General features: G+C 67.5%; 56 protein-coding genes and 1 tRNA gene (1 of these 57 cut by a window edge). 42 read left to right on the top strand and 15 right to left on the bottom strand.

Annotation, left to right across the window (positions count from 1 at the left end; all coding sequences use genetic code 11):
* The first annotated feature begins 12 nt into the window (after window positions 1-12).
* Window positions 13-297 carry a muconolactone Delta-isomerase gene (gene catC, locus LDO15_RS14990; RefSeq protein ID WP_223979825.1) on the top strand — a complete coding sequence of 95 codons (285 nt, stop codon included), beginning with the start codon at window positions 13-15 and terminating at the stop codon, window positions 295-297.
* A gap of 143 nt (window positions 298-440) precedes the next feature.
* On the opposite strand, the gene LDO15_RS14985 is transcribed toward catC, so the two are convergent.
* Window positions 441-608 carry a hypothetical protein gene (locus tag LDO15_RS14985; RefSeq protein ID WP_223979823.1) on the bottom strand — a complete coding sequence of 56 codons (168 nt, stop codon included), beginning with the start codon at window positions 606-608 and terminating at the stop codon, window positions 441-443.
* Window positions 609-689: 81 nt separating this feature from the next.
* On the opposite strand from LDO15_RS14985, the gene LDO15_RS14980 reads away from it, so the two are divergent.
* Entirely contained in the window at window positions 690-1,655 is a 966-nt protein-coding gene (locus LDO15_RS14980) for a helix-turn-helix domain-containing protein (RefSeq protein WP_223979821.1), read from the top strand.
* Between the two features lie 81 nt (window positions 1,656-1,736).
* On the opposite strand, the gene LDO15_RS14975 is transcribed toward LDO15_RS14980, so the two are convergent.
* The 6 genes from LDO15_RS14975 to LDO15_RS14950 all read right to left on the bottom strand — a co-directional run bounded on the left by LDO15_RS14975 (window position 1,737) and on the right by LDO15_RS14950 (window position 6,462).
* The gene (locus tag LDO15_RS14975) at window positions 1,737-2,033 is read right to left on the bottom strand and encodes a protealysin inhibitor emfourin (RefSeq protein WP_223979819.1); all 297 of its coding nucleotides are present in this window, start codon (window positions 2,031-2,033) and stop codon (window positions 1,737-1,739) included.
* Between the two features lie 43 nt (window positions 2,034-2,076).
* On the bottom strand, window positions 2,077-3,150 hold the full coding sequence (locus LDO15_RS14970; protein WP_223979817.1) for a M4 family metallopeptidase: 1,074 nt from the start codon (window positions 3,148-3,150) through the stop codon (window positions 2,077-2,079).
* Window positions 3,151-3,322: 172 nt separating this feature from the next.
* Window positions 3,323-3,395: transfer RNA gene (locus LDO15_RS14965), tRNA-Arg, on the bottom strand.
* Window positions 3,396-3,526: 131 nt separating this feature from the next.
* A complete protein-coding gene (locus tag LDO15_RS14960) occupies window positions 3,527-5,134 on the bottom strand; it encodes an FAD-dependent oxidoreductase (RefSeq protein WP_223979815.1) in 1,608 nt (535 codons plus the stop codon).
* Window positions 5,131-6,003, bottom strand: a complete 873-nt coding sequence (locus LDO15_RS14955) for an FAD:protein FMN transferase (RefSeq protein ID WP_223979813.1) — start codon at window positions 6,001-6,003, stop codon at window positions 5,131-5,133. The genes LDO15_RS14960 and LDO15_RS14955 overlap by 4 nt, the downstream gene beginning before the upstream one ends.
* A 21-nt stretch (window positions 6,004-6,024) precedes the next feature.
* Complete coding sequence (locus LDO15_RS14950) at window positions 6,025-6,462, bottom strand: hypothetical protein (protein WP_223979811.1); 438 nt, start codon at window positions 6,460-6,462, stop codon at window positions 6,025-6,027.
* A 237-nt stretch (window positions 6,463-6,699) separates the two neighbouring features.
* Here LDO15_RS14950 and argS point away from each other — a divergent pair, with 237 nt between their 5' ends.
* The 10 genes from argS to LDO15_RS14900 all read left to right on the top strand — a co-directional run bounded on the left by argS (window position 6,700) and on the right by LDO15_RS14900 (window position 19,540).
* The gene (argS, locus tag LDO15_RS14945) at window positions 6,700-8,364 is read left to right on the top strand and encodes an arginine--tRNA ligase (RefSeq protein ID WP_223979810.1); all 1,665 of its coding nucleotides are present in this window, start codon (window positions 6,700-6,702) and stop codon (window positions 8,362-8,364) included.
* A 5-nt stretch (window positions 8,365-8,369) separates the two neighbouring features.
* Window positions 8,370-9,860, top strand: a complete 1,491-nt coding sequence (gene lysA, locus LDO15_RS14940) for a diaminopimelate decarboxylase (RefSeq protein WP_223979809.1) — start codon at window positions 8,370-8,372, stop codon at window positions 9,858-9,860.
* On the top strand, window positions 9,861-11,177 hold the full coding sequence (locus tag LDO15_RS14935; protein ID WP_223979808.1) for a homoserine dehydrogenase: 1,317 nt from the start codon (window positions 9,861-9,863) through the stop codon (window positions 11,175-11,177). It abuts the gene before it with no gap.
* Window positions 11,178-12,284: a threonine synthase gene (gene thrC, locus LDO15_RS14930; RefSeq protein WP_223979807.1), complete on the top strand. Its 1,107-nt coding sequence runs from the start codon at window positions 11,178-11,180 to the stop codon at window positions 12,282-12,284.
* Between the two features lie 2 nt (window positions 12,285-12,286).
* Entirely contained in the window at window positions 12,287-13,273 is a 987-nt protein-coding gene (gene thrB, locus LDO15_RS14925; RefSeq protein ID WP_223979806.1) for a homoserine kinase, read from the top strand.
* Window positions 13,274-13,593: 320 nt separating this feature from the next.
* Window positions 13,594-15,747, top strand: coding sequence for a transcription termination factor Rho (rho, locus tag LDO15_RS14920; protein ID WP_223979805.1), 2,154 nt, complete (start codon window positions 13,594-13,596; stop codon window positions 15,745-15,747).
* A gap of 193 nt (window positions 15,748-15,940) precedes the next feature.
* Window positions 15,941-17,014, top strand: a complete 1,074-nt coding sequence (prfA, locus tag LDO15_RS14915; RefSeq protein ID WP_223979804.1) for a peptide chain release factor 1 — start codon at window positions 15,941-15,943, stop codon at window positions 17,012-17,014.
* 16 nt (window positions 17,015-17,030) lie between these two features.
* The gene (prmC, locus tag LDO15_RS14910; protein WP_223979803.1) at window positions 17,031-17,924 is read left to right on the top strand and encodes a peptide chain release factor N(5)-glutamine methyltransferase; all 894 of its coding nucleotides are present in this window, start codon (window positions 17,031-17,033) and stop codon (window positions 17,922-17,924) included.
* Window positions 17,925-17,939: 15 nt separating this feature from the next.
* Window positions 17,940-18,770: an L-threonylcarbamoyladenylate synthase gene (locus tag LDO15_RS14905; protein WP_223979801.1), complete on the top strand. Its 831-nt coding sequence runs from the start codon at window positions 17,940-17,942 to the stop codon at window positions 18,768-18,770.
* The gene (locus LDO15_RS14900) at window positions 18,767-19,540 is read left to right on the top strand and encodes a WecB/TagA/CpsF family glycosyltransferase (RefSeq protein WP_223979799.1); all 774 of its coding nucleotides are present in this window, start codon (window positions 18,767-18,769) and stop codon (window positions 19,538-19,540) included. Before LDO15_RS14905 ends, LDO15_RS14900 begins: the two co-directional genes overlap by 4 nt.
* Before the next feature lie 39 nt (window positions 19,541-19,579).
* Here LDO15_RS14900 and LDO15_RS14895 read toward each other — a convergent pair whose 3' ends face one another.
* A complete protein-coding gene (locus LDO15_RS14895) occupies window positions 19,580-20,476 on the bottom strand; it encodes a glycosyltransferase (RefSeq protein WP_223979798.1) in 897 nt (298 codons plus the stop codon).
* 296 nt (window positions 20,477-20,772) lie between these two features.
* Here LDO15_RS14895 and LDO15_RS14890 point away from each other — a divergent pair, with 296 nt between their 5' ends.
* The 14 genes from LDO15_RS14890 (at window position 20,773) to LDO15_RS14825 (ending at window position 34,562) form a co-directional block, all read left to right on the top strand.
* On the top strand, window positions 20,773-21,897 hold the full coding sequence (locus LDO15_RS14890; protein ID WP_223979797.1) for an MraY family glycosyltransferase: 1,125 nt from the start codon (window positions 20,773-20,775) through the stop codon (window positions 21,895-21,897).
* A 145-nt stretch (window positions 21,898-22,042) separates the two neighbouring features.
* On the top strand, window positions 22,043-22,528 hold the full coding sequence (locus LDO15_RS14885) for a hypothetical protein (RefSeq protein WP_223979796.1): 486 nt from the start codon (window positions 22,043-22,045) through the stop codon (window positions 22,526-22,528).
* Window positions 22,521-22,883: a hypothetical protein gene (locus LDO15_RS14880; RefSeq protein ID WP_223979795.1), complete on the top strand. Its 363-nt coding sequence runs from the start codon at window positions 22,521-22,523 to the stop codon at window positions 22,881-22,883. The genes LDO15_RS14885 and LDO15_RS14880 overlap by 8 nt, the downstream gene beginning before the upstream one ends.
* A 91-nt stretch (window positions 22,884-22,974) precedes the next feature.
* Complete coding sequence (gene atpB, locus LDO15_RS14875) at window positions 22,975-23,775, top strand: F0F1 ATP synthase subunit A (RefSeq protein WP_223979794.1); 801 nt, start codon at window positions 22,975-22,977, stop codon at window positions 23,773-23,775.
* A gap of 212 nt (window positions 23,776-23,987) precedes the next feature.
* Window positions 23,988-24,206 (top strand): ATP synthase F0 subunit C, encoded by a 219-nt coding sequence (atpE, locus tag LDO15_RS14870; RefSeq protein WP_003804776.1) that lies wholly within the window; start codon window positions 23,988-23,990, stop codon window positions 24,204-24,206.
* A 48-nt stretch (window positions 24,207-24,254) separates the two neighbouring features.
* On the top strand, window positions 24,255-24,806 hold the full coding sequence (locus LDO15_RS14865; protein WP_223979793.1) for a F0F1 ATP synthase subunit B: 552 nt from the start codon (window positions 24,255-24,257) through the stop codon (window positions 24,804-24,806).
* Window positions 24,806-25,630, top strand: coding sequence for a F0F1 ATP synthase subunit delta (locus LDO15_RS14860; protein WP_223979791.1), 825 nt, complete (start codon window positions 24,806-24,808; stop codon window positions 25,628-25,630). The genes LDO15_RS14865 and LDO15_RS14860 overlap by 1 nt, the downstream gene beginning before the upstream one ends.
* A gap of 87 nt (window positions 25,631-25,717) precedes the next feature.
* Window positions 25,718-27,355: a F0F1 ATP synthase subunit alpha gene (gene atpA / locus LDO15_RS14855; protein WP_223987428.1), complete on the top strand. Its 1,638-nt coding sequence runs from the start codon at window positions 25,718-25,720 to the stop codon at window positions 27,353-27,355.
* A gap of 76 nt (window positions 27,356-27,431) precedes the next feature.
* Complete coding sequence (locus LDO15_RS14850; RefSeq protein ID WP_223979789.1) at window positions 27,432-28,325, top strand: F0F1 ATP synthase subunit gamma; 894 nt, start codon at window positions 27,432-27,434, stop codon at window positions 28,323-28,325.
* Between the two features lie 81 nt (window positions 28,326-28,406).
* On the top strand, window positions 28,407-29,861 hold the full coding sequence (gene atpD, locus LDO15_RS14845; protein WP_223979787.1) for a F0F1 ATP synthase subunit beta: 1,455 nt from the start codon (window positions 28,407-28,409) through the stop codon (window positions 29,859-29,861).
* Window position 29,862: 1 nt separating this feature from the next.
* Complete coding sequence (locus LDO15_RS14840) at window positions 29,863-30,147, top strand: F0F1 ATP synthase subunit epsilon (protein ID WP_090581408.1); 285 nt, start codon at window positions 29,863-29,865, stop codon at window positions 30,145-30,147.
* Window positions 30,148-30,157: 10 nt separating this feature from the next.
* Window positions 30,158-30,589 carry a DUF2550 domain-containing protein gene (locus LDO15_RS14835; RefSeq protein WP_223979785.1) on the top strand — a complete coding sequence of 144 codons (432 nt, stop codon included), beginning with the start codon at window positions 30,158-30,160 and terminating at the stop codon, window positions 30,587-30,589.
* Window positions 30,590-30,594: 5 nt separating this feature from the next.
* A complete protein-coding gene (locus LDO15_RS14830) occupies window positions 30,595-31,947 on the top strand; it encodes an alpha/beta hydrolase-fold protein (RefSeq protein WP_223979783.1) in 1,353 nt (450 codons plus the stop codon).
* Between the two features lie 80 nt (window positions 31,948-32,027).
* Window positions 32,028-34,562, top strand: coding sequence for a DUF2156 domain-containing protein (locus tag LDO15_RS14825; protein WP_223987425.1), 2,535 nt, complete (start codon window positions 32,028-32,030; stop codon window positions 34,560-34,562).
* A gap of 196 nt (window positions 34,563-34,758) precedes the next feature.
* Here LDO15_RS14825 and LDO15_RS14820 read toward each other — a convergent pair whose 3' ends face one another.
* Together LDO15_RS14820 and nucS are read right to left on the bottom strand one after the other, a co-directional pair.
* A complete protein-coding gene (locus LDO15_RS14820; RefSeq protein WP_050687909.1) occupies window positions 34,759-34,962 on the bottom strand; it encodes a cold-shock protein in 204 nt (67 codons plus the stop codon).
* 285 nt (window positions 34,963-35,247) lie between these two features.
* Window positions 35,248-35,943: an endonuclease NucS gene (gene nucS / locus LDO15_RS14815; RefSeq protein ID WP_120954584.1), complete on the bottom strand. Its 696-nt coding sequence runs from the start codon at window positions 35,941-35,943 to the stop codon at window positions 35,248-35,250.
* A gap of 54 nt (window positions 35,944-35,997) precedes the next feature.
* Here nucS and LDO15_RS14810 point away from each other — a divergent pair, with 54 nt between their 5' ends.
* Window positions 35,998-36,381, top strand: a complete 384-nt coding sequence (locus LDO15_RS14810) for an ATP/GTP-binding protein (RefSeq protein ID WP_223979781.1) — start codon at window positions 35,998-36,000, stop codon at window positions 36,379-36,381.
* Between the two features lie 23 nt (window positions 36,382-36,404).
* A complete protein-coding gene (locus tag LDO15_RS14805; protein WP_223979779.1) occupies window positions 36,405-37,247 on the top strand; it encodes an alpha/beta hydrolase in 843 nt (280 codons plus the stop codon).
* 227 nt (window positions 37,248-37,474) lie between these two features.
* Here the strand turns inward: LDO15_RS14805 and LDO15_RS14800 are convergent, their stop codons facing one another.
* On the bottom strand, window positions 37,475-38,695 hold the full coding sequence (locus tag LDO15_RS14800) for an AI-2E family transporter (protein ID WP_223987422.1): 1,221 nt from the start codon (window positions 38,693-38,695) through the stop codon (window positions 37,475-37,477).
* A gap of 288 nt (window positions 38,696-38,983) precedes the next feature.
* Between LDO15_RS14800 and LDO15_RS14795 the strand changes: the two genes are divergently transcribed.
* The 8 genes from LDO15_RS14795 to LDO15_RS14760 all read left to right on the top strand — a co-directional run bounded on the left by LDO15_RS14795 (window position 38,984) and on the right by LDO15_RS14760 (window position 49,006).
* Window positions 38,984-40,933: a hypothetical protein gene (locus LDO15_RS14795; protein ID WP_223979777.1), complete on the top strand. Its 1,950-nt coding sequence runs from the start codon at window positions 38,984-38,986 to the stop codon at window positions 40,931-40,933.
* A gap of 56 nt (window positions 40,934-40,989) precedes the next feature.
* On the top strand, window positions 40,990-42,003 hold the full coding sequence (locus tag LDO15_RS14790) for a tetratricopeptide repeat protein (protein WP_223979775.1): 1,014 nt from the start codon (window positions 40,990-40,992) through the stop codon (window positions 42,001-42,003).
* Window positions 42,003-43,103, top strand: coding sequence for an NADH:flavin oxidoreductase/NADH oxidase (locus LDO15_RS14785; protein ID WP_223979773.1), 1,101 nt, complete (start codon window positions 42,003-42,005; stop codon window positions 43,101-43,103). Before LDO15_RS14790 ends, LDO15_RS14785 begins: the two co-directional genes overlap by 1 nt.
* 99 nt (window positions 43,104-43,202) lie before the next feature.
* Window positions 43,203-44,087, top strand: coding sequence for an ABC transporter ATP-binding protein (locus LDO15_RS14780; protein WP_223979772.1), 885 nt, complete (start codon window positions 43,203-43,205; stop codon window positions 44,085-44,087).
* Window positions 44,069-45,640 (top strand): transporter, encoded by a 1,572-nt coding sequence (locus LDO15_RS14775; RefSeq protein WP_223979771.1) that lies wholly within the window; start codon window positions 44,069-44,071, stop codon window positions 45,638-45,640. The genes LDO15_RS14780 and LDO15_RS14775 overlap by 19 nt, the downstream gene beginning before the upstream one ends.
* Window positions 45,641-45,701: 61 nt before the next feature.
* A complete protein-coding gene (gene nagB, locus LDO15_RS14770; protein WP_223979770.1) occupies window positions 45,702-46,484 on the top strand; it encodes a glucosamine-6-phosphate deaminase in 783 nt (260 codons plus the stop codon).
* A gap of 51 nt (window positions 46,485-46,535) precedes the next feature.
* A complete protein-coding gene (locus LDO15_RS14765; protein WP_026266820.1) occupies window positions 46,536-46,862 on the top strand; it encodes a DUF3039 domain-containing protein in 327 nt (108 codons plus the stop codon).
* Window positions 46,863-47,224: 362 nt separating this feature from the next.
* Entirely contained in the window at window positions 47,225-49,006 is a 1,782-nt protein-coding gene (locus LDO15_RS14760; protein WP_223979769.1) for a DEAD/DEAH box helicase, read from the top strand.
* 241 nt (window positions 49,007-49,247) lie between these two features.
* On the opposite strand, the gene LDO15_RS14755 is transcribed toward LDO15_RS14760, so the two are convergent.
* The 3 genes from LDO15_RS14755 to LDO15_RS14745 all read right to left on the bottom strand — a co-directional run bounded on the left by LDO15_RS14755 (window position 49,248) and on the right by LDO15_RS14745 (window position 51,695).
* Window positions 49,248-49,598, bottom strand: coding sequence for a hypothetical protein (locus LDO15_RS14755; protein WP_223979768.1), 351 nt, complete (start codon window positions 49,596-49,598; stop codon window positions 49,248-49,250).
* A gap of 114 nt (window positions 49,599-49,712) precedes the next feature.
* On the bottom strand, window positions 49,713-50,366 hold the full coding sequence (locus LDO15_RS14750) for an isochorismatase family protein (RefSeq protein ID WP_223979767.1): 654 nt from the start codon (window positions 50,364-50,366) through the stop codon (window positions 49,713-49,715).
* The gene (locus LDO15_RS14745; protein WP_223979765.1) at window positions 50,367-51,695 is read right to left on the bottom strand and encodes a nicotinate phosphoribosyltransferase; all 1,329 of its coding nucleotides are present in this window, start codon (window positions 51,693-51,695) and stop codon (window positions 50,367-50,369) included.
* A 37-nt stretch (window positions 51,696-51,732) separates the two neighbouring features.
* Here LDO15_RS14745 and clpS point away from each other — a divergent pair, with 37 nt between their 5' ends.
* The 6 genes from clpS (at window position 51,733) to rdgB (ending at window position 56,086) form a co-directional block, all read left to right on the top strand.
* Window positions 51,733-52,098: an ATP-dependent Clp protease adapter ClpS gene (clpS, locus tag LDO15_RS14740; RefSeq protein WP_120954441.1), complete on the top strand. Its 366-nt coding sequence runs from the start codon at window positions 51,733-51,735 to the stop codon at window positions 52,096-52,098.
* Window positions 52,091-52,657 (top strand): DUF2017 domain-containing protein, encoded by a 567-nt coding sequence (locus LDO15_RS14735; RefSeq protein WP_223979763.1) that lies wholly within the window; start codon window positions 52,091-52,093, stop codon window positions 52,655-52,657. The genes clpS and LDO15_RS14735 overlap by 8 nt, the downstream gene beginning before the upstream one ends.
* 85 nt (window positions 52,658-52,742) lie before the next feature.
* On the top strand, window positions 52,743-53,780 hold the full coding sequence (gene murI / locus LDO15_RS14730; protein ID WP_223979761.1) for a glutamate racemase: 1,038 nt from the start codon (window positions 52,743-52,745) through the stop codon (window positions 53,778-53,780).
* Complete coding sequence (locus tag LDO15_RS14725) at window positions 53,777-54,574, top strand: MBL fold metallo-hydrolase (RefSeq protein WP_223979759.1); 798 nt, start codon at window positions 53,777-53,779, stop codon at window positions 54,572-54,574. Before murI ends, LDO15_RS14725 begins: the two co-directional genes overlap by 4 nt.
* A gap of 64 nt (window positions 54,575-54,638) precedes the next feature.
* Window positions 54,639-55,397, top strand: coding sequence for a ribonuclease PH (gene rph / locus LDO15_RS14720; RefSeq protein ID WP_276572925.1), 759 nt, complete (start codon window positions 54,639-54,641; stop codon window positions 55,395-55,397).
* The gene (gene rdgB, locus LDO15_RS14715; RefSeq protein ID WP_223979757.1) at window positions 55,394-56,086 is read left to right on the top strand and encodes an RdgB/HAM1 family non-canonical purine NTP pyrophosphatase; all 693 of its coding nucleotides are present in this window, start codon (window positions 55,394-55,396) and stop codon (window positions 56,084-56,086) included. The genes rph and rdgB overlap by 4 nt, the downstream gene beginning before the upstream one ends.
* A gap of 178 nt (window positions 56,087-56,264) precedes the next feature.
* Here the strand turns inward: rdgB and LDO15_RS14710 are convergent, their stop codons facing one another.
* On the bottom strand, window positions 56,265-56,459 hold the end of the coding sequence (locus LDO15_RS14710) for a VTT domain-containing protein (RefSeq protein ID WP_223987416.1). The gene runs 573 nt beyond the window's last position; the window shows 195 of its 768 coding nt (coding positions 574-768); its start codon lies off the right edge, out of view; the stop codon is at window positions 56,265-56,267.

Below are 56,459 nucleotides of genomic sequence, written 5' to 3'. Positions count from 1 at the left end.
AAGGAGCAATAGGTGCTATACGCAGTCCGAATGAACGTTGATATCCCGCGCGACATGGATGCGCAGGCCAAGGCTGAACTGCTCGCCACGGAGAAGGCGTATTCCCAGAAGCTGCAACGCCAGGGCGAATGGCAAAGCATCTGGCGTTGCGTAGGCGAATACGCCAACCTGAGCATCTTCGATGTCACCGGCAATGAACGCCTGCATGAGATCCTGTGGGGACTGCCGCTGTTTCCGTACATGACCATCGACATCACGCCCCTGGCGGCACATCCCTCGGACATCGCCCACGGGTGACATTGATGGCCGGATGAGTGGCTGTGATCCAGGGCTGGTCCTCGTTTCCTGAACTGAATCCGCAGATGCAGGGGACCCGGTTCGCGCTGAACCGGGTCCCTTTGCATTGTCCGCGTTTCTGGAGGGAATGCTGCCCCGCGGACTCAGAAGATCCGCAGAGTGTAGTTGACACTGGGCAGATCCCGGGCCATCCAGTACTCGTCCGAGCGGACCGGCGGGGTGTGGCCGAGTCCGTCCTTGCGGAGAGCGGAGATGGTGGCGGTGATAACGGCGAGGATGAGGATAATGACTGCGATTCCGAGGAGTTCCATACCTCTATGGTTCGCCAGCCCGCCTGCGAAAAAAAGTGGCAGAAATGCCCAAAAAGCTATAATTTCTGCCACACTGGAAACATGATCAAATCAGTGGCAATGATCGTCGTCCCCCACTTCTCGATCTTCGAGTTCGCGACCGCCTTCGAGGTCTTCGGCATTGACCGTTCAGCCCGCGGAAACGGCGTGCCTGCCTTCGATTTCCGCGTGTGCGCCCCGGAGCCAGGCGACATTCCGCTTAAGTCCGGGCTGTCCATGCACGTCGGATTGGGGCTGGAAGCGGCCGCGGACGCGGATCTGGTGGTGATGGCGCCGTACGGCCGGGACGAGGACGTCCCCGAATCCGTCCTGGACGCGCTGCGGGCCGCCCATGCCCGGGGGGCCTGGGTGATGTCCATCTGTTCGGGGGCATTTGCCCTGGCCCGGGCCGGCCTGCTCGACGGCCGCCGCTGCACCACCCACTGGCATTACTCCCAGGAACTCGCCAGCAAGTATCCTGCCGTCCTGGTGGACGAAAACGTCCTCTACGTCGAAGACGGCCGGATCATCACCAGCGCCGGAACGGCCGCCGGGATCGATGCCTCCCTGCATCTGGTCCGCGTTGAATTCGGCGCCAAGGTTGCCGCGGCGATCGCCCGGGACATGGTGGTCCCGCCGCACCGGGACGGCGGCCAGGCCCAGTACATCGACCGGCCCATTCCGCAATGCGGCTCGGAGCCCATGGAGCAGCTGCTGCAGTGGATGGTCCGGCACCTGGACGAGGAGCACCCGGTCAACGAACTGGCGGCCCGGGTCCATATGTCCCCCCGGACGTTCGCGCGGCGTTTCCGCTCCGAAACGGGCGCAACCCCGGCGGCGTGGCTCAACTCCCAGCGGGTGCTGCGCGCCCAGGAGCTGTTGGAAACCACGGAGCTCAACATTGACGAGGTCGCACGGGAATCCGGCTTCGGGCATTCCGTCCTGTTGCGGCACCACTTTGCGAAGGCGCTGGATACCAGCCCGCAGTCCTACCGGCGCACCTTCCGGGGACATCTGGCCACGGCATAAAGGGCCACGGCACAGGGGGATACAGCGCAGGGGGATACGGCGCAGGGGATACGGCGCAGGTCACGGGCTGGGGGGCGGAGGCTAGCCGGGATCCGGCGCCGCCGCGTCCTCGGCCGCAGCGCGGGCACGTTCGACGAGGTCCCGCCACGGACCCGTCAGTTCTCGCTCCGGCAGGACCGCCCGGCGCTGATCAGCCCGGATGCTGTACATGAACCGGTCCGGCTGGCCGGTTGGACCGCTGGTCCCGGCGACGTCGTCCCACGGACACGCTTCGATGAGCGGCTGCCACCGGTCGGTGTCCTCAGGCGGCTCGGGCCGGACGGTCCACGTCCGCTTCATTCCGGCCACGCCGCCGCTGCGCTGGACAGTTATCTTCATCGGACTCGGATCTTCATCGGACTCGGATCTGCAGGAGCCGGGCCTAGCGTCGGGCTCCCGGGACCTTGACCTTCACAGTTTCCCACGCCGAGCGCACGGCGTCATGCTCCTTGGAATCCTCTCCGAAAAGCTCCTGGGCCGAGGCGGCAGTGGCCCTGGCGAAGGCGCCGAACGTGGCGGTGGGGGACAGCGTGCCGCCCGTCAGCGTCTCGTACCAGATCTGCGCGGGGGCTTCCCAGGCATTGCCGCCGAGGGCCGTGGCAACCAGGCAGAACGCGCGGTTGGGGATTCCGGAGTTGATGTGCACGCCGCCGTTGTCCGCGCTCGTGCGCACGTAGCCCTCCATCGAGTCCGGCTGCGGGTCCTTGCCGAGCACGTCGTCGTCGTACGCGGTTCCAGGCGCCTTCATGGACCGCAGCGCGGTCCCCTGCACTTGGTCCGTGAAGAGGCCTTCGCCGATCAGCCAGCTGGCCTCCGCGGTGGACTCCTTCCGGACATACTGCTCCACAAGCGCCCCGAAGACATCGGACAGCGACTCATTCAGCGCGCCGGCCTGGTTGCGGTAGACCAGCCCGGCGGAGAACTGGGTGACGCCGTGGGCGAGCTCGTGGCCGATGACGCTCAGGGATTTCGTGAAGCGCTCGAAGACCTGGCCGTCACCGTCGCCGAAGACCATTTGCTGGCCGTCCCAGAACGCGTTGTCGTACAGGCGGCCGTAGTGGACCGTGGCATCGAGGTGGAGGCCGTTGCCGTCGATGGAATTCCGGCCGAAAGCCTCCGCGTAGAGACGGTGGGTGTGCCCCAGCCCGTCATAGGCCTCATCGGCGGCGTGGTCGCCGTTAGGCGGTTCGCCTTCTTTGCGGACCACGTTGCCGGGCAGCCGTTCGGCGAACTTGGCGTCATAGACCGTCCGCTCCGGCGGGGACGGCTTGAGCTCCCGCATGCCGGGGAGCGCCACGGGGGACGGGGCGGCCCGGGAGGCCTGGAAGCTCGGGACGTGCTGCAGGGCTTCCCTCGCCGCGCGGGCAGCCTGGGAGAGTTCGGGCTCGCGCTGCGCGGCCAGGCGGCGGAGCAAATAGGGCGGAACGATGGAACAGTACGGAGTTGGAAAGAACATCTGAGACCCCCTTCATGCTTCGGGGCGGGCAGGGTAGCCCGCCGCCGATGAACACAGCCTACGAGCGGGCACCGACATTGGGCAGAGACAAGGCCGCAGGGTTTCGGCGTTGCCTTGGGCCAGCAAACACAGAAAACCCCGCCACTTCTGTGAAGTGACGGGGTTTCGTTTGTGCCCTCGATAGGATTCGAACCTACGACCTTCTGCTCCGGAGGCAGACGCTCTATCCCCTGAGCTACGAGGGCATCCAGGGATCCTGCCGTTACCGGCGGGACGTCCTAGAGCTTAGCAGGAAGGTGGCCTCGAACGGAAAATCGGCACCCGTTTCGCGAGTTAAGCCCGGGGCAAGTGCGTGTGTAGTGCGTGAAAGTCCCGCTCAGTAGCCGGCGAAGGAATCCACATGGACCCGGCGGGCACCCGCACCGCGCGCCGCGGTCCGGAGCGAACGGACACTCGCCGGCGACCCGGAGACGAAGACTTCCCTGCCGGCGATGTCGGGGACCAGCTCCTTGAGGGCCGCGGCGTCGATTCTTTGGGCGCCGGTGTCCTTCATGAAGGCCGGCGGCACCGAACCATCGGCAAGCCGCGCCAGGATGCGCGCCCCCGAGCGCTGCAGCTCCTCGGCATAGGCGAGTTCGGCGGCATTCTTTGCCAGATAGAGCAGAATGACGTCCCTGTCGGCGGTGCCCGTCCCGGATGGCGTTCCGGTGGCCGCCCCGGCTGCGGTCCCGGACAGGTGGGCCAAATAGGGGGTGATGCCGATTCCGGCCGCGATGAACAGCACGGGGATCGCCGGGTTCCGGGGCAGGACGAAGTCGCCACCCACCATGGTCGCGGCGAGGCCTTCCCCGGGCGTGAGGGCCAGCAGCGATCGCTTGGCCGCCGAGACGGGTTCCGCGGTCCCCACCCCGATCGTCAGCAGCGGGGTGCCGGGTGCGCTGGTCAGGCTGAAGACACGGCGGATTCCCCTGCCGTCGCCCCTGATGTCACTCTTGCCAGCATTCCTGCCGCCGGCCTTGGCCGGCGGCAGGTGCAGTTCCAGGTACTGCCCGGCGGTGAAGCGCACCGGGCGCTCCGGACGGAAGCTGAATTCCGTCGTCGTGGGCGTCAGCGGCCGCCTCCCGACGAATTGCAGCCGCACCCGGCCGCGCTGTCCGGCGGCGAAGGCGAGCACGTTGCCCGCGAGGAGCGCCAGCTCGGGGGAGTTGGCCACAAACCCCAGGTTGTAGGGGACCGCGAAGAGCACCCCGACGACGGCGGCCAGCACCAGTTGCTGCCATCGCCGCGGCGGCAAAGTCAGTGGCTCGATCAGCATGAACCCGACGAAGAAGAGCACCGGACGCTGCGCTATCGGCTGCCACAAGGCCTCGGACAGCTCCATCCCGGACCGGAGTAGTTCCGCGGTCACGATGAACACCGCCACAACGGTGAAGACGGCCGCCATGGGCAGCTTCCGGATCCGGTAGAGCACCAGCAGCGCTCCCGGCAGCACCAGCAAGAGCATCGGCGGCGTCGCGGCCCACCACGTGGCGATGTTGAGCCCGGTCAGCCCGGCGAGGAATGCACCGGCAGCGGCCGGGTTGAAGATGTGGCGGCCGCGCCAGGCCAGCGCATATTTCGAGGCCGAGGCCAGCACGCAGGCCAGTGCGACGCCGGCGAGCTCAGCCAGCTGAAGGCCCTGCGTCAGCTGGCTGGGCCAGAAGAGGAAATACAGCAGCAGGCCGGTGATGAAGGAGGATTCCGTGTGCGGCCGCACGTGAAAAAACGCGGCCAGCGCCAGGTTGGTGGCGTACGTCACGCCAAGGCACAGGCCAAGGTGGGCCAGCATTTCCGGCAGCCCGAAGGTCAGCCAGCCCAGCACATTGAGCAGCAGGCTGTAGCCGGCCAGGACGGCCAGGACCCACAGCACCAGCCGGTACATCGTGAGCCGGCCCAGGGCGGTGTCAAGCTTCGAGCCGAGCGGAGTGGTGGTGATGGCGGTCATGTGAACAGTGCCCCTTCAAAATCGGCTGAATATTCCGCGTGCCCGTCCGAATAGGCCGTGAGCCAGGCAAACTCGAACTCCTGCTCCAGCCGCGGACCGTCGACGAAGAACAGGGCGGTGGCGAGCGCGTCGGCCACCATCGCCGTCCCGGCCAGGGCCCAGCTGGCGACGACGGTACGCACCGGCGCTCCCGTGGTGCCGTCCAGGACATGGTGGAACCCGTCGCCCCAGGCCCGGCGGTTGGCGGCGGATGCGCACAGGGCGCCGGCCCCCAGCTCGACCGTGCCGATTGCCCGGGTGGGATCGTAAGGATGCTCGAGGGCCACAGCCACCGGCTCCGGTCCCGGGTTCAGCAGGTCCCCGCTGGCATCGATGAAGTGCTCCGCGCAGCCGCTGTCCCGGAGCTGGGCCGAGAGCAGGTCCGCGAGCTGCCCCTTGCCGGCCGCGCCGACGTCGATCACCACCGGAGCCGTGGTGGTCAGCACCGTGCCCTGCCAGTCCAGCACGTCCTCCCAGCGCGGCGCGGGAAGCGGAGGGCCGCCCGGGCGCAGGGAATAGGCGGCATCGTAGCCAAGGCGCTCCAGGCTGCCGCCGATGAGCGGGGTCATGGCACCGCCGGTAAGCCGGTACAGCGTGCGGTACAGCTCGCCCAGGGCAGCCGCCTCTGCGGGCAGCCCAAACCGGCCCGGGGAGCGGGCGGCGCCGGCCACAAGCGAGTCGGGCCGGAATCGGGACCACGCGGCGTCGTACCGCTCCACTGTCGCGAGCAGCGCACGGCGGCGGTCGCCGGACAGGCGCGACGGCGTGGAAATCTCCCAGCGGGTCCCGATCCCGTCGAAGCCGAAGTGCGTCCAGCCCGGATGCGGCACGATTCCTCTGTCCCTGTCGGGCTATTGGGCCTGTGACTTGATCTTTGCCACGGCCTGGTTGAAGCCGCCGCTGGTCAGCGAGGAACCGGCAACCTTTGACACCTTGATTTCGTCGAGTTTCTTGCCGACAACCTGGGACTGGATTCCGCCGGCGAACTCGCCCTGGAACTTGCGGGTGTTCGGATTCGACGGGTGCTGGGTGATTTTCACATCGGACACGGCACCGCCGGCCAGGGTCAGCTCCACGCCCACGGTTTCCGTGCCGTTGGGGGAGGTGTAATTGCCGTCGGCGCTGTAGGTGCCATCCTTGTAGGAACCGGTGCCGGCGGCGGACTCGGACGCTGCGGGCGCGCCCTGCGCGGCCGGCGGCTGCGCGGCCGGGGCGCAGCCGGCCGCTGTTCCGGCCACGGACAGGCCGGCAATGCCGACGAGGACGCTCTTGCGGAAGGCGGTATTCATGCGGGGCTCGATTCTTGGTGCGGATCGGACAGCGTGGACTCGGACAGCGGGGGCTCGGACAGCGGGGACTCGGACAGCGAAAGAGGCACCGACAACTTTCAAGACGTTGGTTTCAGGGTAACGGTTCACCCTTGGCGCCAAACCCTGAAGACCTGTGAGTGTTCCCTCCCGCCGGCGCCGGCCGTCACGCCGTGCCCGGATTCCGCCACACCACGGGCCCACCGGTAGGCTAGAAGTGTGACCCCAGAAGAACTCTCCCTTGCCATATCCGCCTGCCTGAAGGACGCCGTCGCGGCCGGTGACATTGCCCTTTCCGCGGCCGACATCCCGGATGAGGTGCGCGTCGAGCGCCCGAAGAACAGGGACCACGGGGACTGGGCCACCAATGTCGCCCTCCAGTTGGCCAAGACGGCAGGGATGAACCCGCGGGAGTTCGCCTCCGTCCTGAGCGCCCGGCTGAAACTGATCGACGGCGTTGCCGCCGTCGACATCGCCGGCCCCGGCTTCCTGAACATCACGGTGGACGCCGCGGCCGCCGGTGCCCTCGCCAAAGCCATCGTCGAGGCGGGTTCCGGCTACGGCACCAACACCGCGCTCGCCGGCCACGTGGTGAATATGGAGTTCGTCTCGGCCAACCCCACCGGCCCGCTGCACATCGGCCACACCCGCTGGGCCGCCCTCGGCGACGCAATCGCCCGCGTCCTCCGGGCCTCCGGCGCCGACGTCACGGCCGAGTACTACATCAACGACGCCGGCTCCCAGATGAACGTCTTCGCGAACTCCGTGTTCGCCAGGCTGCACGGCCGGGACGTGCCCGAGGGCGGATACCCGGGCCAGTACATCGCCGACCTCGGCCATGAGGTGCTCACCGAGCACCCCGGCATCCGCGAACTCACCGAAGTGGCCGCCCTGCCGGTCATCCGGGGCGCCGCGTACAAGGCGCAGATGCACGACATCAAGCAGACACTGGCCGAGTTCGGCGTCGACTTTGATGTCTTCTTCTCCGAGCAGGAACTCCACGACGCCGGCGCGATCGAAGACGCCGTCGCCCGCCTGCGCGAACAGGGCCACGTGTTCGACGACGGCGGCGCGGTCTGGCTGCGCACCACCGACTTCGGCGACGACAAGGACCGCGTGATGATCCGCGCGAACGGCGAGCCGACGTACTTCGCCGCCGACGCGGCCTACTACCTGTCCAAGAAGGACCGCGGCTACACCGAGAAGATCTACCTCCTCGGCGCCGACCACCACGGCTACATCAACCGGCTCAAGGCCATCGCGGCCGCCGCCGGCGACGATCCCGAGGTCAACATCGAGGTCCTGATCGGCCAGCTGGTCTCCGTCAACGGTGCCAAGCTGTCCAAACGGGCCGGCAACATCATCGAGCTCAAGGACCTCATCTCCTGGCTCGGCAAGGACGCCGTGCGCTACTCGCTCGCCCGGTTCCCCGCCGATTCGCCGCTGACCCTGGATCCGGACCTGCTGAAGAAGCACAGCAACGAGAACCCGGTGTTCTACGTCCAGTACGCCCACGCGCGCTCCCGCGGCGCCGCCCGCAACGCCGTCGCCGCGGGCGTGGAGCGCCGGGTAAACGGCCAGGACAGCTTCGACGCCGCCCTGCTGGACCACGCCACCGAAAACGAGCTGCTCTCGCACCTGGGCAGCTACCCCTCGGTGGTGGCCAAGGCCGCCGAACTGCGCGAGCCGCACCGCGTGGCCCGGCACCTGGAAGTCATAGCCGGCGCCTACCACCGCTGGTACGACGCCTGCCGGGTGGCGCCCCAGGGCGATGAACCCATCACCGACACCAACCGCACCCGGCTGTGGCTCAACGACGCCACCAGCCAGGTACTGGCCAACGGACTGGAACTGCTGGGCGTCTCGGCGCCGGAACGGATGTAACCGCCATGACTGCAAAATCAGGACAGCCGGCCGAAGCTCACAACCCCGGTGCCGCAGGCTCGCCCCTCGCGCCGGGCTGGCTCGAGGTCCCCGCCGACCTCAACGCCCTCCACGAACCGCTGTGGGCCGGCGGCGTCGCACGGAACGACGACGGCGAGCTCACCATCGAGGGGCTGACGGTCAGCGAGCTGCAGCGCCAGTACGGCACGCCGCTGTTCGTGCTGAGTGAGACCGACTTCCGTTCCCGCGCCCGGGCCTTCAGCGACGCGTTCAACGACGCCTTCGCGGACATCTGCGGGGGAGTGGACGTCTACTACGCCGGCAAGTCCTTCCTGTGCACCTCCGTGGTCCGCTGGGTCGAGGAAGAGGGGCTGCGCCTGGACACCGCGTCCGGCGGCGAACTCGCCGTTGCCGCCCGCGCCGGCATCCCCGGCGCCGACGTCGCGCTGCACGGCAACAACAAGTCCGACGGCGAAATCCACCGGGCCCTGGACATGCAGCTGGGCCGGATCGTGGTCGACAGCCTCGACGAGCTCGACCGCGTCGCGGCGATCGCCGCCAACCGGGGCGAAACCGCGAGGGTCATGCTGCGGCTGACCCCCGGAGTGCACGCCCACACTCATGAATTCATCGCCACCGCCCACGAGGACCAGAAATTCGGCCTGTCCATGGCGGGCGACTCCACCGACCAGGCCGGGCTGTCCGCCGCCGAGGAGGCCGTGGCCGCGGCCACCCGGCACGAGAGCATCGACCTGCTGGGCCTGCACTGCCACATCGGGTCCCAGATCTTCGAGCCGGACGGCTTCGCCCTCGCCGCGGAAAAGCTGCTGGACTTCCTCGCCGCAATGCAGTCGAAATACTCCATCGTGCTGCCCGAACTGGATCTCGGGGGCGGCTACGGCATTGCCTACACACCCGTTGACACCCCGCGCCCGGCCGCCGAGATCGCGCAGGCGATGGCCGCCGTCGTCCGTTCCAAATGCGCGGCGCTGGGCATTTCCGCCCCGCGGATCTCGATCGAACCGGGCCGCGCGATCGTCGGAAGCACGACGTTTACGCTGTACGAGGTCGGCACGCTCAAGACCGTCCGGGTGGATTCCCCGGGTTCCGAAGCCGGCGAAGACGTTACGTACCCCCGCCGGTATGTGTCGGTGGACGGCGGGATGAGCGACAACCCCCGGCCGGTGCTGTATGACGCGGATTATTCGGCCATTCTCGCCTCGCGGAGCTCCGACGCGGGTCCGCAGCTGTCCCGAGTAGTGGGCAAACATTGCGAGAGCGGCGACATAGTTGTTAGAGATGTATATCTGCCCGAGGACGTGGCAGCCGGTGATCTGCTTGCTGTACCGGGTACCGGCGCCTACTGCTGGGCCCTGTCAAGCAACTACAACTATCTGGCCCGGCCGGGCGTTGTCGCTGTCCGCGACGGATCTGCCCGGCTCATTGTCCGCGGGGAAACCGAAGAAGATCTGCTCAACCGCGACATGGGAGTCTGAATGACCGAATTGCGAACCCTGAAAGTGGCCCTGCTGGGCTGTGGCAACGTTGGGGCCCAGGTTGCGCGGATTCTTATTGACGACGCCGACGCCCTCGCCGCCCGCACGGGCGCCCGCCTCGAACTGAGCGGGATCGCGGTGCGCAACCTCGACGCCGAACGCGACGTCGAACTGCCGCAGGAGCTGTTCACTGCGGACGCCGAAACCCTCGTCAAGGACGCCGACGTCGTGATCGAGCTCATGGGCGGGATTGAACCGGCCCGCACCCTGATCCTCACCGCCATGCGGCACGGCTCCTGCGTTGTCACCGGCAACAAGGCGCTCCTGGCGCAGGACGGTCCCACGCTGTACGAGGAAGCGGACAAGGCGGGCGTGCAGCTCTCCTACGAGGCCGCCGTCGCCGGTGCCATCCCCATCCTGCGGCCCATCCGCGACAGCCTCTCCGGCGACCGGATCACCCGGGTGCTCGGGATCGTCAACGGCACCACCAATTTCATCCTCGACCAGATGGATTCCACCGGGGCGCAGTTCGCCGACGCCCTGGCCGAGGCGCAGCGCCTGGGCTACGCGGAAGCCGATCCCACGGCCGATGTGGAGGGTTACGACGCCGCCGCCAAGGCCGCGATCCTTGCCTCACTGTCCTTCCACACCCGGTTCGCCCTCGAAGACGTCTCCTGCGAGGGCATCACGGCGGTCAGCGCGGCGGATATCGCCGCCGCGAAGGAAGCCGGCTTCGTCATCAAGCTGCTCGCGATCGCAGAGAAACTCACCGACGAGGACGGCAAGACGGGCGTCTCCGTCCGGGTCCACCCGACGCTGCTTCCGCGCGAACACCCCCTCGCCGCCGTCCGCGGCGCGTTCAACGCCGTCTTCATCGAAGCCGAGAATGCCGGCGAGCTGATGTTCTACGGCCAGGGTGCAGGCGGCACCCCGACGGCGTCCGCCGTGCTGGGAGACCTCGTCTCCGCGGCCCGCCGCATTGTTTTGGGCGGCCCCGGCCGGACCGAAACCACCACCGGGCACGTGCCCGCGCTGCCCATCGACGCATCCATCACGAGCTACTACATCGGCCTCGACGTCGCGGACCAGCCCGGCGTCCTGGCGCGGATCGCCCAGCTCTTCGCTGAGCACGGCGTATCTATCGAAATCATGCGGCAGACCATCCACCGCGACGCCGACTCCAACGTGGAGTCGGCGGAGCTGCGGATCGTGACACACCGTGCACGCGAATCCGCACTTGCAGCAACCGTCAAGGCCGTCAAGGGCCTGGACGTCATCAATTCCGTCACATCCGTACTGCGGGTAGAAGGGGTCTAAGTGGCTCACCAATGGCGCGGTGTCATCCGCGAATACGCTGATCGTCTTCCTGTCACGGAAGCCACTAAGGTCATCACCCTGGGCGAGGGCGGCACCCCGCTCGTGCACGCCCGCCACCTCTCCGAGCTGACCGGCAGCACCGTCTACCTCAAGGTCGAAGGCATGAACCCGACCGGCTCCTTCAAGGACCGCGGCATGACCATGGCCATGACGGCCGCTGTGGCGGCCGGCGCCAAGGCCGTGGTCTGCGCGTCCACCGGCAACACCTCGGCATCCGCCGCGGCCTACGCCACGGCGGCAGGGCTGCAGTGCGCGGTCCTGGTCCCCGAGGGCAAGATCTCCATGGGCAAGCTCAGCCAGGCGATCGCGCACGGCGCCACGCTGCTGCAGGTGGACGGCAACTTCGACGACTGCCTCGACATCGCCCGCAAGCTCGGCGAGTCCTACCCGGTGTTCCTGGTCAACTCCGTCAACCCGGCCAGGATCGAGGGCCAGAAGACCGGCGCCTTTGAAGTGGTGGACTCGCTCGGCGACGCCCCCGACTTCCACGTCCTGCCCGTGGGCAACGCCGGCAACATCAGCGCGTACTGGAAGGGCTACAAGGAGTACGCCGCGGCGTTTGAGTCGCCCACCGCCGGGTCGCTGCCCGCCGTCGCCACCAGGACCCCGGTCATGTGGGGCTTCCAGGCCGCCGGGGCCGCCCCGTTCGTCGCGGGGCACCCCATCACCGAGCCCGACACCATCGCCACCGCCATCCGGATCGGCAACCCGGCCTCCTGGGACACCGCCGTGGCCGCCCGGGACGAATCCGGCGGCGTGATCGAGGCCGTGACGGACGAGGAAATCCTGTCCGCGCACCGCTGGCTCTCCGCCCGGGAAGGCGTCTTCGTGGAGCCCGGCTCCGCCGCCGGCGTCGCCGGACTGATCAAGAAGCACGCGGCCGGCGAAGTGCCGGCCGGCAAGACGATCGTGATCACGGTGACGGGTCACGGCCTCAAGGACCCGCAGTGGGCCCTGCGCACGGAGGACGGCAGCGATGTGCAGCCGGTCAAGGTCTCCAACGACGTCGTCACCGTCGCCGCAGCACTGGGACTGGAAGAAAAATAACGTTGGAAACCACCCTCACCGTCCCGGCCGAATCAGCTGCCGGCTCCCCGGCCGTTCCGGCCGGCCAGCTGGTCACCGTGCGGGTGCCGGCCACGAGCGCCAACCTGGGCCCGGGGTATGACAGCCTCGGCCTGGCGCTCACGCTGCACGATACGCTCACCGTGGAAACCCTGGCCAGCGGCGAACTTGAGTTCGAGCTCAGCGGTGAGGGCGCCGAGTCGTTGCCCCGGGACGCGACGCACCTCGTGGTCAAGGCCCTCACCGAGGCGCTGCACCGCCTCGGATTCCGGCACGAGGGCCTGCGGATCACGGCGGACAACGTCAACCCGCACGGGCGCGGCCTGGGGTCCTCGGCCTCGGCGGTGGTGGCTGCCGTCAGCGCCGCGAACGCCCTGGTTCCGGAGGCATCGCGGCGCGGACGGGACTGGATCCTGCAGCTCACGAGCGAAATGGAAGGCCACCCGGACAACGTCGCACCCGCCATTTTCGGCGGACTGGCGCTGTCATGGCAGGACAGTGACCAGTACAGCAGCACGTGCGCGAGCGTGGCCGCCTCGGTGATTCCAGTGGTGGCCGTGCCGGACTATGAGCTCTCCACCGAAGCGGCACGGGCGCTCCTGCCGGCCTCGGTGGGCCACCATGCCGCAGCCATGAACTCCGGCCGTGCCGCATTGCTCATCCACGCCCTGACCACCAACCCGGAATTCCTGCTGCCGGGCACCGAGGACTACCTCCACCAGTCCTACCGCGCCGAGGCCATGCGGCCCAGCGCCGAACTGATCGCCGCGCTGCGCCGGGCAGGCCACGCCGCAGTCGTCTCCGGCGCCGGACCCACCGTGCTGGTCCTGGCCAACGGGGAAACGGAAGCCCGCGAGGTTGTGGACTTCATCGGCGCCCACACCACGGACAACACGCCGGAAGTGGGCTGGCGCGTGATGAAGCTGGCCGTGGACGTCGAAGGTGCTAAAGTGGAAGTGCACCGGCGGTAAATACGCAGGCGGTAAATTAGTAACCGTTCTAAGACCGCGATGTTGGCCACGTAGCCTCTCTCATCTTTCACTGCGCTATATTTTCCGGTGCCACCTGCTTTTGGTCTGACGCAGGAATCAGCAGAATTGCTCTGCCCCCTAAAACGTCAGCCCGCCGTTCCTCTTTTCTCGGATCGTGCATGGTGAAGCAGTATCCGGCCCTGCTGGCCGAAATCCATCCGGCAAGGCCGAAATCACGGCTGCAGATCTGAACTGCAGCCCAGATCAAATCACCGCGTCCAGCTCTTAGCCTGGACGCCGTCGAGGGGGAAGGATCCTTCGTGACCGAAACCACTGAGCTGTCTCCGGCTGTGGATACAACTTCTGCTGCCGCAACAACGGCAGCACCCGCCAAGAGCAGCGGCCTTGCAGGCCTCAAGCTCGCCCAACTCCAGGCCCTAGCCAGCCAGTTGGGGATTTCCGGCGGTTCCCGCATGCGCAAGGGAGATCTGGTCACGGCCATTTCCGCCCACCGCGCGGGCACCCCGGTAAGCAAGGCTCCGGCCCGTACTGCCGAGAAGGCGAGCGACAACGGCACCGTTGCCCGCGCCGCGGCCCCGGCAGCTGCTCCTGCAGCCGCGCCGTCCGCCGCCGGCGAGGAAGCCCCGGAAAGCCCCCGCGCCCGCCGCGGCCGCAGCCGCCGTGCAGGCAGCGACGGCGTCGTCACGACCGCCGCCGCGGAAGCACCCGCCGCGGCTCCGGCTGAGGCCCCCGCGGTTTCCGCTGAAAGCGGCCCTGCCGCTTCCGGTACCGCCGAATCCGGGACCGAAGTCAGCGACCGCACACGGCAGCCGCGCACCCGCAACCGCCGCCGTGGCGAAGCCGCAGCCCAGGCCCCCGAAGCCGCCGGCCAGAATGTTGCCCAGAGCGTTGGCGAGGTCCAGGCCGAACAGCCCGCGGCCGAGCAGCGCACTGAAACCCGCACGGAGCAGCGTGAACAGCGCACCGAACAGCGTGAACAGCGCACGGAGCAGCGCCAGGGCGAACAGGGTAGCGAAGACGGCCAGCGCCGCGACAACACCCGCACCCGCGGCACCCGCGACGAAACCGCCGGCAGCCGCGATAACACCCGCGACACTGATGATTCTGACGGCGGAAGCCGCCGGAACCGCCGCAACCGCCGTGACCGCAACGACCGCGGTGACCGCCAGGGCGGCCAGCAGGACAGCCGGGACAACTCCTCACGCAACGACCGCTTCCGCGACCGCAACGACCGCCGCCGCGGGCGTGCGCAGGGACCGGACGTCGACGACGTCGAGGTCACCGAGGACGATGTCCTCCTGCCCGTCGCAGGTATCCTCGACGTGCTGGAGAACTACGCGTTCATCCGCACCTCGGGCTACCTGCCGGGCCCGAACGACGTCTACGTCTCGCTCGCCCAGGTCAAGAAGTACAACCTGCGCAAGGGCGACGCCGTCGTCGGCGCCATCCGGGCACCGCGCGAAGGCGAGGACCGCAGCCAGCAGTCCGCGCGCCAGAAGTTCAACGCGCTGGTCCGCGTCACCTCGGTCAACGGCAAGACCCCCGAGGAACTCAAGGACCGCGTCGAATTCGCGAAGCTCGTCCCGCTGTACCCCTCCGAGCGCCTGCGCCTCGAGACGGACCCGAAGAAGATCGGCCCGCGTGTCATCGACCTCGTGGCCCCGATCGGCAAGGGCCAGCGCGGCCTGATCGTTTCGCCGCCGAAGGCCGGCAAGACGCTCATCCTGCAGTCCATCGCCAACGCGATCACCACCAACAATCCTGAGGTACACCTCATGATGGTGCTCGTTGACGAACGCCCCGAAGAAGTCACGGACATGCAGCGCACCGTCAAGGGCGAGGTCATTGCCTCCACCTTCGACCGTCCCGCCGATGACCACACCACCGTGGCCGAGCTCTCGATCGAGCGCGCCAAGCGCCTCGTGGAAATGGGCATGGATGTCGTAGTGCTCCTGGACTCGATGACCCGCCTGGGCCGCGCCTACAACCTGGCAGCGCCGGCCTCCGGCCGCATCCTGTCCGGTGGCGTGGACTCCGCGGCGCTGTACCCGCCGAAGCGTTTCTTCGGTGCTGCCCGCAACATCGAAAACGGCGGCTCGCTGACCATCCTGGCCACCGCGCTCGTCGAGACCGGCTCCAAGATGGACGAGGTCATTTTCGAAGAGTTCAAGGGCACCGGCAACATGGAACTGCGACTGTCCCGCCAGCTGGCCGACAAGCGCATCTTCCCGGCCGTGGACGTCAACGCGTCCGGCACGCGCCGCGAAGAGAACCTGCTTTCCCCCGAGGAAGTCAAGATCATGTGGAAGCTGCGCCGCGTCCTCTCCGGACTCGAAACGCAGCAGAGCCTTGAGCTGCTGACCAACAAGATCCGGGAGACCCAGAGCAACGTCGAGTTCCTCATGCAGGTGCAGAAGACGACGCTTGGTGCGAAGTCCGACAACGACAAGTAGCTGCGCATAACCGCTCGAGAATTGGCGGCCCTTCCCGGGCCGCCAATTTCCCGGGCGGTTGTTGCGTTAACCGGCCCCTCCGCTTTTAAAGCAACGCGGGGTCACCTAGCGCCCGTCAGGGCCGTTGGAATGGGCGGTAAGTGACCCCGCGTTGCAAGTAACTAGACTTGTAAGAGTCGAAAGAGGTTTGAAAATGTTTGAGTCCGTACAGGGCCTGTTGGATGAGCATGACGCCATCCAGGCGCAGCTTGGCGATCCGGCCGTTTATGCTGACCAGCGGCTCGCCCGGAAACTGGGGCGGCGTTCCGCCCAGCTGAACGGCATTGTGGAGGCCTACCACCGCTGGGAAAGCATCCGCGATGACCTGGCGGCCGCCAAGGAGATGGCGGACGAGGACCCCGAGTTCGCCGCGGAGGTTCCCGAGCTGGAGGCTGCGCTGGAGACGGCGGCGGCCAAGCTGCGCCGGCTGCTGATCCCGCGTGACCCGGACGATGCCCGCAACGTGATCCTTGAGGTCAAGGGCGGCGAAGGCGGCGACGAGGCTGCGCTGTTCGCTGCGGACCTGCTGCGGATGTACAGCCGTTACGCGGAATCCCGCGGCTGGAAGACCGAGATCATCTCCGCCACCGAATCGGACCTGGGCGGGTACAAGGATGTCCAGATGGCCGTCAAGGGCAACTCGAACGACCCTGCCGAGGGCGTCTTCGCGCGGCTGAAGTTCGAAGGCGGCGTGCACCGGGTGCAGCGCGTCCCCGTGACCGAATCCCAGGGCCGCATCCACACCTCGGCCGCCGGCGTGCTGGTGCTGCCCGAAGTGGACGAGCCCGAGGAACTCGAGATCAACCAGAACGATCTCAAGATCGACGTCTACCGGTCATCCGGTCCCGGCGGGCAGTCGGTCAACACGACCGACTCGGCCGTTCGCATCACCCACCTTCCCACCGGCATCGTCGTGGCAATGCAGAACGAAAAGTCGCAGCTGCAGAACCGTGAGGCCGGCATGCGCGTGCTGCGCGCCCGCATCCTGGCGCACCAGCAGGAGCTGATCGACGCCGAGAACTCGGCCCAGCGCAAGTCGCAGATCCGCACCATGGACCGCTCGGAGCGCATCCGTACCTATAACTACCCGGAAAACCGGATCGCGGACCACCGCACCGGCTACAAGGCCTACAACCTGGACCAGGTCATGAACGGCGACCTGGAACCGGTGATCCAGTCGGCCATCGAACTGGACGAGCAGTCCCGGCTCGACGCCATCGGCGAGTAGGCTCGAGCTACCCGTGATGACAGCAGGCAATGGCCCGAGCCTCGCGGACGCCGTCGGCGAGGCGACGGCAGTCCTGGCCGCCGCCGGCGTGCCCAGCCCGCGCGTCGACGCCGAGCTTCTGGCCGAGCATCTGCTCGGCGTCGGGCTCGGCCGGCTGCGCGCGCTGATGCTCGGCGACTCGCCGGCGCCGGAAGGCTACGCCGACCTGGTCGCCGAACGGGCGCAGCGGATTCCGCTGCAGCACATCACCGGCGTGGCGCACTTCCGCTACCTCGAACTCGCCGTCGGCCCGGGGGTCTTCATCCCGCGGCCGGAAACCGAGTCCGTGGTGCAGCTGGTCATTGACTGGCTTGGCGACAGGAAGCGGCTGCAGGGCCTGGCGCACCCCAAAGTGGTGGACCTGGGCACCGGTTCCGGCGCGATCGCCGGGTCGATCGCACACGAGGTTCCCGGTGCGGAAGTCCACGCGGTGGAGTACAGCGAGTTCGCCCATGCCTGGGCGGCGAAAAACCTGACTCCCCTGGGCGTCCACCTCCTCCGCGGCGATCTGCGCGACGCGCTGCCCGAACACAACGGCACCTTCGACGTCGTCGTCTCCAACCCGCCCTACATTCCCGCCGAAGCGATCCCGAACGAACCCGAAGTGGCGTTGCACGACCCGCCCGAGGCGCTCTACGGCGGGGGAGCGGACGGGATGGAACTTCCGACGGCGGCGGCCGCCTCGGCGGCCCGGCTGCTGGTGCCCGGCGGCTACTTCGTGATGGAGCACGCCGAAGTCCAGTCTGAATGGATCGCCGCGATGCTCAAGCGCACCGGGAGGTTCGCCGAAGTGACGACGCACCGTGACCTCAACGGCAAGGACCGTGCCACGAGCGCAGTGCTGGCACCGTCCGAATCGTGTGACAAGTGATGAAAGAATAGGCCAGTGACGACTAGCTACGATTGCACGGCAGCTGAGCAGCGCGCCGCAGGACTTGAACACGCCCAGCGGGCCATCCGCGAGAACAAGTGCGTGGTCTTCCCCACCGACACTGTTTACGGCATTGCCGCCGACGCCTTCTCGCCCCTCGCCGTGACCCTGCTGCTAGCCTCCAAGGGCCGCAGCCGGAAGATGCCGCCGCCCGTGCTGATCCCCAGGCTGAACGCCCTCGATGGCCTCGCCACGGATGTTCCGGCCGAGGCGCGGCGCCTGGCCGAGGCCTTCTGGCCGGGCGGCCTGACCCTGATCCTGCACGCCCAGCCGTCCCTGGACTGGGATCTTGGCGAGACCAAGGGGACCGTGGCCCTGCGGATCCCGGCCGACGAGATCGCCCAGGACCTGCTGACACTCACCGGACCCCTCGCCGTGTCATCCGCGAACCGCACCGGACACGCCGCGGCGCAGACCGCCGCGGAGGCCGAAGCCCAGCTGGCCGAATCCGTGGAAGTCTACCTTGAGGGCGGCCCGCGGCCCGCCGAGGGTGCCGAGGCCCTCGCCTCAACCATCATCGACGCCACCGCCCTGCCGTTGCGTGTGGTCCGGCAGGGAGCCATCAGCCTCGACCGCCTGCGCGCCGTGGTTCCCGGCCTGGTAGATGTGGACGGCAACGCCCCGGTGGCTGTGGACGCTCTGCCCGCCGAGGCTGAGCCTGCAGAAACCGTGCCTGCCGAAACCGTGCCTGCAGAGGCTCTGCCTGCCGAAGCCGTGCCTGCACAGGCTCTGCCTGCCGAAGCTGAGCCCGGCGCTGCGCCGGGCGCAGGGTCCGGCTCCGCATGACGCTGGAGCGCCAACCCGTCCCGTTCCTCGACGTCGAAGCGACCCCCCTGACGGTGTCCGAGCTGACCGCCGTCCTCAGCACCTACGTCGCCGAGGGCGGGACCCGGACAGTGGTGGGGCACAACCTGCACAGTGTGACCCTGTTCCACGCCGACCCCGCCTTCCGGTCGTTCTACGAGCACAGCGACGTGGTGCTGATCGACGGCGCCCCGGTCCTGTGGCTGTGGGCCAAGACCGGCGAAGAGGAAGACGGCCGGGGGCCGGTGATGGACTACCGGCTCGGCTCGACGGACTGGATCCCCGCCCTGGGCCATGTCGAGGGCCTCGAACGGATCGCGGTGATCGGCGCAGGCGCCGTGGCCAACGCCGGAGCTGTGGCCAGGCTGCGGGAAATCGTTCCCGGGGCGCGCGTCGACGGCATGCCCGGTGAAGGCTGGAACCAGGAGCTTGAAGAAGCCGCCGTCGAATGGCTTTCCAGGCTTCGCCCGCAGCTTGTGCTCCTGGGCCTCGGCATGCCGCTTCAGGAACAGGTCCTGGCGCGCAGGCGGAACACCCTCCCGCCGGCTGTCTACTGCACCGTGGGCGGCGCCATCGACCAGATCGCCGGTGTCCAGAAGCTGGCGCCGCGCTGGATCGGGCGGCTCGGGCTCGAATGGGCCTGGCGGCTCATGCTCCACCCGCAGCGGGTGGCCTACCGGGTGTTCGGCGAGCCGTGGGTCCTGCTGGGCCTGCTGCTGCGCCGGCGGCTCCGCCGGCGCCCCGAGAGTTAGAGCTAGAGCTGCAACCCCTCCCGCCTGCGGCGCGGACGCCTAGAATTTCTGGTCCTCCAGCGGACCGAAGCCCTTGCCGCGGAGGCCGCTGGAAAATGCCCGGAACCAGTCGGCGAGGCCGCGGAAGTCGCCGCTGCGCAGGAAATAGCCGAGGTACCCTCCTACATCGGCGATGAAGGACTTCACCCGGAAGTGCCGGCGGATCATGTAGCCGCGGTTCCGGTAGTAGAAGTAGCGTTTGAAGGCGGAGTCCGGAACGATCACGTGCCATCTGGCGCCGAAAACGTGCTTGGTCTCGGAGAACGCGTGCGGGTGCGTGATGGCCGCGGTGGTGACCGTGCCGAAGCGGATCCCGGCCTTCCGCAGCCGCAGCGTGAAGTCCACCTCGTCGCCGCGGATGAACAGGCGCATGTCCGGCAGGCCGACCTTGAAGAAGACACCGGCGCGGATCAGGGCGCCGTTGAAGAAGTGTCCGTCGTCGGGCAGGAATCCGACCTTTTCCACCTCGGCGCGCTCGTGCGTGACCTTGCCGTTGAGGCGGAAGAAAAACGACAGCCGGTCCGGATGGCCGGGGGCCACCACGAGGGGAACCACGGCATCCAGGTTCCGCGCCTCGGCCTCGCGCAGCAGCGTGGCGAGGCATTCGGGATCGGCCGGCTCGGCGTCGTCGTCCATCATCCAGATCCAGTCAGCCCCGCTGGCCACGGCCTTGAGAATGGCCAGCGAAAAGCCCCCGGCCCCGCCGAGGTTCGCCTCGGACCGGACGTAGTCCACGTTGGCGTGCCGGGCGGCCACATCCTTTGAGGGAGCAGTGCCGCTGTCGACGAGGCAGATGGAGCGGACCGGAGCGGTCTGGCTGTTGATGGCATCCAGCAGGACTGCCAGCTCCCTGGGACGGTCAAACGTCACGGCAGCGACTGCAACCGAGGGGGTCATCGCGGGGTCCTTTCAGAACGACCGTCAGTGGTTTTCCCGCCGGCGGAGGCCCGTGTGACGCGAAGACAAGTGGCCGTTGGCATTAGTATCTTGACTAGAGTCCACTGTAATACAGCCCTGTCAGGCACTACGCACTGCCTGCCCTGCGCACGGCGACGGAGAAGTTTCATTTTTCGAAAGACAGTCCCACGGCAATCCAATACACCCTATTTCCGCAGCTCACCGGTGCCCCCGGCGCTGCGGAGCGTGCCACCGTGTGCTGCCTGCACTGACATTTCCGGGCCGGTGGTCTCCCCGTGATCATGTACCTGCTCATGATGCTGACCGCGGCGCTCGTGAGCTACGCGGCCACCTGGGGTGCCCGGCTTGTCGGCAACAAGCTTGAGCTGTATTCCCCGATCCGCAGCCGCGACATGCATTCAACGCCGATCTCCAGGCTGGGCGGGCTGGGCATCTTCGCGGGAGTCCTGGTTGCGCTGGTCGTGGCCAGCAACTCATTCTTCGTCAAGGACATCTTCCGCAACAACACGGCGCCGTGGGGCATCCTGGCCGGTGCCGGCGTGATTGTGCTCGTCGGCGTCGCGGACGATCTGCTGGACCTGCGCTGGTGGGTCAAGCTGATCGGACAGAGCGCCGCGGCACTGGTCGTGGCCATCTGGGGCGTGCGCATGACGATCATCCCTTTCGTTCCGGAACCGATCGTCGTCCAGGCACCGGCGCTGAACATCATCCTGACCGCCGGACTGATCGTCACCACGATGAACGCCTTCAACTTCATCGACGGACTTGACGGCCTCGCCGCCGGCGTGGCGATCATCGGGGGAGTGGCCTTCTTCCTCACGGCCTACTGGGTCCACCGGAACGCTCCGCTGACCGACTTCTCCGACCTCGCCACACTCCTCACGGCCATCCTTGTCGGCAGCTGCGTGGGCTTCCTGCCTCACAACTGGTTCCCGTCGAAAATCTTCATGGGGGACGCGGGCGCCATGCTGATCGGACTGCTCATGGCCTCGGCCGGCGTCGTGTCCACGGGCCAGATCACGTCCGGACTCTATGACCGGGCCAACGGTATCCCCACGATCATCCCGATTCTGTTGCCGTTCGCCGTACTGTTCCTGCCGCTCCTGGACCTGGGCCTCGCGGTGGTGCGGCGGACCGCACTGGGCCGTTCCCCGTGGTCGGCGGACCGCGGGCACCTGCACCACAAACTGCTGGACATCGGGTACTCGCACCGCGGCGCCGTCGTGCTGATGTACCTGTGGACCTGCGTCCTGGCCTTCGGCGGCCTCGCATTCGCAATCTTCCCGTGGCACATCGTGCTCGCCGTCGATCTGGCCGCCGCTGCAATCATGGCCGTCGTGACGGCCTGGCCGTACCTCCGGCAGCGCGGCCCGGGGCAAATGGCTGCCACGCGGGAGTAACGCGTTCCGCTTGCCGGAGTAACCCCCGTTGGGACACGCTTTTCCGAATAATTTCTATCTAATGTAGAATTCAGGGGCGGCACTTCGCCGCCCCGCCTTCACCAGCACACCTTGACCAGCACCGCACCGCGACGATTGGGATCTCATGACCTCCAACGCCGAACCCGGATCCGCATCCGGCGCCGGACCCGTTGGTGTCTCGGGCCCCACAAAATCCTTGTGGCTGAAGCTTCTGGCCATGAGTTCGGCCGTATCTGCCGTCGCCCTGCTGCTGACGGGCATTGCCGCCTTTGTCTTCAACGGTGCCGTGGGATTCTGGTCTTCCCTTTTCGGCGGAGCCCTGGTGATGGCGTTCTTTGCCATCAGCCTCGCGGTGGGCCACTTCGTTGGCCGCAACAACCCCTCAGGGGCGATCGGACTGTTCGTCGCGACGTACTTCGTCAAGGTCGTCGGCTTCGCCGTGGTGCTCTTCGTCATCGGCGCTCCTGCCTGGCTGCACGGCCGGTGGTTCCTCATCGGTGCCGTCGTGACCGTGGTGTTCTGGCAGGCGGCGGAAATCTACGGCTTCAGCAAGGCAAGGCTCCAGATTTACAACGACCCCGAACCCCGAAAAGGCGGCACCGATGTTTAGCCGCAAAGCGGGCCGCAAGCCACTCTCCGGAGAAGATACCGGACCCATTAACAAGGCTGCCAAAACACCTAAAACCACAGCCGGTGCCCCCGGTGTATCCACTGACGGGAGCGACGGCGGATACAACGCCGGAATCGCCGTCTTTAGCTACATTATTGGCGGAATCATCGTCTGGAGTTTGATAGGGTGGGGACTGGATAATCTGTGGGGAACCCGCTGGATTGTGCTCGCAGGAGCGCTGCTTGGAGCTGCGGGAGGGTTCTATCTTTCTCATATGCACGGCCTCACCAGTAACAGGACTTTAGCTGATGGGGACAATGCTGCACGTGGCCCGTCCAAGGACGAGGAACAGTAATGCCAAATAATTTCACAGGGGGAGAGGCGGGCAGCAATGTCGCCGGTCCCCGACCAACGCCCAATGATGGACACTGCAGAGAGGAAACGCGTTGATCGCGCTTGCGCTCCCGGCCCAAGATTCAGGAACCTTCACGCCTCCTGGAATTGAAGAACTTCACCTGCCGGCTATCATCCCGTGGGGTGCCGCCGAAGGATTCTCCAAGCAGATGCTGCTGGTAATCCTGTCGGTTGTCATTATCGCTACATTCTTTCTGCTAGCTGCGCGGAAGCAGCAGCTCGTCCCCGGCAAGCTGCAGTTCGCTGGCGAGGCCGCCTACAGCTTCGTCCGCAACGGCATCGCCAAGGACATCATCGGCGGCAGGGACTTCATGAAGTATGTCCCGCTGCTGTTCAGCCTGTTCTTCTTCATCCTGGTGAACAACATCTACGGTGCAATCCCGCTGATCCAGCTTCCGACCTTCTCGCACGTCGGCGGGGCCTACGTGCTCGCGCTGATCGTGTACGTCACCTGGATCGGCATCGGCATCAAGAAGAACGGCCTGCGCTACTTCAAGCTGGCCACGGTTCCTTCCGGTGTGCCGTTCTACATCCTCCCGATCGTCGTCCCGATCGAAATCATCTCCAACTTCCTGGTCCGCCCGGTCACGCACAGCCTCCGTCTGTTCGCCACCATGCTGGCCGGCCACTTGATCGTGATGATCTCCGGTGCGGGCATTGAATTCCTCGTGATGCAGGAAAACGTACTCCTCAAGGGCGCGTCCGTACTCGTCCTTGGCGGCGCCATCGCCATGTACATGCTTGAAGCGCTGATCATGGTGCTGCAGGCCTACGTCTTCACGCTGCTGACCGCGATCTACATCGAAGGCGCAATGCACGCCGACAGCCACTAGGCACGCAGGCAGGCGCAACGCAAGCGGGCATAAAGCCAGCAGGCGCAACGCCAGCAGGCACAACGCCAGCAGGCACAACGCCAGCAGGCACAACGCCAGCAGGCACAACGCCAGCAGGCACAACGCCAGCAGGCACAACATAGTCTTCCCCTCACGGGGATGAAGCAACCCAAACAACCTGCCACATGGGTGGCATCTTGAAAGGAAGAAAAATGGAAGGCTCCATCAACGGCTCCCTCAACCTCATCGGCTACGGCCTCTCCGCCATCGGCGGTGGTATCGGTGTGGGTCTCGTGTTCGCCGCGTACATCAACGGTGTGGCACGTCAGCCGGAAGCCCAGCGCGTCCTGCAGCCGATCGCATTCCTCGGCCTCGCGCTGACTGAAGCCCTCGCCATCCTCGGCCTGGTCTTCGCGTTCGTTCTTAAGTAAACAGAACAACCGAACATCCAGAACCGAGTAGATAAGGACGGGTGAAATATGAATCAAGCGATCATCTCAGCCGCCACCGAAGGCGGTACTAACCCCCTCGTTCCCAATCCTTGGGAAATGCTTGTCGTCTTCGCCGGCTTTGCTGTCCTCATGTACATCGTGGTCAAGTACGTTGTCCCGATGTTCGAGAAGACCTTTGCCGAGCGGGCCGAGGCCATCGAGGGTGGTATCGCCAAGGCTGAAAAGGCCCAGGCCGAAGCCTCCGCAGCACTCGAAGAGTACAAGCAGCAGCTCACGGAAGCCCGCACCGAAGCCAACCGCATCCGTGAGGAAGCACGCGCCGAAGGCGCCCAGATCCTTGCAGAGCTGAAGGAGAAGGCGGCTGCCGAGTCTGCCCGCATCACCGCACAGGCCCACGCGCAGATCGAATCCGAGCGTCAGGCGGCCGTTGTGTCCCTCCGCGCGGAGGTCGGCACGCTGGCCACGACGCTGGCGAGCCGCATCGTCGGCGAGGCCCTGAGCGACGATGCACGGTCGGCCCGAGTGGTGGACCGTTTCCTGGCAGATCTGGAGAACCAGGACGCGGGTGTAGCTAAGTAATGGCAGGTGTATCGAGCGAATCGCTGGCCGCTGCGCTGGCGGCCCTGGAGGCCAAGCTTCCCACCGCGTCGCTGCAGTTGGCCAAGGACCTCTTCGGAATCCTGGGAACGGTGGACAGCTCGGCTGGCTTGCGCCGCGCCCTGACTGACCCGTCCCGCAGCGGTGACGAAAAGTCGGCGCTGGTCAAGCAGCTCTTCAGCGGGAAAGTTTCCGCAGACGCTGTTGAGATCGCTGCCGGACTGGCCAGCTCCCGCTGGGCATCGGCACGGGATATCGGCGATGCACTCGAGACTCTTGCCGCTTCGGTGGTCATCGCTGTTGCCGAGAACAAGTCGGCCGTCTCTGCCTCCGGGCTCAACGGACTGGAAGCGCTGGAGAACGATCTGTTCTCCTTCAACCAGTCCGTCGAGTCCAGTCACGAGGTCCAGCGTGCTCTGTCCGAGCCGCAGGCCAGCCCGGCCGCCAAAGTGACCCTCGCCGAGAAGCTCGTACCCGGTGCGAGCGAGGAAGCGAAAGTCCTGATCGGGCAGGCCGTCACGGCTCCCCGCGGGCTCAAGGTCACCAAGCTGGTTCGCCGTTTCGCCGAGCTTGCCGCCAAGCGCCAGCAGCGCTGGATTGCGACGGTCAGCGTCACCCGTCCGTTGACGGCGACCCAGACCAGCCGCCTGCAGGCAGGGCTGAACGCCCTCTACGGGCGCGAGCTCAAGATCAACATGAACGTTGACCCGGCACTGATCGGTGGCATCCGGATCCAGGTGGGTGACGAAGTGGTTGACGCTTCAGTCGCCGGCCGCCTGGGCCAGCTCCAGCGCCAGCTTGCCTAGCAAGCCGGACACGCACAACCTAACGACAAGAAACCCCGATCATCGTGAGCAACGATGATCACGAAAACAGGAGAGCAGGGACTGCAGATGGCCGAATTGACCATCAACGCCGACGACGTCCGTAATGCGTTGAACGAGTTCGCGGCGTCCTACGAACCCGGAAACGCAGAGCGCGTAGAGGTCGGCCGTGTAACAACCGCAGGTGACGGCATCGCCCGTGTTGAGGGCCTTCCCTCGGTCATGGCGAACGAGCTGCTTCGCTTCGAAGACGGCACCCTGGGCCTGGCCCAGAACCTTGACGTCCGCGAGATCGGTGTGATCGTCCTCGGTGACTTCACCGGAATCGAAGAAGGCCAGGAAGTCCACCGCACCGGACAGGTTCTGTCCGTGCCGGTTGGCGACGCCTTCCTCGGCCGCGTGGTTGACCCGCTGGGCCAGCCCATCGACGACCTCGGCGAGATCAAGGCCGAGACCACCCGCGCCCTGGAACTCCAGGCGCCCGGCGTGACCCAGCGCAAGTCGGTTCACGAGCCGATGCAGACTGGCCTGAAGGCCATCGACGCGATGATCCCGATCGGCCGCGGTCAGCGCCAGCTGATCATCGGCGACCGCCAGACCGGCAAGTCGGCCATCGCGATCGACACGATCATCAACCAGAAGGCCAACTGGGCTTCGGGCGATGTCACGAAGCAGGTGCGCTGCATCTATGTAGCCATCGGCCAGAAGGCATCGACGATCGCTGCCGTCCGTCAGACCCTCGAGGACAACGGCGCACTGGAATACACGACTATCGTGGCTTCCCCCGCGTCCGACCCCGCAGGCTTCAAGTACCTGGCACCGTACGCCGGCTCGGCAATCGGCCAGCACTGGATGTACGGCGGCAAGCACGTCCTCATCGTGTTTGATGACCTGTCCAAGCAGGCCGAGGCCTACCGTGCAGTGTCACTGCTGCTCCGCCGCCCGCCGGGACGCGAAGCCTACCCGGGCGACGTCTTCTACTTGCACTCCCGCCTGCTGGAGCGTTGTGCCAAGCTCTCCGACGAGCTCGGTGCAGGCTCGATGACCGGCCTGCCGCTGATCGAGACCAAGGCGAACGACGTGTCCGCCTACATCCCGACCAACGTGATCTCCATCACCGATGGCCAGATCTTCCTGCAGTCGGACCTCTTCAACGCCAACCAGCGCCCCGCTGTCGACGTCGGTGTGTCCGTCTCCCGTGTTGGTGGCGCCGCCCAGGTCAAGTCCATGAAGAAGGTCTCCGGTACCTTGAAGCTGGAACTGGCCCAGTACCGCGACATGCAGGCCTTCGCCATGTTTGCCTCGGACCTGGACGCCGCATCGCGCCAGCAGTTGACCCGTGGTGCACGCCTGATGGAACTGCTCAAGCAGGGCCAGTACTCGCCGTTCCCGGTCGAGAACCAGGTTGTCTCCATCTGGGCCGGCACCAACGGCTACCTCGACGACGTTCCGGTTGAGGACATCAACCGCTTCGAGACCGAGTTCCTGGAGCACCTCAAGCACAAGTCCTCCATCCTGACGACGCTGGCCCAGACCAACGTCATGGACGATGACACCGCCGAAGCACTGAAGACCGCGATCGTGGACTTCAAGAAGGGCTTCTTCGGCGAGGGAGACAACCTCCTGGTCGGTGCGGGGCACGAGGAGCACGCCCCCATCGGCGAGGATCAGGTCGACCAGGAAAAAATCGTCAAGCAGAAGCGCTAGTTTCGCTGGCAGGGACTGCCGGGACCCGCACGGGTTCCGGCAGTCCCGGCCACCGGGATCTTAGGAAAGGATAAGTATGGGAGCCCAGATCCGGGTCTACCGCCAGAAGATCAGCTCGACGACGTCGATGCGCAAGATCTTCAAGGCGATGGAACTGATCGCTACCTCGCGCATCGGCAAGGCCCGCGCACGCGTAGCAGCTTCACTGCCTTACGCGAACGCGATCACGCGTGCCGTTTCTGCTGTCGCAAGCCAGAGCGAAATCGACCACCCGCTGGTCACCGAACCGGCGCAGATCCGCCGGGCCGCTGTCCTGGTCATCACCTCGGACCGTGGCCTCGCAGGGTCGTACTCGGCGAGCGTCCTCAAGCAGGCCGAAGGCCTCAACGAGCTGCTCCATGAGGAAGGCAAGGAAGTCAAGACGTTCCTGGTCGGCCGCAAGTCGCAGGCGTACTTCGACTTCCGGAACCGTCCGTACCACCGCGTATGGACCGGCAACACGGATGCACCGGAGTTCGCGACCGCGCGGGAAATCAGTGAGGCACTGCTGGCTGATTTCGCAACCGCCTACGAAGAGGGCGGCGTCGACGAAATCCACGTCGTGTACACCCGCTTCAAGTCGATGGTGACCCAGGAGCCGACGGTCGTCCGTCTGCTGCCGCTCGAGGTTGTCGAAGAGACGGCGGCGTCCGAATCGGACCTGCTGCCCCTCTACGAATTCGAGCCGGAAACGGAGCAGGTTCTCGATGCCCTGCTGCCGCGCTACATCGAATCACGTATCTTCGCCGCCATGTTGCAGGCAGCAGCTTCCGAGCTCGCAGCCCGCCAGCGGGCGATGAAGTCCGCCGGCGACAACGCGACGGATCTCATCAAGAAGTACACGCGTCTGCGCAACACTGCCCGCCAGGCTGAAATTACGCAGGAGCTTTCCGAAATCGTGGCCGGTGCCGACGCGTTGTCCGCGTCCTAGCCTGCTCGAGTCCGGATCCAGCTGTACCTGCAACAAAAGATAAACTTAACCCCACGCCATCTACTGAGTGAAGTGAGAGAGATGACTGCCACTGCTACCGAACACGTAGCCGCAACGTCCGGTGCTACCGGCCGTATTGCACGTGTTATTGGCCCGGTTGTCGACGTCGAATTCCCGGCTGACGCAATCCCCTCGATTTACAACGCACTCACCACCGAGATCACACTCAACGGTGAGACCAAGACCATCACGTTTGAGGTTGCCCTGCACCTGGGCGACAACCTCATCCGCGCCATCTCCCTCCAGGCCACCGACGGACTTGTCCGCGGCACCAACGTGGTGGACACCGGCGGACCCATCTCCGTGCCCGTGGGCGACGGCGTCAAGGGGCACATCTTCAACGTCCTCGGCAAGCCGCTGGACGTCGACGAGTCCGAGATCCAGGCTTCTGACTACTGGCCGATCCACCGCAAGGCCCCCGCCTTCGCGACTCTGGAAGGCTCCACCGAGATGCTGGAGACCGGCATCAAGGTGATCGACCTTCTCACCCCCTACATCAAGGGTGGCAAGATCGGTCTGTTCGGTGGCGCCGGCGTCGGCAAGACCGTGCTGATCCAGGAAATGATCACCCGTGTGGCCCGCAACTTCGGTGGCACCTCGGTGTTTGCCGGTGTCGGCGAGCGTACCCGTGAGGGCAACGACCTCTGGGTCGAAATGGAAGAGGCAGGCGTCCTGAAGGACACCGCCCTTGTGTTCGGCCAGATGGATGAGCCGCCGGGAACGCGTCTGCGCGTGGCCCTGTCGGCCCTGACCATGGCGGAGTACTTCCGCGATGTGCAGAACCAGGACGTGCTGCTGTTCATCGACAACATCTTCCGCTTCACCCAGGCAGGCTCCGAGGTTTCCACCCTCCTCGGCCGCATGCCCTCGGCCGTGGGCTACCAGCCCAACCTGGCTGACGAGATGGGCCTCCTCCAGGAGCGCATCACGTCCACCAAGGGCCACTCCATCACCTCGATGCAGGCAATCTACGTTCCCGCGGATGACTACACCGACCCGGCTCCGGCCACGACCTTCGCACACCTCGATGCGACCACGGAACTTTCCCGTGAAATCGCCTCCCGTGGTCTGTACCCGGCCGTTGACCCGCTGACGTCGACCTCCCGCATCCTGGATCCGCAGTACATCGGCCACGACCACTACAACACGGCCGTGCGCGTCAAGCAGATCCTGCAGAAGAACAAGGAACTTCAGGACATCATCGCCATCCTCGGCGTTGACGAACTCTCTGAAGAGGACAAGATCGTCGTGTCGCGTGCACGCCGCATCCAGCAGTTCCTGTCGCAGAACACCTACACCGCCAAGCAGTTCACCGGCGTCGAGGGCTCCACCGTGTCCATCAAGGACACCGTTGAAGGCTTCACCGCTATCTGCGACGGCGACCTTGACCACGTTGCAGAGCAGGCGTTCTTCAACGTCGGCGGCCTGGACGACGTCGAGCGCCAGTGGGCCAAGATCCAGGAACAGACCAAGTAATATGGCTGAGCTTGAGGTTGAGATTGTCGCAGCGGACCACTTCGTGTGGTCCGGAGCGGCCAAGATGGTCAAGGCCCGCACCAGCGATGGTGAAATCGGAATCCTGCCCGGCCACTCGCCCCTGCTGGCGATTCTGGCCGAAGGTGAGCTGGCAATTGAGCCGGTGTCCGGTGACCGCATCTCCGTAGCTGTCGACGGCGGATTCTTCTCCGTCGACAACAACAGGGTGGTCATTGTTGCTGACAACGCCCAAATGGGCGAAGCGGCTACTGCGGGGATCCGCTAGCACGACCTTGATGAACGATATCGGTTTGCCGTTCATCCTCCTGGCAACTGCGTTTGCGTTGCTGGTATTTGCACTGTGCCTCTCGGGGGTGCGCCGCTTCAATCTGCGGCGTGCCCTCGGCACGGTGGACGCCTCCATCTGCACGGCTGGAAAGAGCTGGCAGATGGGGGTTTGTCGTTATCAGGACAACGACCTTGAGTGGTTCCGCCTGGTCTCACTCAGCGTCCGTCCCAAGCACACCTTCCGGCGCAGCTCCCTGGAGCTGCTCGGGCGGCGCAAGCCTACCGAATCCGAGCTACTCAAGGTCCAGCCTGACGCCGTGATCGTGGAGCTCCGCTATGAGGGCCAGCAGGTCCTTCTCGCAATGCGCTTTGACGCCTACACGGGATTGTCGTCCTGGCTTGAGGCCGGACCCGTCATCGGCGTCGGCACCTGGCGCTAGCCCCGGTGGACTTCATCGAAGACCTCCGCCTGGTCGACGGCCCGGCGGTGTGGGTGGCATGGGCCGCCGCTGCGGCAGGCATGGCCTACCTCCTCTGGCGCGCAGCGTTCCGGCGGCGTCGGCCCGGTCCAGCCGCCGTCGTCGTCGTTGCGGTGTCCCTGCTCGCCGTGGCGCTCGTCGCTGCCGTCCACTGGCTCCTGATCTACGGCATTTCAGTCTTCCCGGACGAGCTTCCCGGCGAGACCCTCGCGTGGTCCGTTTCTGCCGTCGGCGCCCTGCTGTTGTGGCTCCTGTGCTTGGTCGGCCTCTGGGGCCGCGGGCGGAGCCGGACCACGCCGTGGCGGTCCGCCGCCGCTGCCACTGTTATGGCCACGGCCGCCTTTCTGGCCGTCCTGGTGCTTTCCGCCGTCCAGATCAACATCTACTTCGGCCTGAACCATACTGTCGCCGACCTCACCGGAACAGCCGTGGCCCGGATACAGCCGCTCGAGGCCGGCCTCACGCGGGCGGCCGGCGGCCCGCCCGCCACCGGGCTCGCCGAGTGGGACGCGCCCGCAGAGCTTCCCGACGGCGTCATCCGCAGGACTGTCATCCCCGGCACGGTCTCCGGCTTCCAGAGCCGCGAAGCCTACGTCTACCTTCCGCCGGCCTACTTCAGCTCCCCCCGGCCCGCGCTGCCGGTGCTCGTGCTGTTTTCCGGCCAGCCTGGCGGCCCCGCCGACTGGCTGGTCGGCGGCGCGCTCCGGAGCCGGCTGGACCGGTTCGCCGCAGAGCACGCCGGCGTGGCACCCGTGGCGGTCGTCGTCGATCCCAACGGCTCGGCGTCGGGCAACACGCTGTGCATGGACAGCAGGATTGCCCGGGCGGACACCTTCCTTGCCCGGGACGTGCCGGACTGGATCAACCGCACGCTCGACGTCGACCCGGATCCGCGTCAGTGGGCCGCGGGCGGCTTCTCCTTCGGCGGCACGTGCGCCATGCAAATGGTGACCAGGCACCCCGATGTCTACAGCTCGGCGCTGGCGTTCTCCAGCGAAGCGGAACCGGCCCTGGCGAAGGAGCGCGAGAAGACCATCCAAGCCTCCTTCGGCGGCGACACCGCGGCCTTCCACCGGCTCACTCCGCTGCACCTGATGGCGGAGACCCGCTTCGACGGCCACGGAGTGTATTTCGCCGCCGGGGACCACGACCCGGAATTCACCGGTTACATGGACGTCCTCTCCGATGCGGCACGGCATGCGGGGTTTATGGTCGAGACCCGCCGGATCGCCAACGCGGGGCACTCGTGGGACACCGCGGCCAGCGGGCTGCCCGGCGGCCTGGACTTCCTGGCCCGGCGCTGGGGGATCCCGGGATGAGCCAGGACACCACCAGCCGCACGCGGACCGCCCGGCCGCTGCCGGAGGGCCCGTCCTGGCTGGGCGTCTGGAAGCACGGCATGCGGCAGATGCTGGCACACTTCCGTGCCGTACCTTTCACGCTGGCGGTCCTGGCAGTCTTCCTGATCGCCGGGGCAGTGACAGGCAGCTTCCTCTCCGGACCGCCGAACGCCCTGCTGCCCATCGCCTCTGTCACCGCTCCGGCGCTGAGGGCAGGGCACTGGTGGTCGCTGTTCACCTCCCTGTTCTTCGCCACCAACCTGCTCGCCTACCTGGCGGCCTCGCTCATGATCCTGCTGCTCCTGGGCCTCGCCGAACGGCACCTGGGCACGCTGCGGACGGCCGTGTTCTTCTTCGCGGGCCAGTTCGCGGCCGTAACGCTGTTCCTGCTCATCACCCAGGTGGCCCGATACGTGGGCGACGGCTGGCTCGGCCTGATGGTCAATGCCCGGCTGATCGGCCCCTACGCGGCTGTCCTCGCCGTGGCCTTGGCCGCCAGCGGGCTGCTGCCGACGCTGTGGCAGCGGCGCCTGCGGACCGCCATCGTCTCGGCGTCCCTGCTGCTGGTGCTCTACGTGGGGCACGCTGAGACGGTGGTCGGGCTCGCCGGCGCCCTGGCCGGCCTGGCAGCCGGCTGGTGGATCCAGGGCGACCGGGGGACCCTGCACCGCCACCGTTCCACGGGACGGGAAACGCGCAACCTGCTGGCCCTCACGGTGGCCATCTTCGCGGTGGGGCCGATCCTCACTGCCGTTGTCAGCACCCCCACCGGGCCCCTGGCCCTGCTGCGCGACGTCGTGCTCAATCCGCTGCCCACGCTGAGCCAGCTGGAGGAAAACTGCGGCGGCACCGTTGACGTCAGCTGCCTGGAGGCGGGCCGGGCCGGGCTCGCCGGTCCGCTGAGCCTCGCTCTGGCAGTGGTGCCGGTGGTCCTGCTGTTGATCTGCGCGGACGGCATGCGGCACGGCCGCCGCCTGGCCCTGCGAATCGCCATCATCGTCCAGCTGGGGGTGACGGCCCTGGCCGCCGTCTACCTTGCCCTGTTCGCCCGGATTCCGCACTATCCCAACCGGCCGCACACGGCCGTGATGGGTTCGGGTTTCGTCCACGTCCTGCCGCTCGTGGCCGTTCCGCTGCTGCTGGTGGTGCTGCTGTGGCTGAACCGGCGGCAGTTCCGGGTAGAGACGACTCCGCGGGCCCGGGGGATCCTGGGCCTGGTGGTGGGCGGCACGTGGCTGGGGCTCGCCGGGGCCTACACGGTGGCGTGGCTGACGGCCGGCGGGATGGACCGCGACGGCGGACCGCTGGGCCTCGCGGCTGAACTGGCCCGGCAGTACCTGCCGCTGCCCATCCCGGGCGCCTACAGCCGGCTCTTCCAGAACCGCAATGCCGTGGAGGCGTTTCTGTTTGCCTATGCCGGCATCATCTTCTGGGGTGTCGCCCTGGCTGCGGTGTGGCTGGTCCTGCGGCGGCGGCTGCACGGTACCGGGCTGAACAGTACCGACGCCGGCGTGGGGGAGCGGGACACGGCCCGTGAGCTCATCCGCCAGGGCGGCGACTCCCTGTCCTGGATGGCGCTCTGGGAACCGAACAAATACTGGTTCACGCCCGGCGCGCGCGGCGGGGTGGCCTATCAGCAGCACGGCAACGTGGCCCTCACCCTGGCGGGCCCGTTCGGACCCGCCGCCGGCCATGAGGAGACCGCGGCGGGCTTCATGCGCTACTGCGCCGAACACGCGCTGATCCCGTGCTTCTACTCCTGCACTGCCGAACTCTGGCCGATGCTGCGGGCCCGCGGTTTCCGCCGGGTGGCGGTAGCCCAGGAAACCAGGCTCGCGGTGCGCGAACTGGAGTTCAAGGGCAAGGAATGGCAAAACGTGCGCACCGCGCTGAACCGTGCGGCAAAGACCGGTGTCCGTGCCGTCTGGGGGCGCTACAGCCAGTTCCCGGCCCCGCTGCGGGCCCAGCTCAGCGAGGTCTCCGAGGAGTGGGCGGCCCAAAAGCACGTCCCGGAAATGGGCTTCACGCTCGGCAGCATCGACGAGCTCGACGACGACGAAGTGCTCTGCTGTCTGGCGGTGGACGCCGCCGGACGGGTCCAGGGCGTCACGAGCTGGCTGCCGGTCTACGAGGACGGCCGGCTGGTGAGCTGGACCCTGGACTTCATGCGGCGGCGTGGCGACGCCTTTCCGGGCGTCATGGAGTTCCTCATCGCCTCGGCCGTGCAGGAACTCAAAAACACCGTCGAGGTCATCTCGCTTTCCGGCTCGCCGCTGGCGAAGGACCGCGCCGGCAACGATCAGCCCGGGGACGTGTTGCGCGGCAACGATCAGCGCGGGGACGAAGTGCGCGGCGCGGGGCCGGAGGGGCTGGCCGGAATCCTCGACGTCGTGGGCCGGGCCCTGGAACCCGTCTATGGCTTCCGTTCGCTGGCAACCTTCAAGTCGCGCTTCAAGCCGGAATACCGCACGCTTTACCTGTACTACCAGGATCCGCTGCAATTGCCTGCCATGGGCCGCGCCCTGAGCCGGGCCTACCTTCCCGGGCTGTCCGTCCGGCAGAGCGCCCGCCTGCTGCGTACCTTGGTGCGTTAGCAGCAGGGTCCGGCCGGTAATTGCGGCGCCCGCAATTCGGTTGACAATGTCCCGTGACGAAAGAAACGGGGTCCTATAACGCAAGAAGCGTGCCCCGAATGCGGGCCGGAACCGCCGGGCCCAAAAAAATGATCCCCGGCACAATTGCCGGGGATCATTTAGTGCAGGAATGCCTGGGGCAGTTCCCTGCGGGAGACTAGACCAGCGTCACGCCGGTAGCCTGGGGGCCCTTGGCGCCCTGACCGATCTCGAACTGAACGCGCTGGTTCTCGTCGAGGGTCTTGAAACCGCCGGTCTGGATCTCGGAGTAGTGAACGAAGACATCGCCGTCAGCGTCATCCGGGGTGATGAAGCCGAAGCCCTTTTCAGCGTTGAACCACTTGACAGTTCCCTGTGCCATTTGTTTCTCCTCATTGTGGATCTTGAATAAGTCCGGTGCACTTCACACCGCACTTGGTCACTCTGCGAGAAGAACCGTGGCTTCGGATCCGGGTCACGGACCGTGGCGGCAGGAGCTTCACGCTCGCAACATGTCTTGCGAGCATGAAAAACACCTACACAAAGACTCGTATAAGAATTTCATGACACGTGCGTCAGGTCAACGGGCTCACGGGAGATTTGCATAAATTTTGTGCAAAGAATGGCGGAACGGCATTCGCCCCCGGAAGGCGGCCGCGGAGTGGGCTCAGAAGAGCCGGGATTCGCTGTCGTCAACGCCGCGCATGGCGTCGTAGTCCAGGGTCACACAATCGATTCCGCGATCCTTGGCGAGCACCTTGGCCTGCGGTTTGATCTGCTGGGCTGCGAAGATTCCCCGGACCGGGGCCAGTAGCGGATCCCGGTTGAGCAGTTCGAGATACCGCGTGAGCTGCTCGACGCCGTCGATGTCGCCCCGCCGCTTGAGTTCAATGGCCACGGTGGCGCCGTCGGCGTCCCGGGCGAGGATGTCCACGGGACCGATCGCGGTGAAGTACTCGCGGCGGATCAGCGAGAACCCGGCGCCGAGCAGTTCAATCTGGGCGGCCAGCAGGCGCTGGAGGTCCGCCTCGACGCCGTCCTTGATCAGGCCGGGGTCCTGGCCGAGTTCGTGGGAGGTGTCATGAATCTGCTCATGGATGTTGATGATGAGCCGGTCGTCGGTCTTGGCGGACTGGACCGTCCACTGCTCGATGACGCCGACCTCGACGTCGACCTCATCCGGCGTGGAGACCCGCAGGGACGCGGGCGGGCTCATCCAGTTCAGCGGCTTGTAGGATCCGCCGTCGGAATGGACCAGGACGGAGCCGTCGGCCTTGACCAGCAACAGACGGGTGGCCAGCGGCAGATGGGCTTTGAGGCGGCCGACGTAATCAACGGAGCAGCGGGCTATGACTAAACGCACCCGGTCCACTCTACCGTCTGCGGCACGCTCCCCGGGCTGGGGCAGAATGGAAGCATGCCCCGTTCCAACCGACCCCGCCGCCCAGCGTCCGGAAAACCAGCGTCCGGAAAAGCAGCGTCCGGAACCGCAGGTTCCGGGCGGACGGCCAGGCCCGGCGGCAAGCACGGTCCGGCGCCGGAGCTGGACCTGGAGCGCGCACGCTCAGGTTTTGCCCGCCGGGAGAGCGCACCGGACGGCGAATGGATGGTCCGCGCCATCACGGCGAGCCGCGCCGGGAAGACGTACATCTGCCCGGGCTGCTCCACGGCCGTGCTGCCGGGGATTGCCCATCTCGTGGTCTGGTCCGAGGACCACCTCTTTGGTCCCGCCGCGGGTCTCGCGGAGCGCCGCCACTGGCACAGCAACTGCTGGACTACGCGGACGTACCGGTATCGCTAACCGCTTTCGCTAAGCTGGAGAGCATGACTTTTGATCCCGCGTCGTACGTCTATACCCAGCCGTCTGCGCCAACACCCATCCGCGCGTCCACCGTCCTTCCGGCCCGCCGCGAGAACGTAGAACTCCGCACCTCGGACGGACACCGGCTGGTGGGCGAACTCGCACTGCCGGAATCCGGCGAGATCAAGGCAACGCTCATCACGCTGCACCCGCTGCCGACGCACGGCGGCTTCATGGACTCGCATGTCTACCGCAAGGCCTCCTACCGGCTGCCGGCCCTCGCCGGGATCGCCGTGCTGCGCTTCAACACCCGGGGCACGTCCTCGCCGCGGGGAACCAGCGGGGGAGCCTTCGAGGAAGGCATCGGTGAGCGTCTGGACGTCGAGGCTGCTGTGCAGTTCGCCGTGGACCGGGGCCTGCCGAACCGGTGGCTCGTGGGCTGGTCCTTCGGCACTGAGCTTGCCCTCATGTACGGCGCCACGGAACCCGTCGCCTCGGAGATCGAAGGGGCGGTCCTGCTGTCACCCCCGCTGCACCGGGCCACGGACGTGCATCTGAAGGAATGGGCCACGGCGGGCAAGCCGCTGAAGGTCCTCGTCCCCGAGCACGACGACTACCTGCAGCCGGCCGCCGCGGCCGCGAGGTTCGCCGTCGTCCCGCAGGCGCTGGTGGTGGGGGTCGATGGCGCCAAGCACCTGTGGGTGGGGGAGAAGTACGCCGGGCGCGTGCTCAACGAGATCGTGGACGAGGTCCTCCCAGGCCGTGCCGGAACTGAACATGCCAGAACCGAACATGCCAGAACCGAACATGCCGGAACCGCGCTCCCGCAGGAGTGGGACGGACCGGTCGCCACGGCGCACGCCTAGGCTGGGAAAACCGCGCCCCACAGTTGAAACCGCGCCGCACGGCTAAAACCGCGCCGCACGGCTGAAACCGCGCCGCACGGCTGAAACCGCGCCGCACGGCTGAAACCGCGCCGCACGGTTGAAACCGCGCCGCACGGCTGAAACCGCGCCGAAAAAGGACAGCCGCACCGTGGAAAATTTCACGGTGCGGCTGTCCTGATTCGCGCTAATCTGCCGCGCAAGACGAACTAGCGGCTGTCCTGCCGGGCGATGAAGATCTCCTTGACCAGCAGCAGGACCGCCGCGGCCGTGGGGATGGCGATCAGGGCTCCCAGCACGCCGAGCAGGCTGCCGCCGGCGATGACGGAGATCACGGCGACGGCCCCCGGCACGGCCACGGCCTTCTGCATGATCCGCGGGGAGATGAAGTATGCCTCGAACTGGAGGTAGGCGAAGTAGCAGATGGCGAAGACGAGTGCCGTCTGCCAGCCGGCGGTCAGGGCAACGAGCGTCACCAGGAACCCGGCAATCATGCCGCCCACGAGCGGGATGAACGCCAGCAGGGCCACCACGAACGCCAGCAGCGTGCCGAACGGCACTCCGATGATCGACATCACGATGAAGGCGAACGTGGCGTTCAGCAGTGCCACGGCGGCCTGGCCGATCACGTAGTTGCCCACGGAACCTGTGATCTCCTCGGACAGCGCTTCAACCCGGTGCCGGCGCGAGCGCGGCGCGAGCCGGTAGCCCCACTTCTTCATAGAGGGAAGGGCAGCGAGGAAGTAAAGGCTCAGGACCAGCACGATCAGCGCACCGAACAGCCCGTTTGCCACGGTGGAGCCGAAGCCGACAACGCCGCCGAAGATGCCGCCCATGGCCTCCGGATTGTTGACGAACTTCGCGAGTTCCTGGGAGATGCGGTCCCTGATGCCGAACTGCTGGTCAACGGTCCGGAAGAAGTCCGAGTCAATGAACTCCTGGACCCATTGCGGGGCCTGCTGCACGACCTGCGTCACCTGCTGCACGATCGTGGGGATCAGTGTGGCGAAGAAGGCGGCGACCGCCAGGGCCAGGGTGGCCACGGCCATGAGGATGCCGGCGGCCCGGGGGATGTTCTTGCCTTCGAGCCAGCGAACCACCGGGTCCAGTCCGAGCGTGATGAAGAGCGCCGTGACGATCCACAGGAGCAGTTGAGTCGTGTTGGAACCGATCCAGTAGACCAGAAGCGCGACGCCGACGCCGACCGTACCCATGAATCCCATGTACAGCGGATGCTGGGCGGACATCCGGGGACCGGGACTGCCGAAGCGGGGGCTGGTACCGTCCTCGGCCGCAGCGCCGGCCTCGTCCTCATGCTCCGGCGGCATCTCGAAGCGGAGCCGCGGCTGGGCTCCCGGCAGCGGCTGGCGCAGGCGCCGGGCGACGGACAGCAGCACACCTGCGGCGGCAAGCCGCGGGCTGGAGAGGATTGGTTGGGGGCCGCGTTCCTGGGGGCCGGATTCCTTGGTTTCTTCCGGTCCGGCGGAGGATGAATCCGTATGTTCAGTCACTGCGTTGAATGCCCTTAAATCTCTGCGGTGCCACTGCCGCGGCGCTGGTGTGATGATCACCGCAAACACTATCAGCAGGCTTGTCAGCTCAAGGGCGGGGCGCCTGCGGGGACGTCGGAGACGGGGGCGGATCGGGTCCCCGATCTGACTCGCGGGTAACAAAATGGTTACTATTGAGGCTAAGTGTCCGCTGATGATAGGTGTATTTTGCGTTTCAAGACTGCAGTCGCCCTGGTGCTGCTCGGCCTCCTGACACTGCTGGCTGGAATTGGCCAGAAGACTTTCTGGGCTCCGCCGGAGACAATCACGGCCACGGCTCCTGCCGGTACCGCCGCGCCGCTGACCGTCTTCGACGAGAAGCTGAGGACGCTCCACCCCGGGACCGTGAAGATCAACGTCAAGGGCGAGGGCAGCTTCATGCTGGCCGCCGGCCGGCCGGACGACGTCGACGCCTGGGTGGCGAAGACGGCGCACAACACTGTTGCCGGCGTCTCCGACGACGGCACGTCGCTGCAGCTGGTGCACACCGACGGCGAAGCCACCGCGCCGTCGCCCGCCGGGTCGGATCTGTGGGTCACCACCGAGAACGCCAGCGGTGAAATGAACTACTCCTGGAACGCTCCGGCCGACGGCGACTGGTCACTGCTCCTCGCGGCGGACGGCACCAAGCCCGCCCCGAGCTCCATCACGATGACCTTCCCGAACGATACCTCCACGCCCTGGGCCATTCCGTTCATGGTGCTCGGCGGCCTGCTGATCATCGCCGGCGTGGCGCTGATGGTCCTCAAGCCCAAATCCGGCAGCCGGGGCCCGGGCGCCAGCGGCGGAGACGGCGGCGGCACCCTGTTTGCCCGCCGCGCCCAGGCCAAGGCCGAGGCGCGCCGCACGAGCCGGGATTCGCAGGATTCAACGGCCGGCACGACGCAGCCCGCCGCGCCCGGGCAGGCCGCACCGGAAACGACTGCTCCCGAAAAGACAACTCCGGAAAATACTGCACCCGAAAAGACGGCACCCGGGAAAACGTCACCCGCGACGACCTCTGCCGGGCAGGCAAAGCGGGCCGGCGGCATGGCCCGCCGCTCCGGCGTCGTGGTTGCCCTGCTGACGGCCGCCGCCGTCACCGGAACGTCAGTGGCCGCCCAGGCCAGCCAGACGCCCGCGCCGAGCCCCAGTGCCCCGGCTGCCAGTGCCCCGGCTGCCAGCGCCCCGGGCTCCACGGCCCCGGCCTCCGGCGACGCGACGCCGGGCGATTCCGCCGCAGACCAGGCGGGCGATGCCCCGGTGCTGCTGGACGCCCAGTTCCGCCGTGTCCTGGAACAGGTCGCCGGTGTGGTCGATGCCGGCGACGCAGCCAAGGACGCCGCCAAGCTGGCGCCGCGCGTGGCAAAGTCCGAGCTCGAGGTGCGCACGCAGAACTACAAGATCCGGTCGCAGGTCGGCTCCTACGAGGCCCGCATGCCCGTCCGTTCCACGAAGCTGCTGACCACCGTGGTCACCAACAAGCGCAGCTGGCCGCGCTCGGTCATGGCCGTGACGCAGGGCGACGGCAACGTCGTCCCGCAGCTGCTGACCCTGAGCCAGGCTTCCCCGCGGGAGAACTACAAGCTCATCAACACCACGCCGCTCCAGCCGGGGGCCACGTTCCCGGCGATCGGGCGCGACGGCACGGAGACCCTGGCACCCGCGGACAAGTCCGGACTGCTGTACAGCGGTGAGGAAGCGCTCGCCGGCCTGGGCGACCGCCTCACCACGGCCGACTCCGCGTTCAAGGACAAGCTGGTCGAGGGCCAGTCCTCCCCGTACATCGCGGACACCCTCGCCTACCAGGCCGACGTCGTCGCGTCAGGGGTCAACGGCACCTTTGCCTTCACGCACAACGTGTCACCCGGGAGCACTGTGGTGTTCCGGACGGCCGACGGCGGCGCGCTGGTCCTGGGCCGCCTGAACTTCGCGTTCGACGGCACGCCGAAGGCCGCGGGCGACAAGCTCGCGATCGGCGATGACGCGGCTGCCCTGGCCGGCGGCAAGGAAACCAGCACGGGGATGGTGCTGAACTTCGCCGAGTCGGTGGCTGTCTACGTTCCGCCCGCCGGTTCCACAGATCCGATGAAGCTCGTGGCCGCCACCCGGGGCCTGGTCGGGGCGGCTTTCAAGTAGCCCCCGCCGGCAGCCAAAGTGGCGCCGGGCCGGTCTTCAATGGCTAGAGTGGAGCTATGACTACGCCAGCTTCCCGACCGGTCCCGCCAGTTGCCGCCAGCCCGCTGAACCTGCGCGGCGCCGTCGACCTTTCCGCCCTGAAACAGCGGCCGGCGCCGTCCGCGGCCGGCCCCGCCGACGCGGGCCCGGCAGGCTCCGCGGGTGCCCCCGAAGCGCCGGGAGCCGGCGCCGCCGAGCACTCCGCCCGGCCGTTGCGCGTGGACGTAACTGAGGGCAACTTCCAGGAGCTCGTGGAGCTCTCGGCCCAGGTGCCCGTGGTGATCGCCCTGTGGGCCTCCTACTCGCCGGGCTCCGGCCAGCTGGTGGACGTCCTCGAAGACATCGTCGAGAGCTACGACGGCCAGCTGGTGCTCGGTGCAGCTGACATCGACGTCTTCCCGCAGCTGGCCCAGGCCTTCCAGGTCCAGGCCGTGCCAACAGCCGTTGCGGTGGTCAAGGGCCAGCCCGTTCCGCTCTTCCAGGGCGGGGCGGAAGAACAGCAGATTCGCAGCCTGTTCGACGAACTCCTCAAGGTTGCGGCCGCCAACGGCGTGACCGGGCGGATCGGTGCCGGCGGTCCCGGCAGCGCGGAACCGGAGGCCCTGCCGCTGCCGCCGCTCCACCAGGCGGCGTTCGACGCGATCGAGGCCGGGCATTACGAGGCCGCGGCCGCCGCCTACCGGCAGGCCCTGAACGAGATGCCCAGCGACGCCGAGGCCAAGGCGGGGCTGGCGCAGGTGGAACTCATGGCGCGCCTGCAGTCCCTCTCCGGGCCCGAATCTGATGACCTCCGCCGGCTCGCAGCCGATGAACCGGACAACCTCGACGCCCAGCTCGGCGTCGCGGACCTGGACATCGCCGGCGGCCACATCGAGGACGCCCTGGGCCGGATCGTGGCGTTCATCGGCCGGAACTTCGGCCCGGAACGGGAGACCGCGCGGGTCCGGCTGCTGGAACTGTTCGACGTCGTGGGCACCGGTGACGAGCGCGTCGCCAAGGCCCGGCAGGGCCTGGCCCGGGTGCTGTTCTAGTGGGATCCGCGCTCTTCGCGCCGCTGGAGCTGAGGTCCCTGCGGCTGCAGCACCGCGGCTGGGTGTCCCCGATGTGCCAGTACAGCTGCGAGCCCGGGACGGGCGAGGGAGTGCCTACCGACTGGCACCTCATGCACCTGGGTTCCTTCGCCACCGGGGGAGCGGCCCTCATCCTCACCGAGGCCAACTCCGTGAACGCCGCGGGCAGGATCAGCCCCCGGGATGCCGGCATCTATAACGACGACCAGGCCGCCGCCTGGGAACGCATCACCTCCTTCGTGCACCGCCACGGCACCGCGGAGACCAAGATCGGCACCCAGCTGGCGCACGCCGGCCGGAAGGCGTCCTCCTACTGGCCCTTCTCGGGCAAGTCGGGCAGCGTGCCGGCCTCCGACGGCGGCTGGGACACCGTGGGCCCCGGCACGGGCGCCTTCGACGGCTACGCGCCGCCGTCGGCCATGACCGAAGCGCAGATCGACGGCGTGATCGCCGACTTCGCCGCCGCCGCCGTGCGTGCCGTCGGGGTGGGGTTCGACACGATCGAACTCCACGGCGCCCACGGCTACCTGCTGCACCAGTTCCAGAGCCCGCTCGTCAACGACCGCACGGACCGCTGGGGCGGCGACGAGGCGGGCCGGAACAGGCTCACGCTTGCCGTCGTGGACGCCGTCCGCGCCGTCATCCCCGACTCCATGCCCCTGCTGCTGCGGATCTCTGCCTCCGACTGGGCGCCGGGCGGGATCGACGCCGAGGCCTCGGTCCGGATGGCCCGCGCCGCCGCGGAGCACGGCGTGGACCTGGTGGACGTTTCCAGCGGCGGGGCCGTTGCCCACCAACAGATTCCGATCGGGCCCGGCTACCAGACCGGGTTCTCTGCCCGGATCCGGCGCGAAACCGGGGTCAAGACCGGCACTGTGGGGCTCCTGACGTCGGCCGGACAGGCCGAGCACGCGGTAGCCACAGGACAGGCCGACGGCGTGTTTATCGCCCGGGCCGCCCTGCGGGATCCGCACTGGTGGCTGCGGGCCGCTTTCGAGCTCGGCCACGACCTGGCATGGCCGCCGCAGTACGAGCGCGCCATACCCCGGCACTCGTTCTAGGACACCCCCTTCCGGCACCCCTCGCGCCGGGCAGGTGCGGTGCAAACCTACCCCTTGCGGACGACCCTTTTCGCGGCCGGGGCCGGTTAGTCTAGCGTCATGACTTTCCAACCCCCCGCCCAGCAGGAACAACTTGCCCAGCAGGAACAGCTTGCCCAGCAGGGACAGCCTGCCCAGCCGGGAGCGCCAGCCCCGCACGGCGCGTCCGCGCCGCAGGCGCCTGCCCTGCAGGTGCCTGCCCTGTCCCTGCTCGGGCTCGCCAAGCGCTTCGGTGACAAAATCGCCGTCGACGGCATCAGCCTGGACGTCCCGGCCGGGTCATTTTACGGTGTGGTGGGCCCTAACGGCGCCGGCAAAACCACCACGCTGTCCATGGCGACGGGCCTGCTGCGCCCCGATTTTGGGACCGCCCTGGTCCACGGCGTCGACGTCTGGCAGCATCCGCTGGAGGCCAAAAAGCTGATGGGGATCCTGCCCGACGGCGTCCGGCTGTTCGACCGCCTGAGCGGCGAGCAGCTCGTCACGTACGCCGGCCTGCTGCGCGGGATGGACCGGGACATCGTGGCCTCGCGCGTCGTGGAGCTGCTCGCGGCCCTGGACCTGGCCAACGATGCCGGCACCCTGGTGGTGGACTACTCCGCCGGCATGACGAAGAAGATCGCGCTGGCCTCGGCGCTGATCCACGCGCCGCGGCTCCTGGTCCTCGACGAGCCGTTCGAATCCGTGGACCCCATCTCCGCGGCGAACATCCGCGACATTCTGGACCGCTACGTGTCCTCGGGCGGAACCGTCATCGTCTCAAGCCACGTCATGGACCTTGTGCAGCGCATGTGTGACCACGTCGCCGTCGTCGCCGGCGGCCGGCTCCTGGCCGCCGGCACAGTGGAGGACGTCCGTGCCGGGGCAAGCCTCGAGGACCGCTTCGTGCAGCTCGTCGGCGGCAGGAGCCACACGGAAGGACTGGAATGGTTGCGCACCTTCTGAGGCTCAAGCTGACCCTGCTGCGCAACAGCGTCCGGCGCAGCCCCTGGCAGCTGGTGGGACTGGGCATCGGCGCCCTCTACGCCCTGGGCATCGTCGGGATCTTTGTGGCCGGACTGTTCTTCCTCCGCGGCCAGGAAATTGAACTTGCCCAGACCGTGGTGGTCCTGGGCGGCGCCGCGGCCCTTCTGGGCTGGGCCGTCATCCCGGTCGCGGTCTCCGCCGCGGACATGACCCTGGACCCCGCCCGCTTCACCACCTTCGCCGTGCCCATGCCGCAGCTGCTGGCCGGGCTGGCGCTCGGCGGCCTGATCGGCATCCCGGGCCTGGCAACCACGCTCGTGGCGCTCGCCACGGTGGGCACCTGGTCCCGCAGCGTGCCCGCCGCGGCCGGCGCCTTCGCGGGTGCGGTCCTGGGTGTGCTGAGCTGCGTGGTGCTGTCCAAGGTGGTGACCACGGCAACGGCGGGCCTGGCGAGCTCCCGGCGCTTCAAGGACATCAGCGCCGTCGCCTTCCTCATCCCGCTGGTGCTCACGGGCCCCATCGTGGCGGGCATCGCGCGGGGAATCTCCGGTTCGGGCGATTTCCCGGCCGCCCTGGCACGGGCCCTGTCCTGGACACCCGCCGGTGCGGCCTTCGCGCTCGGCGGGGAGCTCGCCGCCGGCAACTACGCGGCCGCGGCCGCGAAATTCCTCATCGCGGCGGCGACGCTGGCGGGACTCGCCCTGGCGTGGAAGCTGCTGCTGCAGCGGGCCCTGGTGAGCCCGCCCTTCGCCGGAACGTCCAAGCGGCGCTCCGGCGGCGCCGGATTGTTCGGGGTGTTCCCCGCGACGCCGGCCGCGGCTGTTGCGGCGAGGTCGCTGTACTACTGGCTGCGCGATCCCCGCTACACGGGCGCGCTCGTGGTGGTTCCGCTCCTGCCCGTCCTGTTCCTTTTCCAGGGCAGCCAGAGCGGGTTCTACGGCCCGTTCCAGTTTGTGGGCCCGCTGACGGCCTTCCTGCTGGCCTGGTCCATCTCCACCGACGTCTCCTATGACAGCACCGCGTTCGCCCTGCACGTCGCCACCGGCGTGCGCGGCGCGGACGACCGGCTCGGCCGGGCGTTGGCCTGCCTGAGCTTCGCGCTGCCCGTGGTGCTCATCTTCAGTACGGGCCCGTTCTTCGTCACGCGGGACTGGGACAAGCTGCCCGCGGTCCTCGGGCTCTCGCTCGGCGTCCTGTTCAGCGGCCTGGGCCTGGCCTCGGTGATCTCGGCTCGCTACACCGTGAGCGTGCCGCTGCCGGGAGACAGCCCGTTCAAGAAGCCGCCGGGCAACGTGGCCCAGACCCTCGCCGTGCAATTGGGCGGCATGGCCGTCCTCATGGTCCTCGTGGCGCCCGAAGCGGCGCTCGTGGCCGCGCAGTTCATGACCGGCAACCCCGTGCCGGGCTGGATCACCCTGGCCCTTGGCCCCGCGCTGGGCCTCGCGCTCTTCGCCGCCGGTGTCCGTGTGGGCGGGGCGTGGCTCGACCGGCGGGCGCCCGAGCTGCTGGCACAACTGGCAGTCAACCGCTGACGGGTGCATGCTGGGAGTGCGCAATCCCGAACGCCAGGTAAGCCAGGTAAAGGCAGGGACCATGGAAGTTGTCATTCTTCACGGCAGCAAGCAGATCGCAGCCCTGGCGGCGGATGCGGTGGAGGCCCTGCTGCGCCGCAAGCCCGACGCCGTCCTGGGCCTGGCGACGGGTTCCACACCGTCGCCCATCTATGCGGAGCTGGCCCTGCGGCACGAGCGCGACGGACTCGACTTCAGCAGGGCCAGGGCGTTCGCCCTGGACGAGTACGTGGGACTCCGGGCGGGCCACCCCCAGTCCTACAGCGAGGTGATCGCGCGCGAATTCACCGCGCGGGTGAACATTGATCCGGCCAACGTCCACGTGCCCGACGGCGCGGCAGCCGATATTCCCGCGGCCTGCCAAGGGTATGAAGACGCCATCCGCGACGCCGGGGGAGTGGACCTGCAGCTCCTCGGCGTCGGAACGGACGGCCATATCGGATTCAACGAACCTGGCTCGTCACTGGCTTCCCGGACTCGGATCAAGACCCTGATCGAGCAGACACGCCGGGACAACGCACGGTTTTTCGGCAGCCTGGCCGAGGTGCCCCACCACGTCCTGACCCAGGGCCTGGGCACCATCCTGGACGCCCGCCACGTCATCCTTGTCGCCACCGGCGCGCAGAAGGCCCAAGCAGTGAGGGACCTCGCGGAGGGCCCTGTCGCCGCCATCTGTGCCGCCTCCGTGCTGCAGCTGCACCCGCACGCCACAATCCTCGTCGACGAGGCGGCGGCGTCCTCGCTCCGGCTGGCCGATTACTACCGCCACAGCTACGACCACAAACCCGCCTGGCAGGGCCTGTAGACACGGCCCTTGGCGTCCGGCGGGTCCGGCGGCACGCTTCCAACGGCTAAGATGGGTGTCATGACTAGCATGACCGATCCTCTCGAAAACGACCCGATGCGCGAGCTCTCCGGAGCCGGGACGTCAACGGCCACGATCGAGCGCGAGGAACTGCGCCAGGAAGTGGAACCCGGTGACCGGGAGCGCTTCTCGCACTACGTGCGCAAGGAAAAGATCATGGAATCCGCGCTGACAGGTGAACCCGTCATCGCCCTTTGCGGCAAGGTCTGGACGCCGGGCCGGGACCCGCAGAAGTTCCCCGTCTGCCCCGAGTGCAAGGAAGTGTACGAGGGCCTGCGTCCCGGGAACGACGGCGGCAAGGGCTCCGGCGATAAGTAACGGCGCGTAACGGCCCGCACGGGACCCGTTAGCCGTTCCCCGGCGGCGCCAGGTGATGCCGCCTGTCAATGGCGTCTCCCGGTGCCTCCTTCGATCGTGCCCGGTCCCGGCGTCCGTTCATCACGCCTTGGTACTGTGTCTGTTTGTACGCGGTGTCTGTCTGTACGCGGTGTCTGCTTGAACGCGGTGTCTTTTGATGGCGGTGAGCCATTGCGCGCCGTTGTCCTGTTTTCTGTTCTCCTGCTTTCCGGTCCACGCTGTCCGGTTTTCGTACCTTACGGTCCATCCGAAAAGATTGGTGTTTTTGTGCTTATTTGGGTTTCTCCGTCGGCTGCAGCCATGCGCGGATGGAGGGCGCCCCGGTGACAGAGACACTCTTCGGCGGACCCACGCTTCCCCCCGCGTATCCCGAGCGGGCCGCCTGGGGCACCGCCCCGAAACTGCGCGCCTGGCAGCAGGAGGCGCTGGACAGCTACTTCAGCACCCATCCCAAGGACTTCCTCGCCGTCGCAACCCCCGGCGCCGGCAAGACCACCTTCGCCCTGCGGGTGGCATCCATGCTCATCGATTCCGGCGTGGTGAACCGCGTGACCATCGTGGCGCCCACCGACCACCTGAAGCGCCAGTGGGCCGACGCCGCCGCCAAGGTGGGCATCGCGATCGATCCCAACTTCAAGAATGCCGACGGCCAGCACGGCCGCGGCTTCATCGGCGTCGCCGTCACCTACGCACAGGTGGCCAGCAAGCCCATGCTGCACCGGGCCAAGACCGAGGCCGCACGCACGCTCGTGATCCTCGACGAAATCCACCACGGCGGCGAGGCGCTGTCCTGGGGCGACGGCCTCCGCGAGGCGTTCGACCCCGCGGCCCGCCGGCTGTCCCTGACAGGCACCCCGTTCCGCTCCGACACCTCGCCCATTCCCTTCGTGGAGTACGCGGAGGACCGGGACGGGATCCGGCGCTCCAAGGCCGACTACACCTACGGCTACGGCAAGGCCCTGCGGGACCACGTGGTCCGTCCTGTCATGTTCATGGCCTATTCCGGCCAGATGCGCTGGCGCACGAGCGCGGGCGATGAAATGGCTGCCTCCCTCGGCGAGTCCGCCGTCACGAAGGACGTCACCTCGCAGGCCTGGCGGACGGCCCTGAACCCGGCCGGCGAATGGATCCCCGCGGTCCTCGCCGGAGCGGACAAACGTCTCAGCGAGGTGCGGCGCAGCGTCCCGGACGCCGGCGGCCTGGTCATTGCCACCGACCATGAGGGCGCCCGCGCCTACGCCGGCCAGTTGAAGAAGATCACCGGCGAATCACCCACGGTCATCCTTTCCGACGACGCCAAGGCCTCCAGCAAGATCGAGGAGTTCTCCGCCGGCGACAAGCGCTGGATGGTGGCGGTGCGGATGGTCTCCGAGGGGGTGGACGTTCCTCGGCTGTCCGTCGGCGTCTACGCGACCTCGACCTCCACCCCGCTGTTCTTCGCCCAGGCCGTGGGCCGCTTCGTGCGTGCCCGCAAGCGCGGCGAGACGGCGTCGGTCTTCCTGCCCTCGGTGCCGCAGCTGATGGCGCTGGCCAACTCCATGGAGGCCGAGCGCGACCACGCCCTGGACCGGCCGGAGAAGGAAGACGGCGACGGCCTGTTCAACCCCGAGGACTCGCTCATGGACGAGGCGAACCGCGAGGAGAAGGCCTCCGACTCCCTGATGAAGGGCAAGTTCGAGGCCCTCGACTCGCAGGCCTCCTTTGACCGCGTGCTCTTTGACGGCGGCGAGTTCGGCACCGGCGGCGAGGTGGGCTCGGAGGACGAACTGGACTTCCTCGGCATCCCCGGACTGCTCGACGCCGAGCAGGTCGGCACGCTGCTGCGCCAGCGCCAGCACGAGCAGCTGAACCGGAAGAACAAGCGCGCCCCGGCCGCACCCGGGACGGCGGCCCCGGCCGTGCCCGACCACCGGATGCTCATGGACCTGCGCACCGAGCTGGCCAAGAACGTCGCGGCGTGGTCAGCCCGGACGGGGACCCCGCACGGCGTCATCCACACCAAACTCCGCACCGTCTGCGGCGGCCCGGCCGTCGCACAGGCCAACGAGGAGCAGCTGCAGACCCGTCTGCGGAAGCTGCAGGACTGGTTCATCGGGCGGAAGTAGCACCACGGCAGTGCAGCAGCAGAGCAGTGCAGCAGCAGAGCAGTGCAGCAGCAGAGTCAGTGCAGCAGCAGAGCAGTGCAGCAACACGGCAGTGCAGCAACAGAGCCGCCGGTGGCCGGGGCCACGAATGCGAAAGGGAAGGGACCAGGCTGTGTCGCCTGGTCCCTTCCCTTTCATGCACCATTACGCGGCTTCATGCGCTTCCATGCGCTTCCATGCCTCTTTGCGCGCCGGGCTGCGGTTACTGGCCGCCGGCGCCGCAGATCTGGCCGTAGGTCTGGCCTGCCTGGGTGTAGCCGGCCTTCATGTTCTCAAGCTTGGCGGTGTCCGGGGAGGGCTTGGCCGATTCGTCGAAGTACTCGATGATGGTCTGCAGCGGAGCGCGGAGGTCCTCGGACGCCGATGCCTTGATGGGCCGCAGCTGGTTGGCGACCCTGGTCATGCCGGCCTTGTCGGACGTGGCCGACTGGGCGGAGACCACAGTCTTGACCCGGGCGCAGGTTTCCTCATTGGTCAGCTGCGGGGTGGCTGAGCAGCCGGCCGCGGCGAGCAGCGCGCCGGCGGCAACGAGAACGGTCAGGGTCTTCTTCATGGTGTACTCCGGGGTTCTACGGGTCGGTCAATAGGGTAAGACTGGCGATATGGCAAGGATTTCGAGTCTACTGCGGCGGCCGGCCCACAGGATATCGGCCCAGGGGACATCGGCTCAGAGGACATCGACGCCGCCAAGCTCCATCTCGGCCACGGCGTCCTCGAGGTCTTCGGCGATTCCGACGGTGAGGCCGCGCAGCACCGTGACGGAGTAACCGGCCTGGACGGCGTCCAGGGCGGTCGCCTTGACGCAGTAGTCCGTGGCGATCCCCACCACCACGATATCTTCGACGTCGTGACTCTGCAGCCAGTCGTCCAGCCCGATCGCATCCTCGCCCGCGGAGACGACGCCCTCTTCATCCTCGGTGCCGGACCCGGAGACGGGCATGGCGCCGGGCTTCCGGTCCCCGGTGGGGACGTCCTCGTCGGGGGCCAGGAGCCCTTCAAAGCCGGAGTACGCCGCGGCGAACTGGCCCTTGCGGAAGTACGCCTGGATGTACTCCGGATCGAGGTCGGGGTGCAGTTCGGCCCCGCGGGTGCCCGCCACGCAGTGCGGCGGCCAGCTGTCCACGAAGTCAGGTTCCTCCGCGAAATGCGCCCCCGGGTCGATGTGCCAGTCCTGGGTGGCCACGATGTGGTCGAACTGGCCGTGGTGCGCGTCAACGTACTCGCTGATCTCGCCGGCGAGGTTAGCGCCGCCTTCGACGGGCAGGGCACCTCCCTCGCAGAAATCGTTTTGGACGTCGACGATGATCAGGGCGCGGGACATTCAGTCCTCCTCGTAGATGGTGGGGATGGCAGCCTCGCCGCGCTGCAGCCGGTTGACGACCGCGGGGAGCTCCTTCATGGTCTCCGCGTGGCGCCGGCGGGCGCGCTGGACCCCCTCCGGGCCGGTCCACCCGGGCAGGAGCTCGCCGTTCTTGACGAACTGCTGCAGCAGCGGGCGGTCGTTGCCGTCGTCCTCCGGGTGATGGCCGACGCCCACGATTTCCTGGGTGGCGGTCCCGCGCTCGTCGAGCTTGCGCAGCGCGTACTTCCGCCCGCCTTTGCTGGCCTTGTTCTTGGCGGCTTTGGCGACGGAGATGAAATCGCCCGCGTCGTCAGTCCGGCTGACGAGCTTGTAGACCATGCTTGCCGTCGGGGCGCCGGAACCGGTCACGAGGGACGTGCCCACGCCGTAGGAGTCCACCGGGGCGGACTGCAGGGCCGCGATGGCGAATTCGTCGAGATCGGAGGTCACCACGATCTTGGTGTGGTCGTTGCCAAGGTCGTCGAGCAACTGCCGGACCCACTGGGCCTGGGCCACGAGGTCTCCGGAGTCCAGCCGGACGGCGCCCAGCCGGTCCCCGGCTAGGTCGACGGCGGTGCGGACGGCCGCTTCGACGTCGTACGTGTCGACCAGGAGCGAGGTTTCCGGTCCGAAAGCGGCAATCTGGGCCTCGAAGGCCTCGCGTTCGGTGTCGTGCAGGAGGGTGAAGGAATGGGCGGCGGTGCCCACCGTCTTCAGCCCGTAGCGCAATCCGGCCTCCAGGTTGGAGGTGCTGTCGAACCCGGCAATCACCGCGGCCCGCGCCGCGGCGGCCGCGGCCTCCTCGTGCGTCCGGCGCGACCCCATCTCGATGCACGGGCGGGTGCCGGCCGCGGAGATCATCCGGGAGGCGGCTGAGGCGATCGCACAGTCATGGTTGAGGACGGAGAGCAGATACGTCTCCAGGATGCAGGCCTCGGCGAACGTGGACTCCACGATCAACACGGGGGAGTTCGGGAAATACGCCTCGCCCTCCGGATACCCCCAAATGTCGCCGGAGAAGCTGTATCCGGCCAGGTATTCCAGCGTCTGGTCGTTGACCACCTTGGTGCGGCGCAGGAAGTCCAGTTCCGGTTCGCCGAAGCGGAAGTTCGCGATCCCCTCCAGCAGGCGGCCCGTGCCCGCCACGATCCCGTAGCGGCGACCGTCCGGCAGCCGCCGGGCGAAGGCCTCGAAGACGGATTTCCGGTGCGCCGCGCCGGACTGCAAAGCACCCTGCAGCATCGTCAGTTCGTAGTGATCGGTATACAGGGACGTGCGGGGACGGTCCCAGCCTGCTGAGGTACTCACAAATTCACTCTAGTGTGCATCCCCATAGAATGGACAGATGACCCTCAGCGTTGCCCTCGGCCCGGACACACGGGAGAGCACCCAGACAGGAACAGCGACGTCCACCGACGTCCTGACCGCCCCGGACATCCCCTGGAACCTCGTGATCTGGAACGATCCCGTGAATCTGATGAGCTACGTGAGCTACGTGTTCCGCAGCTACTTCGGATACTCGGAGACCAAGGCCAACAAGCTCATGATGGAGGTCCACAAAAAGGGCCGCTCGATCGTGGCGCACGGGAGCAAGGAACAGGTGGAACAGCACGCCGTCGCCATGCATGGCTACGGCCTCTGGGCGACGGTGGAAAAAGCCACCGGCGGCAACGGGAGTGGTTCCGGCAAAGGCAAAGGAAAACGTGGCTAAGGCATTCAAGTACGGGCACAAAGGCATCCGGGGTCATCTGGAGCCGGCCGAGCGGGAACTGCTGCGAAGCCTGTTTGACGACGTCATCTCCATGCTCGAGCCGGAGGAGCGCGCCAACGAGGACCCGCTGGCCGCCATGGTGGGCCTGGACACCGAGGCCCGCGAGCCCTCGGACCGTGCCCTGCGCCGGCTGCTGCCGAACGTGATGAAGAACGACGACGACGCCTCCCTTGAGTTCCGCCGCTATACCGAGCGGTCACTGCGCGAAGGCAAGATCGGCGCGCTGAAGGCAGCCGCCCTGAGCCTGGACCGGGACGACCTCGTCCTGACCGCCGCTGACGCCAGGCACTGGGCCACCGCGCTCAACGATGTCCGGCTGGTCCTGGCCGAACGCCTCGACATCCGCGACGACGCCGACGCCGACAACGTCCACCTCATGCAGGACTGGTCCCAGGCCGAGGACGTCGAAAGCTACCTGGCGCTGGTGTACAACTTCACCACCTGGCTGCAGGAGTCACTGGTCCAGGCCATGGCCCACTCGCTCGATGCCCGGCACTGAGCGCAAGGGTGTGACCCATGAGACACGAGTTGCACGCCACAATGTGATGGCCGCCCCGCTGGCGTTGTCCTATCCTCGAATAATCATGACTTCAGCATCGAGCACGGATCAGGCAGCGGCGGCTGCGGACTCCCCAGCGAGCAGCACCGCAACCGGCCCCGCGGGACCCGCACCGGCAGCAGAGCTGGCATCGCGTCCCATAGGCGTTTTCGACTCCGGCGTCGGCGGCCTCACAGTGGCCCGGTCGATCATCGACCAGTTGCCCAACGAATCCATCCTCTACGTCGGCGACACCGCGCACGGCCCCTACGGCCCCCTTCCCATCGCGGAGGTCCGCGCGAATGCCCTCGGCGTCATGGACGAGCTCGTCGATTCCGGCGTGAAGCTGCTGACCATTGCCTGCAACTCCGCGTCGGCCGCCGTGCTGCGCGATGCCCGGGAGCGGTACACGGCCCGGTACGGGATTCCCGTGATCGAAGTGATCCAGCCGGCGGTCCGCCGCGCCGTGGCGGCGACCCGCACCGGCCGCGTGGGCGTGATCGGAACCTCGGCCACCGTTGGTTCGCGTGCCTACGAGGACACCTTCGCCGCAGCCCCCGACCTGGAGATCACCTCCGTGGCGTGCCCGGCGTTCGTGCCCTACGTGGAGGCCGGAATCACCACGGGGCCGGAACTGCTCGCCGTCGCCCGTGACTACCTGGCACCGCTCATCGCCGCCGGCGTGGACACCGTGGTGCTCGGCTGCACCCACTACCCGCTGCTCACCGGAGTGCTCTCCTTCGTCCTGGGCGAGGACGTCACGCTCGTGTCCAGCGCCGAGGAGACCGCCAAGGACGTCTACCGGGCGCTGGCCTCCCGGGGCCTTGAGCGCACGGACGCCGCGGAGCCCGAACACCACTTCATCGCCACCGGCGACGCCGCCCAGTTCGAGCACCTCGCCCGGCGCTTCCTTGGCCCCGAGGTCCTCAGCGTCCGCCACGTGGACCACGTCGCGGCGCAGTACCCCACCGGAAGCCTCGCCCGGATCACCCCGGAAATGATCGCCGCCGCCCAGGCCGTCGCAGGCCGGCCGCGGATCTCCAACTTCGTGGCGCCGTCTTCCCTGTGGGGGCCCGGCCTGTGAAGCTGACCATCGTGGGCTGTACCGGGTCCTTCCCGGGGCCCGGCTCGCCGGCGTCGTGCTACCTGCTGACCGCCAACGACGGCGAGCGGAACTGGAAGATCGTCCTGGACCTCGGCAGCGGGGCGCTCGGCGCCATCCAGCGCTACACGGACCTTGAGGACATCGACGCGATCTTCCTCACCCACCTGCACCCGGACCACTGCATGGACCTGTGCGGGCTGCACGTGGCCGTGCGCTGGAAACCGGGCGGCTGGGAACGCGGCAGGATTCCGGTGTGGGGGCCCGCCGCCACCGCCGACCGGATGGCCACCGCCTACGGCCTGGACCTGGACCCCGGCATGCACGAGGAATTCGACTTCAGCAACTGGTCCGAGCGCAAGCCCGTGGCCATGGGCCCGTTCACGGTCACCCCGTACGCCGTCAACCACCCGGTGGAGGAGGCCTACGCGCTCCGCGTGGAGGTCACCGAACCGGACAAGGACGGCAACCCCGTCACCCGTGTGCTCAGCTATTCGGGAGACACCGACTCCTGCGGCGGCCTGGAGGACGCGGCCCGCGACGCCGACCTCTTCCTTTGCGAAGCGGCCTTCGAGGAAGGCCGCGACGACGGTATCAAGGACGTCCACCTGACCGGGAAGCGGGCCGGCGAGGCCGCCGTCGCCGCCGGCGCGCGGCGGCTGCTGCTGACGCACATTCCCGTCTGGACGTCCCCTACCACCGTCATGGCCGAGGCCAAGGAGGTCTTCGGCAAGGACGTGGCCGTCGCCGTCGCGGGCGTGCACTACACCGTCTAGCCGCGGGCCGGCCTGCGGCAAAGTCCGGCGTGGGCCGGGCCGGGGGAGTCGATAAGCTAAAGGCATGACTTCCCAAGCTCCTACTGTCCCCGTCATCCGCGCCGACGGCCGCGCCACCGACCAGCTCCGTCCGATCAGCATCACGCGCGGCTGGTCCAAGCAGGCCGAAGGATCGGCCCTGATCGAGTTCGGCAACACCCGCGTCCTGTGCACGGCCTCCCTGACGGAGGGCGTTCCGCGCTGGCTCAAGGGCGAGGGCCGCGGCTGGGTCACCGCCGAGTACGCGATGCTCCCGCGGGCCACGAACACCCGTTCCGACCGTGAATCGGTCAAGGGGAAGATCGGCGGCCGCACGCACGAGATCTCCCGGCTGATCGGCCGCTCGCTGCGATCCATCATCGACACCAAGGCCCTCGGCGAGATCACGATCGTCCTGGACTGCGACGTCCTGCAGGCCGACGGCGGCACCCGCACCGCCGCCATCACCGGCGCCTACGTGGCCCTCGCGGACGCCATCCGCTTTGCCCGCGAGAAGAAGATGATCGCCAAGAACGCCGAACCGCTCATCGACACCATCGCCGCGGTGTCCGTCGGTATCATCGACGGCGTGCCGATGCTCGATCTGCCCTACGTCGAAGACGTGCGGGCCGAGACGGACATGAACGTCGTGGTGACCGGGTCCGGGAAATTCGTGGAAGTCCAGGGCACCGCCGAGGGCGCACCCTTCGACCGCGACGAGCTGAACCAGCTCCTGGACCTGGCGCTGCTGGGAACGGAGCAGCTCGCCGCGATCCAGCGCGACACCCTGGCCGAGGCCCCGTGACGCAGGCGCCATTCGCGGGAGCGCCGGTTGCCGGCAGTACTGACGCCGGCGGCCCGGCGCCCCGGCTCGTCCTCGCCACCCACAACAAGGGCAAGCTGCGCGAACTCCGCGAGCTGCTGCGCGGCCAGGTGCCCGGGCTCGACGTCGACACCCAGGTGGTGGACGCCGGCGCGGTCGGTGCCCCCGACGTCGCCGAGACCGGCGTGACCTTCGCCGAAAACTCGCTCCTGAAGGCGCGGGCCGTGGCGGAGGCCACCGGGCTCGTGGCGATCGCCGACGACTCCGGGCTTTCCGTGGACGTGCTGGGCGGCGCGCCCGGAATCTTCTCCGCGCGCTGGTCCGGCCGGCACGGCGACGACGCCGCGAACCTGCGGCTGCTGCTGGCCCAGCTGGCCGACGTGCCGGACGAGTACCGCGGGGCCGCGTTCGTGTGCGCCGCGGCGCTGGCGGTGCCCGCGTCACCGGCCGGGGACGGCCGGGAAGTGGTGGAGTACGGCCAGCTGGAAGGGGTGCTCCTGCGCGAGCCGCGCGGGGACGGCGGCTTCGGCTACGACCCCGTCCTGCAGCCGAGCGGGCTGGACCGCAGCTGCGCCGAGCTCATGCCCGAGGAGAAGAACGCCATCAGCCACCGGGGCCACGCGTTCCGGGCGCTGCTTCCGGCCATCGTCGAGGCCCTGGCCGGGACGTAGGCCGCCGCCGCACCGGCCGCGATTGCCGTCAGACGCGGAAGGCGCCCCACACTGTGGGGCGCCTTCCGCGTCTTATTCACTTTGTGCCGGGCACTTTGCCCCGGGCACTTTGCCCCGGGCACTTCGCGCGGGGCACTTTGCGCCGGTGCGCTTCGCCTGGTGCGCTGTGTGGAGGGTGTCAGGGCGTCCGGCGCTCTTCTTCCGGTTCGTGCTCTTCGATGAACTCCTCCACGACGTCCGTGCCGTACTTCTCGGCCTGCCGCTTGGCGATGGCGCCGCGGATGACCTCGATGGCGATCGGGATCACGGAGACCAGCACGATGGCGATGAAGATGATGTCGAGGTTGTCCTTGACCCACGGCACCTTGTCCCC

Origin of the sequence: Arthrobacter sp. NicSoilB8 (assembly GCF_019977355.1) — a bacterium.
Classification (GTDB): Bacteria; Actinomycetota; Actinomycetes; order Actinomycetales; family Micrococcaceae; genus Arthrobacter.
Note: the sequence above shows the minus strand (reverse complement) of the source record. Positions and strands in the feature narration are given on the sequence as shown.

Excerpts from the sequence above, each read along its gene's own strand:
- LDO15_RS14985 (WP_223979823.1), bottom strand. The coding sequence starts at position 608 with ATGGAACTCCTCGGAATCGCAGTCATTATCCTCATCCTCGCCGTTATC.
- LDO15_RS14980 (WP_223979821.1), top strand. The coding sequence starts at position 690 with ATGATCAAATCAGTGGCAATGATCGTCGTCCCCCACTTCTCGATCTTC.
- LDO15_RS14975 (WP_223979819.1), bottom strand. The coding sequence starts at position 2,033 with ATGAAGATAACTGTCCAGCGCAGCGGCGGCGTGGCCGGAATGAAGCGG.
- LDO15_RS14970 (WP_223979817.1), bottom strand. The coding sequence starts at position 3,150 with ATGTTCTTTCCAACTCCGTACTGTTCCATCGTTCCGCCCTATTTGCTC.
- LDO15_RS14960 (WP_223979815.1), bottom strand. The coding sequence starts at position 5,134 with ATGACCGCCATCACCACCACTCCGCTCGGCTCGAAGCTTGACACCGCC.
- LDO15_RS14950 (WP_223979811.1), bottom strand. The coding sequence starts at position 6,462 with ATGAATACCGCCTTCCGCAAGAGCGTCCTCGTCGGCATTGCCGGCCTG.
- lysA (WP_223979809.1), top strand. The coding sequence starts at position 8,370 with ATGACTGCAAAATCAGGACAGCCGGCCGAAGCTCACAACCCCGGTGCC.
- LDO15_RS14935 (WP_223979808.1), top strand. The coding sequence starts at position 9,861 with ATGACCGAATTGCGAACCCTGAAAGTGGCCCTGCTGGGCTGTGGCAAC.
- prfA (WP_223979804.1), top strand. The coding sequence starts at position 15,941 with ATGTTTGAGTCCGTACAGGGCCTGTTGGATGAGCATGACGCCATCCAG.
- prmC (WP_223979803.1), top strand. The coding sequence starts at position 17,031 with ATGACAGCAGGCAATGGCCCGAGCCTCGCGGACGCCGTCGGCGAGGCG.
- LDO15_RS14900 (WP_223979799.1), top strand. The coding sequence starts at position 18,767 with ATGACGCTGGAGCGCCAACCCGTCCCGTTCCTCGACGTCGAAGCGACC.
- LDO15_RS14895 (WP_223979798.1), bottom strand. The coding sequence starts at position 20,476 with ATGACCCCCTCGGTTGCAGTCGCTGCCGTGACGTTTGACCGTCCCAGG.
- LDO15_RS14885 (WP_223979796.1), top strand. The coding sequence starts at position 22,043 with ATGACCTCCAACGCCGAACCCGGATCCGCATCCGGCGCCGGACCCGTT.
- LDO15_RS14880 (WP_223979795.1), top strand. The coding sequence starts at position 22,521 with ATGTTTAGCCGCAAAGCGGGCCGCAAGCCACTCTCCGGAGAAGATACC.
- atpE (WP_003804776.1), top strand. The coding sequence starts at position 23,988 with ATGGAAGGCTCCATCAACGGCTCCCTCAACCTCATCGGCTACGGCCTC.
- LDO15_RS14865 (WP_223979793.1), top strand. The coding sequence starts at position 24,255 with ATGAATCAAGCGATCATCTCAGCCGCCACCGAAGGCGGTACTAACCCC.
- LDO15_RS14860 (WP_223979791.1), top strand. The coding sequence starts at position 24,806 with ATGGCAGGTGTATCGAGCGAATCGCTGGCCGCTGCGCTGGCGGCCCTG.
- atpA (WP_223987428.1), top strand. The coding sequence starts at position 25,718 with ATGGCCGAATTGACCATCAACGCCGACGACGTCCGTAATGCGTTGAAC.
- LDO15_RS14850 (WP_223979789.1), top strand. The coding sequence starts at position 27,432 with ATGGGAGCCCAGATCCGGGTCTACCGCCAGAAGATCAGCTCGACGACG.
- atpD (WP_223979787.1), top strand. The coding sequence starts at position 28,407 with ATGACTGCCACTGCTACCGAACACGTAGCCGCAACGTCCGGTGCTACC.
- LDO15_RS14840 (WP_090581408.1), top strand. The coding sequence starts at position 29,863 with ATGGCTGAGCTTGAGGTTGAGATTGTCGCAGCGGACCACTTCGTGTGG.
- LDO15_RS14835 (WP_223979785.1), top strand. The coding sequence starts at position 30,158 with ATGAACGATATCGGTTTGCCGTTCATCCTCCTGGCAACTGCGTTTGCG.
- LDO15_RS14825 (WP_223987425.1), top strand. The coding sequence starts at position 32,028 with ATGCGGCAGATGCTGGCACACTTCCGTGCCGTACCTTTCACGCTGGCG.
- LDO15_RS14820 (WP_050687909.1), bottom strand. The coding sequence starts at position 34,962 with ATGGCACAGGGAACTGTCAAGTGGTTCAACGCTGAAAAGGGCTTCGGC.
- LDO15_RS14810 (WP_223979781.1), top strand. The coding sequence starts at position 35,998 with ATGCCCCGTTCCAACCGACCCCGCCGCCCAGCGTCCGGAAAACCAGCG.
- LDO15_RS14805 (WP_223979779.1), top strand. The coding sequence starts at position 36,405 with ATGACTTTTGATCCCGCGTCGTACGTCTATACCCAGCCGTCTGCGCCA.
- LDO15_RS14790 (WP_223979775.1), top strand. The coding sequence starts at position 40,990 with ATGACTACGCCAGCTTCCCGACCGGTCCCGCCAGTTGCCGCCAGCCCG.
- LDO15_RS14780 (WP_223979772.1), top strand. The coding sequence starts at position 43,203 with ATGACTTTCCAACCCCCCGCCCAGCAGGAACAACTTGCCCAGCAGGAA.
- LDO15_RS14775 (WP_223979771.1), top strand. The coding sequence starts at position 44,069 with ATGGTTGCGCACCTTCTGAGGCTCAAGCTGACCCTGCTGCGCAACAGC.
- nagB (WP_223979770.1), top strand. The coding sequence starts at position 45,702 with ATGGAAGTTGTCATTCTTCACGGCAGCAAGCAGATCGCAGCCCTGGCG.
- LDO15_RS14765 (WP_026266820.1), top strand. The coding sequence starts at position 46,536 with ATGGGTGTCATGACTAGCATGACCGATCCTCTCGAAAACGACCCGATG.
- LDO15_RS14755 (WP_223979768.1), bottom strand. The coding sequence starts at position 49,598 with ATGAAGAAGACCCTGACCGTTCTCGTTGCCGCCGGCGCGCTGCTCGCC.
- LDO15_RS14750 (WP_223979767.1), bottom strand. The coding sequence starts at position 50,366 with ATGTCCCGCGCCCTGATCATCGTCGACGTCCAAAACGATTTCTGCGAG.
- clpS (WP_120954441.1), top strand. The coding sequence starts at position 51,733 with ATGACCCTCAGCGTTGCCCTCGGCCCGGACACACGGGAGAGCACCCAG.
- murI (WP_223979761.1), top strand. The coding sequence starts at position 52,743 with ATGACTTCAGCATCGAGCACGGATCAGGCAGCGGCGGCTGCGGACTCC.
- rph (WP_276572925.1), top strand. The coding sequence starts at position 54,639 with ATGACTTCCCAAGCTCCTACTGTCCCCGTCATCCGCGCCGACGGCCGC.